This window comes from Flavobacterium sp. CFS9 (assembly GCF_041154745.1).
Classification (GTDB): Bacteria; Bacteroidota; Bacteroidia; order Flavobacteriales; family Flavobacteriaceae; genus Flavobacterium.
This window is the reverse complement of record NZ_AP031573.1, coordinates 4,900,076-4,957,746: the sequence shown is the minus strand read 5'-3', so window position 1 is coordinate 4,957,746 and position 57,671 is coordinate 4,900,076. Positions and strand designations below refer to the sequence as shown.

The following is a 57,671-nucleotide window of genomic DNA, read 5'->3' as shown; positions in this document are numbered from 1 at the left end:
TAATAACAAATGTAATATTTAAAATTACAGATAAGGAAGATAAACTGATGTCCATTGAATCATTTTCAGATAATAAGGTATTGTTGCTTCTTGGGGCGGTAACTTTGATATTGGCAGCGCTTGTAACTTTAGGTCATCGCTATCTTTCGACCCATTGTATGACTCATTTTATTAAGGGGCTTCGTTTGCGACAAAATATATCTGAAATTGAGAGCACCATAGCAAATGATAAAAATGAATTTATTACTCTTAGTAAAAAAATAGATAATGAACAATCAAGTTTTGAGAAGAATTTTAATCTATGCGGTTGGCTGTTGTTTGCTTCTTGTTTATTTTTAATTACAGGAATCTTAATAGTCACAATTGCTTTAGCATGTTTTTTTAATGATATATTGATGATATAGGGACAAATTTCCGAATGTAACTGATAGAAACCATAATATTTTCAGTTGGAAGTATGCCCTGTTTAAGACTATAAAATAGGTAATCATGAGCTGGAATTACAATTAATTTTATATGATAGATTTATTTATTTTTTACCCTTTTAAGTATGACAACGAGACAGTATAATGACAGGAAAACTGGAACCTATATTTTTGGTTCGATACTTTTAGTATTTTTTATCTATATTTTTTTATTCTCCCCGGATTCACTGTCATTTTATAAACAAAGAATGATGGCATTTGCTTCATCTTTATTAGCAGGTCTATTCACATTTTTTCTTTCAGGTTCAATTAAATTGACCGGACAATCACCTGATACAAAATTTGGAAAAATTAATATTCAAGCCGGCTCTGGTATTGCAGTTTTTATTTTAGTTTTGATTTGGTGGATTGTGTCCCCGCCAATTTCAGTCGATAAAGATATAAAAGCTGCCATAAGTGAATTATCTACTATTAAAATTAAAGATATTACTGCAAAAGTTACATTTCATATAGATAACGCAGATGAAACTACGCCAGATTTTTTTAAGAATACATCTGAATTAGAGGTAAGAATAATTGAAAATAAAGACTTAGATTCTCTTAATATTCAAGGATGGAAAAATGGTTTTTTTATCCCAGACAATTCATTAGATATAGAATCCAGTACTCAATTATTTGATCGAAAGCTGATTCAAAGTGCTGATTTAAGTTCTATTGAATTAATTAGAGATTATAAAGATTTTAAAGGAAAGATCAATAACTTAAAGGATAATAAAAGATGGTCAGAATCGAGTTTTGAAGGGTTAATACAAGTTGTTGAAACTAACAAATGGTTAGATAGTTTGAAGAAAGATAATGATAGTTTAGATCTTCCGGTAAAATTTGATAATTTTCTTGCATTATATAAGGTGACTAAAAAGCAAAAAATTGAACTTACTGAGTATGATTATCGTATCAAAGTTTATCCGATAAGAGCAACACTTGAACTTTTTAAAAACGATTCTCTTGTGGGGAGTTCTGAAGGTATTGTAGTTAAAGTTTGGGAACATGATGAAGATGTAAGGAATCTTTTTGTTATAAAGTTTCCCGTGACAAAACTTAAGCTGTAGAATAGACAAAGATGTAATCAGAAATCAAATGTCTTTTGCATTTTTTATAACTTCGACAATTATAAATAGGGTTGATATCTGACAAAAAAATAAATATGACAACACATAAATATTGGGGAAAAGTTGAACAGGACTGGGCAGGATTTTCTTCCGACATCACTTTTTCGAATTTATTTTTTGACGAGCAAGAGGTCGAAATTTTCTTAGGGGAAGAATTTGACGAAGAGGGCGAAGAAATGGAAGAACCGCCAACAGAAGATCAATTGGCACAATTTGAAGAAACGTATCAAAATTTTATAGTGAATATTGAAACTATTTTGGAGCGTATTCAAAACAAAGCCTATGAAAGGTATTTAAAATTATACGCTCATTTTTATGAAGATTCTGAAAAATCAGGAGAACCGGCATTAAATATTGGCAGTGTGGACAAACATAATGAAAACATTAAAGAGATTATGTATCTGAGAGTTTTGGATGAAAAGACCATTAAATTATCAATTCGTTACAAACTGGACACAGAACACGGTCTTGAATTCAAGTTTGTAGACGGACAAATAAAGAATGTTGGCGGAATTGCAGAAACGTGATAGTAAATCATTTGTTTACTTCGCAATGAGCACCAATAAGAAGAATAACTATTTGAATTTTTAGTGCTGATAGACATTTTCAATCGCTGGAATCCGGTAATTGTCACTTATATTCATTTGATTCTGTTGATTGATCGTTGAAAATTCTTAGTTCATTCGAAATTTTCCTGCGTTCATTATTTTGCTATAGAATAAAGAGGGAACCAACTCTATTTTTGTTTCATCAAACAATTAAAATTTAAAAGATGAACAGAGAAATAGTATTTTTAAGAACTTTTGCAGTAACTGCCGTTATCGGTATGATATTCATTACATCGACTGCTTTTAAGGAATCCGGTAACCAAAAATTTACTGAAATTGATGTAGAACGAATCAATATTGTCGAGAAAGACGGGACAGTAAAAATGATAATTACAAACGTAGATCGTTTTCCTAATGGAATGGACAAAATCAATAATCGTCCCACTAATGCAGACCGAAAAAAGCGTTCGGGAATGCTGTTCTTTAATGAAGACGGAATTGAAGCTGGCGGATTTATATACGACGGAAGAAAAAACAGTAATGGACATTCGGCAGGACTTTCCTTAACTTACGACCAATACGATGGAGATCAGGTTATGCAGTTACTGACTCAAGATGCAAAAGATGGCGACAAAAGAGTCGTAAGTAGTACTTTAGCATTCAATGATCGTCCAGGTAAGGAATCACAATTAAGAACAATGGAAATTATGAAGGAGCTGCAGGAACTTGAGAAAAAAGATCCGAAAGCCATGGAGGAAAGATATAAAAAGTATGAAGCAGACGGAGTACTTGGTGGTATTCCTCGTGTAATGCTTGGCAAATCGAGAAGCCAAAAGAACGGATTGTTTCTCTTCGATGACCAAGGCAGGCAGCGAGCGATGTTTTATGTTGACAAAGAAAATAATGCAAAATTAAATTTCTTGGATGATAAAGGGAATGTAATAGCTTCATTTCCTGAAAGTAAAAAGTAAATGATCTTGTAAAATAGCCCTTTGAAATCGGAGGGCTTTTTTTGTAAATTGCGTTATCAAAGCATAAATGAAAAATCTAATTAATAAAATACATCAAAACCAATATTTTCTGCTCTTCATTTTGTTGTTCGCATATGTTCAATCTGTTTACATTAGGATAGCAGTCAGAAGACAGATCGATATTTATATATTCACTCCCGAGGCTGCGCTGGCTTCCACTTTAGGGGCAGGTATTTTATTTGTTATTATTCTTTTTTTTATTCAAAAATGGCAAAAGTCTGACACTTTCAGTAATGCAGTAATGCTGAGAATTTTCGCAATTTCATTATTGGTATTTGTAATCTCAATGCAGTTGATTGGATTTTTGATAGCATTAGCTTTTGATAAAATAGAAAAAAACTTCAATCAGCATGTTTTGTTGTTTTCCTTGTTGTCTGATTTTCTATCCGGAATTATTTACGGAAGTTTTTTTCTGGCTTATTATTATTATCGGAAAAATAAAAAACAGCTGCAAAAACTGTCGACCTACAATGAAGCATTGGCAGAAAGCAGAATTAATCAGCTTAAGAATCAGCTTAATCCGCATTTTTTATTTAACAACTTGAATGTTTTAGACCAGTTGATAGAAGAAGATAAGCACAAAGCTTCTGATTTTCTTAATGAATTTGCGGAAATTTATCGTTATGTGTTACAAGCGTCAGATAAAGAGTTGGTTAGCGTAAAGGAAGAAGCCGATTTTGCTGAACAATATTTCAAACTGATTGAGCATAAATACGGAGAAGCCTACCAACTGAATCTTGAAAGCAAAAATACAAATGCTCTTATAGCACCGCTCACGCTGCAATTGCTTATTGAAAATGTGATCAAGCATAATCTTGGAACAGCAGAGAATCCTATAGAAATTCATATACTAATGGATGAAAATATCACAGTTTCAAATAATATAAACCTGAAGAAAAACTCAAAATCTGTATCAGGACGGGCATTGAAAAACCTGAAGGAACAATATAGTTTATTGTCGGAGAATGCAATTGAAATACATCAGACAGATCAGGAGTTTTCGATAATAATACCATTTATTTACAATTAAAAACAAATGATAAAAGTACTCATCATAGAAGACGAAATTCCGGCGAGAAAGAAATTGAAGCGTTTTATTGAGGAATTGGATACAGCTGTCAAAATCGTTGCAGAAATCGATACAGTTCAATCGGCAGTTGATTTCTTTAGGAATAATCAGGTAGATGTTGTGTTTTCGGATATTGAATTATTAGACGGCAATGCCTTTGAAATTTATGGCAAAGTAACCATTAGCTGTCCTGTTATTTTTACAACGGCTTATGATGAGTTTTGGATGAACGCTTTTGAAAACAATGGTATCGATTATCTTTTAAAACCATTTTCGAAAGAACGTTTCCAAAGAGCCTGGGATAAGTATCTTTTACTCAGAAAATCTTTCTCTCAGGAGTCTCACGCAATCAGCAATCTTTCTCAACTGATACAACAGAACTTCAATGAAAAAAATTATAAAAAACGCTTTTCTGTGAATTGTTTTCAAGGAATGTATTTTTTAGAAACGGAGAACATTTTGTTCTTTGAAGCCAATGAAGGGGTTGTTTTTGCCTGCGATATCAAAGCAAAGAAACATTTGCTTACAGAATCTACTTTGAAAGAAATAGAGGCAAAACTCAATCCATCAGAATTTTTCAGAATCAATAGAGGCGAGCTTATTCAAAAAAAGTATATTGAAAGGATTGAACGTTATAATAAAAATACGCTCGCTGTTAAATTGAAAAGTTATGAGCATCTTCTTAAAACCAGCCAAAGTGCAACGTCAGAATTTCGTGAGTGGATTGAAAAGTAAAAGTAATTTTTAGTTCCTCTTGAACAGAGACAAGATTTTGGGAGACTCGGGATCTCCTGCTTCTACAACTTATCATGTTCCGTTTCAATTTACCGGAAAAATGGATAAAGCTAATATTGATTTAAAATAGACAGGAATGTATACAAAGTAAAAAGCTCAATTCTAAAGAATTGAGCTTTTTTGTAGCTTGAAAAAATAATTTTAAGGACTTTTTGGTGAGGAAAACAGGATTTGAACCTTAAGTTTAAAGCCCGAATATTTCCTGCTTTAGAAGTTATTTAGAATTTGCGTTGCCGCAATGCTGTATGAGAAATAAAACACTAAATTCAGTCCGTCACGACAATTGTACGGTCAAAACCAACATGGAATAGGTGCGAAATTGGTAATTATTTAACTGTATAGCTGTTAAACATTCTTATTTTTCTGATATTACTGCTTGTTTTTTCTGTGTATATCGTTTTAAACGGTCATTAATCGAATATACGTAAACAAGTCATAAAAAAAACTAAAATTTGTGACAGTTAAAGTTGATGTTTCTTAAGGAATGAAAATCGTGTTATTTGTAAGTAACAGGTAATCAGGTCTTAGCAATAAAGAGTTGACGGTGTTTTCTTAAGTTTTTTTTAATTTTTGTTTAATAATTGCTTTTTTTAATTTTTTTTTTGCTTAATTTTAACTAATCCATACAAATAATCCGCACATAACGCGTTAAGCGTGAATTAGTTTAGATTGTTATTGCTCTTAATCACAGCAATACTTGCATTTTTTTTGTTTTTGACTTTCCTATTGAAAGTCAGAGGTTTTTAGAATAAAATTTTGTAGCAAATTAAAATTAATTTACCCTTTCTTCATTTTTTATGAAGGAGGTATTTATTCTTAACGCTTATGAGAAGAAAAGTACATAACCCGCAGTCTTTAAGCTTTTTTGTTTCTTCATGCAATATTTTTTCAGAATTGTATGATGATAAAAGTAAATTTTGTAGTACTACTATCTCCGGTAGTAAATCTTCTTTAATATATAAAATTGAAAAACCTTGTGTCGTTATATCGACACAAGGTTTTTTGTTATATGCCATTCCCAAAGTAATCATGTCATCGTTTTTGAATATTCCAATCATAAAAATGATTATTGGACGTCAGAAAATCAATTCAGCAGTATTTAGATAATTTCAAAAGTTGATCGTCGAGATTATAGAACCTCCAAGCTGGTTGTTTCTGTATCGCGACGATATCAAAAAAATAAGCAATAGACTGGAGAACATTATTTTAGATTAAATGTAAAGTATCTGACAATTCTCCATTTTTTAAGAATATAATTTCGCGGCGCATAAGACGCAGTTTAATAAATAATACTATTTCAACTTCGCTTTTTTGAAGGTGTTTTTGGGTTTAAAGTGTTGATTTTTAATGTTCTGATTAAAGTTTTTCTTTAAAGGAAATATTAGTTAGAGTTTTTTTTTGACAATTGTTAATTGACTTGCAATCAGTCATTTTTAGTATTTAGATAAAGTTAATTTATTCCCTTTTATCTTATCATGAGGGATTTTTATATGTAACGTTTATGAGAAGAAAAGTACTTAACTCGCTATTTTTTTTGTGTTATTTTGTTTCTTTATTTTTTAATTATTCAGAGATAAATGCAAAAAATCTTAAACTCAATCGAGACAATGTGTCCGGCATTGAGTCATCCTTTTCGGGTAAAGATGAGAATAGTTATATTGATCGGACGGTAAAAGACCTGTCGCTGTACGACATCTCAAAAAACAATACAGTTTCAACAGTTTATAATCTGATCACTCACGGAAAAAGTGGGGCACTTTACATGGATCATAAGTGGAGAAACAAAGAGGAAATCGCACTTTGGATGCTTCAAAATATTGATTTGACAAAGATCAGTCACGTGAATATTTACGGTTGTGAATTTGCGAAAGGTGCCGAAGGGAAGGCTGCAGTTAAGTTTCTTGAAAATGCGTTAAGTATTACCGTTGCTGCTTCGAGCGATATCACCGGAGCAAAAGGTGACTGGAATTTAGAGGTTGGTACAGCAATTGGTGCGCTTCGTTTAGAAAATTACAAGCACAATCTGCAATATGCCCCTAACAATGATTTTGATAATGACGGAGTAATCAATTCGCTTGATTTGGATGATGATAATGATGGTATTCTGGATGCTATAGAAGCTCCTGGCTGTTATTACAACATTTATGAAGCCATGACAATGGCTAAAATTTCTACGGGTTTAAGTACTACAACGGTGAACAGCGTCGCAGTGACTCCGGGAGCTGATATTCCAACCTTGCGAGACGGAACTTCTACAAGTGTAACCGCCTCTAATCATGTTGTTCCGGCAGGTCTGACGTATACGACCAGTTCGGTCATTTATACGATAGAATACCCCGTAGCAGTAAACCTTTCTACGGTAAATGTTATTGGGGCAACTGCAAGCTGGGGAACCGGTTATTTTGGTGTTTTAGAAGGTTCTGCTAATGGAAGCACTTATACGACCATTTCGGCGCCTGTGGCTTTAAGTGCGGGTACGACAAAAACCTGGACCGTTCAGGCTGCAAACCAAAATGATTTTTATAAATATTACCGAATCAGAATATCTACTGTCGGGACGACTACGCCCACTTATACCAACTTTGAAATAACAGCTACTCAGGGACCTGGATTTTATTCGGCTTCCGCAAACCCTAAACCTTCCTGTGCGATAGTCGATACCGATGGGGACGGGGTAACTAATAATTTTGATCTGGACAGTGATGGAGATGGCTGCCCTGATGCTAAAGAATCGGGTGTTACGGGTACACTTTTGAGCGGTAGTTTTATCAACGGATCGGGTACGGTAACAGCAGCAAATGCAATAGCGCAAGGACCTTATGGAGCCAATGGTCTGGCCAATTCAATAGAAACCAGTGATACTTTTTCGGCCATTTTAAATTTTTATGCCAGTTACCCTTATGCTGTAAATAACGCTTATAAGGGCTGTCTTGACAGTGATGGTGATGGCATTACCGATCTGGTTGATCTGGACGATGACAACGATGGTGTTTTAGATGCCGTTGAAGCCCCGGGTTGTTATTTAAACAATGCAGAAGCTTTGGTAATCTCGAAAGTTTCAACAGGACTATTATCTACTACAGTAAATAGTGCAACAGTTGTTCAGGGTAATGATATAGCTACATTACGTGATGGAATCTCTACCACTGTAGCAGCGTCTGACCATGTCATTCCGGCGGGATTACTGTACAGTACAAGTTCTGTAATTTACAACATCGAATATGCGATACCGGTAAATTTAGGAACATTAAGTGTTATTGGAGCAACAGCAAGCTGGGGAACTGGCTCTTTTGCTGTTTTGGAAGGTTCTGTAAACGGAGTTTCTTATGCGACAATTTCGGCTCCGGTAGATACCAGTGTTGGAACAACCAAAACATGGACGGTACAGGCTGCCAGTCAGAATAATTTTTACAGATATTACAGAATTAGAATATCTACCGTAGGAAGTACTACACCAACTTTTACCAATTTTGAAATTACAACAACTCCGGGTGTAGCTAACTATAATGCTTCGGCAAATCCAAAAACAACCTGTAGTATAGATACAGATGGAGATGGTAAAATCAATACTTTGGATTTAGACAGTGACGGAGACGGCTGTCCGGATGCAAAAGAATCAGGTGTTACAGGAACTTTATTAAGCGGTAGTCTGGTAAATACTTCGGGTACCGTAACTGCAGCGAATGCTATTGCACAGGGACCTTATGGAGCTAACGGATTGGCCAATGGAATAGAAAGTAATGATACTCCTTCGGCTACAACAAATTATACTCCTTTGTATGATTCATTTGCTACAGCTTCAGGTCTGAATTTGTGTGGACCTGACAGTGATAATGATGGTGTACCGGATTTGACAGACATTGACGATGATAATGATGGTATTCCGGATGCAACAGAAAGCCCGGCCTGTTATTATTTAGCAGGAGAATGGAACAGTCTGGCTAAACCGGTTGCCAGCGTTTCAGTTACCTCTGCATTGACTACCACTACCGGTAATTTTGCTCAGTTAACAGATGGAATTGGCAATGTATCGGCTGTAACATTTTCGGCGACACCAACTCAGGCGATTCAGAATGCGAATGTGTACGTATTCACTTTTGAACGTCCAATGAAACTGGATGCTTTGTACCTGCAGTTCAATACTGCTACCCAGTTTGCCGGTACGACAAAAATACAGGGATCGAATACCAATAATGGTGCCGACTGGGTCGATTTATCTGCAGCTATAGTACAAACGGCAGGCACGAATATAACGGGAAGCGGAGCGGTGAGCCTGTCTAATTCGATTGCTTATCCGGTTACTCTTAATAAAACGATTGGTTACAAATATATCAGAATAACGGGGGTAGCAGCTTCTAATATTGCGGCACAAAACGCTTCCGAAGTATATTTTGATTTCAATATTGCTTCTTATGTACCGTCGTTGTATCCGAAAAGTACTTGTGCAGATGCCAATATTGACGGAGACGGTATTTTACCTCAGTTGGATTTAGACAGCGACGGAGACGGTTGCAGTGATGCTTTTGAAGCCGGTGCGACTACTAATCTAACAGCAAATTATAAATTTACCAGTGCCGATACCAATGGAGATGGTCTGGTTAATGCTGTGGATGCCGACGGTGATGGGGTGATCAATTATACCACTACCTATAAACCTTATGCTCAGTCCAAAACAATCAGAGCCTGTGAAGATACGGACGGTGACGGTATTTATGATATAGCCGATCTGGATGATGATAATGACGGGGTAACAGATATTAACGAACAGACTAAATTAGGCTGTGGTACCGTAACCTGTAATAACTGGATATCTCCCCCTACAACACCGAGCACAACAGCACCGGCTACTATTGTGGTAGATGGAGAAGAGATTTCATACACAGTAACTATAAACACCTCCGTAACAGCACAAAGCAGTGCGGGTTATACCTATCAGTGTGGATTAGGACCACTTAATGGAGTACCGTACTGGCAGAGAGTAGATGCCAACAATCAGACGGTTACTTTTAATTTTAGTAAACCGGTAACCAATTTCCAAATTGTAGCTGCTGCAATCGAAAGTGCACCGCCGGGACTTATAGAATCTTTTCAGGTTACAACCAATAATACAGCAGGACAGCAAACCATGTGCGAATCCTGTAACAAAAGTAATATCACACCGATAGATTCTCAGAATGTCTCTGTGATGGCGAACGGAACTGGAACAGAAATATTTATTGTGGACGGTCCGGTTTATAATACAGTAACCGTAAAAGTAACAAGTGTGGGAGGAGCTTACTTAATGGCTTACGGACTTTGTGCTTTAAAAACATATGACGATTCTAACTATGCCGATCTTGATTCAGATACAGATACCATTCCAAACCGTCTGGATCTGGATAGTGACGGAGACGGTTGTGGTGACTTAGCAGAAGCCGGTGTTAGCCCGTCTACTGATGTGAGTACACCTTCAACAACAAATAATGTGGGAGGAAGTTACGGTATTACAACTCCGGCAGGAAGTCAGTTGAATCCTGCTGCTGCAGATACCAATAATGACGGATTGAATGATAGTGTGGATGCAGATCTTGACGGATCAACTACATATGCCAATACTTATTATCCGCTGGCAGTAAACAGCAATTTGAATTTCTGTTCCGATAAAGATAATGATATTGTAAAAGATATAGCCGATATCGATGATGATAACGATGGTACTATTGATGCTACCGAAAGCCCAAGCTGTTTTTATACACAGCAGGAATTGAAAAGTACATTGTTGGCTTCTACTGATCTTTCTTTCGATTCGACCACACAGCCTTTTGCTTTTGCGATTGATGGAGATCCTGCTACCTGGGGAGACATCACATCAGGATTTTCTGCGAACAGGACTTTAATCGAATTTAATTTACCATTGGCAACACCGTTACCATTGGCAACAATGACTGTACAGATCGGGATAAACAATGCTTTCCCAGGCAGCAGCTTTGTACTTCAGGGCTATAACGGAACAACCTGGGAGACTATGTCTGCTGCACAGCCTATGGCAACAGCCAGTACTACATATACATTTACCAATACACTTTTACCAGCAAAGGTTTTTAACCGCGTTAGAATTTATGGACTTCCAGGAAATGGAACCATAACAAATGGTACAAGACTGCATGAAGTTAATTTTACTTTTGCGCAGCCTTATATCGGCACGGTTCAGCCTAAAGCAACGTGCTCATCTGATCTTGATGGCGATACTGTTCCTAATTATTTAGATTTAGACAGTGATGGTGACGGTTGCCCTGATGCAAAAGAATCTGCAGTAACGGGAACACTTTTAAGCGGTAATGTGGTTAATACCTCCGGCACTGTAAGTACACCAAATGCTGTCGCACAGGGACCATACGGAACCAATGGTTTAGCCAATACTATAGAAAACAATGATACAGCGGCTGCGGCTATCAATTACCAGTCGACTTACAATCAGTTTGCTGTTTTTAAAGCTTTAAATTCATGTGCCGATACGGATGGAGACGGAGTATCTGACTTAGTTGATATTGACGATGATAACGACGGTATTTTGGATGCCGTAGAGGCACCAAGCTGTTATTATACTGCAGCAGAAGCTCTGACACTGGCCAAAGTTTCTACGGGATTGTCAACCACTACAGTAAATAGCGTGACTATAAATCCGGGCGACGATCTGCCAACCTTACGTGATGGTACGTCTACCAATGTGGCAGCCTCAAATCATGTGGTGCCGGCAGGATTGACTTATACAACGAGCTCTGTAATTTACAATTTGGAATATCCGGTACCAGTAAATCTGGCTACAGTAAATGTAGTTGGAGGGACGGCAAGCTGGGGAACGGGTTACTTTGGTGTATTAGAAGGCTCGGCTAATGGTACCGCCTATACTACAATTTCGGCTCCGGTAGCATTAAGTGCCGGTACAACTAAAACCTGGACGGTTCAGGCTGCCAATCAAAATGATTTTTACAAATATTACAGAATAAGAGTATCAACCGTAGGAACTACAACACCTACTTATTTCAATTATGAAATTACAGCGACACAGGGACCGGCTGCTTACAGTCAATCTGCAAATCCAAAACCGGTTTGTAGTGTGGATACCGATGGTGATGGTATCACCAATAATCTGGATTTAGACAGTGACGGTGATGGTTGTCCTGATGCGAAAGAATCCGGAGTTACGGGCACTCTTTTGAATGGTAATGTAGTGAATACCTCAGGTACTGTAAGTACACCAAATGCGGTTGCTCAGGGACCTTATGGTACCAATGGTTTAGCCAATTCGTTAGAAAATAACGATACCAGTACAGCTACTACCAGTTATATTTCTACTTACAATCTTTATGGAATCTTTAAAAACTTAAACTCCTGTGCTGACAGCGATGGCGATGGCATATCTGATTTAGTGGATATCGATGACGATAATGACGGTATTATAGACGCCGTAGAATCACCAACCTGTTTTTACACGGCTATAGAAGCTTTGACGCTTGCTAAAGTTTCAACAGGATTGTCAACTACCACAGTCAATAGTGTAACCGTAAACCCGGGTGACGACCTTCCAACTTTACGTGATGGAACATCGACCAGTGTAACGGCTTCGAATCATGTGGTGCCGGCAGGTTTAACTTATACGACCAGTTCTGTAATTTATAACTTAGAGTATCCGACTCCTGTAAACATAGCAACCATAAATGTAATTGGAGCTACAGCAAGCTGGGGGACAGGGTACTTTGGAGTACTGGAAGGTTCAACCAATGGATCAACATATACAACGATTTCGGCACCGGTAGCTTTAAGTGCAGGTACTACTAAAACCTGGACGGTACAGGCAGCGAATCAAAATGATTTTTACAAATATTACAGAATTAGAGTATCTACAGTAGGAACTACCACACCTACTTACACTAATTATGAAGTTACAACTACACAGGGACCGGCTGCTTACAGTCCGTCCTCAAATCCAAAACCAATCTGCAGTGTGGATCCGGATGGAGATACTATTCCAAACTACTTAGATTTAGACAGTGATGGTGACGGTTGTCCGGATGCTAAAGAAGCTGCAGTGAGCGGAACTTTACTAAGTGGTAATGTGGTGAATACTTCCGGGACTGTAAATACTCCAAATGCTATTGCACAAGGACCTTATGATACCAACGGTTTAGCCAATGCTATAGAGAATAACGATACAGCAGCGGCCAGTACAACTTATAATTCTACCTATAACCTTTATGCCATCTATAAAACGTTAAACAGCTGTGCTGATAGTGATGCTGACGGTGTATCTGATTTAACAGATCTTGATGATGACAATGACGGAATTGTAGATGCTGTAGAAGCACCAAGCTGTTATTATACTGCTGCTGAAGCTTTAACCTTAGCCAAAGTTTCTACTACACTTCCGACCACGACCGTAAACAGTATCAATGTAAATGCGGGAGATGATATCCCAACTTTACGTGACGGTATTTCGACCAGTGTTACAGCTTCTAATCATATAGTACCAGCCGGGTTAACATATACGACCAGTACCATAATTTATAATTTAGAGTATCCAACTCCCGTAAACGTGGCCACCATAAATGTAATTGGAGCTACTGCAAGTTGGGGGACAGGGTATTTTGGAGTACTGGAGGGTTCTGCCGATGGTTCAACTTATACCACTATTTCTGCACCTGTCGCTTTAAGTGCAGGTACCACAAAAACCTGGACGGTTCAGGCTGCCAATCAGAATGACTTTTACAGATACTTCAGAATCAGAGTATCGACAGTTGGAACTACGACACCTACTTATACCAATTATGAGATTACAGCAACACAGGGTCCGGCAGTGTATAACCCTTCGGCAAATCCGAAACCGATATGCAGTGTCGATACCGATGGTGACGGAATTACGAATAATTTAGATTTAGACAGTGACGGCGATACTTGCCCGGATGCTAAAGAAGCAACGGTTACAGGTACTCTGTTAAGTGGTAATGTGGTGAATACTTCCGGTACAGTTAGCACTCCGAATGCAGTAGCACAAGGACCTTACGGAACGAATGGATTAGCCAATGCATTAGAAAACAATGATACAGCTGCAGCCACTACAAGTTATCTTTCAACTTATAACACTTATGCGTTAGCTTCAGCTTTAAATTTATGTATAGATACAGATGGAGATAACGTTGGAGATTTAGTAGATATTGATGATGACAACGATGGTATTTTAGATAAAATAGAATGCCCTGCCTTATTTACAAATTTATTGCCTGGTGGAGGTTTCTCTACAACAACGGCGTCACAGAACTGGTATTTTTCTTCTTCCGCTTCTAATTATGACACTATTACCGGTGCACCTTATACTTATGGTTCTACCAATGCCAATTCAACATTAACTGGTGGACTTTTTGATCAGGTTGATGGTAATAATACATTAGGCGGTATGCAGAATGTGGTGATTGAGAATGCGGAACCTTCTGCTCTTGTAGGGGCATTTTCAGGTATCTTACGAGCTTCTGCGACCTATCAGTATACTTTTGATTTAGGTTCCAGATCAACTGGAGATCCTAACGATTCTTTCAACGTAAGACTTTACAATTCAGATACGAATACTGTTTCATCGGTGTTGGCAACTGGTCCATTAAGCACGTTACCGGTTTACGGAACCAGTCCAGGTTATAAAAACTTCAGCGGATCGTTTACCGTTCCTGTGGATGGAAGTTATTACATTTTATTTTCTACTACAGGTCCCGGAAATACCGAAGATGACTTTGTGGTCGACAGAGTTGCGGCTATAGGGACCTCAGTTTCTTTGTGCGACACTGATGGTGATACCATCCCAAATTATTTAGATCTTGACAGTGACGGAGACGGCTGTCCGGATGCAAAAGAAGGAGGAGTTACAGGTACGCTGCTAAGCGGAAGTCTTGTGAATACTTCAGGTACTGTTACCGCAGCAAATGCTGTTGCTCAAGGACCTTATGGCACCAATGGTTTGGCCAATCCAATAGAAAATACTGATACCTTAACTGCAACTACAACTTATGCTTCTACTTACAGCCAGTATGCTTTAAGTTCTACTGTAAACAACTGTTTAGATAGTGATGGTGACGGTATATTTGATGCAGCCGATATTGATGATGACAATGATGGAATTTTAGATGCCGTTGAAGCGCCAAGCTGTTATTATTCTGCAGCTCAGGCCATGGTGATTTCCAAAGTAGCTACCGGATTATCCGGCACTACTGTGAATGGCGGAGTAGTAAGCCCTGGAACAGATATCCAAACTTTACGCGATGGGGTAATTACTACCGTCGCGGCATCCGATCATGTTGTTCCGGCTGGATTAACCTATACTACAAGTTCCGTACTTTATAATATTGAATTTAATGGTTTTGTAAATCTGGCTAATGTAAATGTAATCGGAAATACAGCAAGCTGGGGAACGGGATCCTTCGCAGTTCTGGAAGGTTCTAACAACGGAATGACCTATACCACGATTTCAGCACCAGTGGCGACTAGTGCAGGAACAACCAAAACCTGGACCGTTCAGGCGGCAAATCAAAACGATGTTTATAAATATTATAGAATAAGAGTTTCTACAGTAGGCTCAACAGCGCCAACTTTTACCAACTTTGAAATTACAGCAACACAGGGAGCTGCAGTGTATAGTGCTTCGGCCAATCCGCAACCTACTTGTAATGTAGATACGGATGGCGACGGAATCACCAACAACTTAGATTTAGACAGTGATGGGGATGGATGTCCGGATGCGAAAGAATCTGGTGTGAGTGGTACTTTATTAAACGGTAATGTTGTCAATACTTCAGGTACAGTAAGTACTCCAAATGCAGTGGCACAAGGACCTTATGGTACAAATGGTTTAGCCAATCCTTTAGAAAATAACGATACACTTTTTGCTACAACAAGTTATTCATCAACCTATAATAATTTTGCACTAGCAAATGGTCTAAATGCCTGTTTAGACAGTGATGGAGACGGAATATTTGACGTAGTGGATCTTGATGATGATAATGACGGTATACTGGACACTGTTGAATGTCAAAAAAGTACGATTAGTAACGTACCTTCAACAGTACTCATCAATACTACTAATGAAGATACTTTCGGAATTAGAACCGGGCTTGTAAATGAGTTTAATGGTTATATGCCAGCCGGGTCAACAGTTGGAAATTTCCTTACTTTAGAAGGTACAACTGTTCCGACAGATTATTACACAGGATATGACATGGTCGTAATTGAGGCTGTGAGTAACACCATCAGCACAGCCCATTGGACTGCAATTAAAGATGCTATCGTAAACCAAAAAAGTAAATCGTTTAGCTTCTTTATAGATACCTGTTGTAATGCTGCCAATACCACAAATCTGCTTAACATGCTTAATTCGATTTATGGTGAAAGTTATACTGCAGGAACTTCTATCGCGGCGCAGGATGTGCCGTTAAACCCAAATGCATATTATTATAGTACAATAAATCCGATATGGCCGGTTCCGCATGGTTCTACCTTCCAGTTGATAAATGGAGTGGCAGATAAAGATGTTCTGCTTTACGGTCAGGGGCAGCCAACTCAGGCAGCCGTAATCATGAGACAAATGCCTGGTGCGGCAAGTAAGAACAATTTTGTTTTTGTTTCAGCCGATGCAACATTTACACAAAGTGGTTTCTATGGGCCAAATCAGGGAAAAATAGCAACTTCATTTAATATTGTTTTACATGAAGATTTGGTTTGTAATTTGGATTCTGACGGAGACGGAGTTCCAAACCGTTTAGATTTAGACAGTGACGGCGACGGTTGTCCGGATGCTAAAGAATCCGGAGTTACAGGTACACTTTTAAGCGGAAGTGTTGTAAATACTTCCGGAACCGTAACTACAGCAAATGCGGTGGCTCAGGGACCTTATGGTACTAATGGATTAGCCAATCCGTTAGAAAATAATGACACAGCATCAGCAGTTACAAGTTATCCTTCTACTTATACCAATTATGCTCTTAATGCTACTTTTAACAGTTGTGCTGATACGGACGGTGATGGTATCTCAGATTTAGTAGATATTGACGATGATAATGATGGTATTCTGGATGTTGTAGAAGCACCAAGCTGCTATTACACAGCTGCTGAGGCCTTGACTTTAGCTAAAATAACTACAAGTTTAACCGGTACTACAGTAAACAGTGCGGCAATAAACCCTGATTACGATATTCCGACGATGCGCGATGGTGTATCAACTACTGTAACAGCTTCTAATCATGTAATTCCGGCAGGACTTACCTATACCACGAGCTCCGTAATCTATAATTTAGAATATCCGGTACCAGTAAACTTAGCGACTGTAAATGTTATTGGTGCTACAGCAAGCTGGGGTACAGGATTCTTCGGAGTACTGGAAGGCTCGACTAATGGATCTACTTATACCACAATTTCGGCACCTGTTGCCTTAAGTGCGGGAACGACTAAAACCTGGACGGTACAAGCAGCCAATCAGAATGATTTTTATAAATATTACAGAATCAGAGTTTCTACGGTAGGCAGTACAACACCTACGTATACCAACTTTGAAGTTACCGCGACTCAGGGGACTGCTGTTTATAATCCGGTGGCAAACCCAAAACCGGTTTGCAGTGCAGACACAGATGGAGATGGTAAGAGTAATAATATCGATTTAGACAGTGATGGCGACGGTTGTCCGGATGCCAAAGAGTCCGGAGTGACAGGAACTTTGTTAAGCGGTAATGTGGTGAATACCTCAGGTACCGTAAGTACACCTAACGCTATTGCTCAGGGACCTTATGGAAATAACGGTTTAGCCAATCCGTTAGAAAATAACGATACTGTAACAGCAAATACAAGTTACAGTTCTACTTATAATACTTACGCCATTTATAAAGCATTGAATCTTTGTGCTGATAGCGACAATGACGGTATAGCCGATTTGGTGGATATTGATGATGATAATGATGGAATTCTGGATGCTACAGAAGCACCAAGTTGTTATTATACAGCCGCAGAAGCTTTAGTAATTGCTAAAGTATCAACAGGTCTGGTTTCTTCTACCGTAAATAGTGCAGCAGTAACTCCTGGTAGTGATATTCCAACCTTACGTGATGGAATTTCTACAACAGTGGCAGCATCTGATCATGTTGTAGCAGCAGGACAAACTACAACAACCAGCTCAATAATTTATAATATCGAATATCCGGTACCGGTAAATTTAGCAACTTTAAATGTAGTTGGTGCAACAGCAAGTTGGGGTACAGGTTCATTTGCGGTGCTTGAAGGTTCAACTAACGGAACGACCTATACAACTATTTCTGCTCCTTTGGCAACGAGTGCCGGAACAACCAAAACCTGGACAGTACAGGCAGCGAATCAGAATGATTTTTATAAATATTACCGAATAAGAGTATCAACGGTGGGCAGTACGACACCAACCTTTACCAATTTTGAAATTACATCGACGCAAGGACCTGCAGTATATGGTGCTTCAGCAAATCCTAAACAAACCTGTAGTGTTGACACAGACGGGGACGGACTTACCAATAATTTGGATTTAGACAGTGATGGAGACGGTTGTCCGGATGCAAAAGAAACCTCTGTTACCGGCACATTGTTAAGTGGTAATGTAGTCAATACTTCGGGGACCGTAAGTACTCCAAATGCGGTGGCACAAGGACCTTATGGTGCTAATGGGTTGGCCAATTCATTAGAAAACAATGATACAGGTTCAGCTATTACAAGTTATGCTTCAACTTATAACTATGCGACAAATGGCAGTTTAAATGGCTGTATCGATACCGATGGAGATGGTATAGGAGATTTAGTTGATATTGATGATGATAACGACGGAATTCTGGATACGATAGAGCAGGGAACCTGTACTTCTTTATTAGACGGAGTAGTTGACGGCACATTTGAGGCAGCAGCCCCTGTGGCCTGGAATGAAAACACCAATACAGGTAGTTTAAATTCGACCCTTGGTTCAACTGGCTGGACTTCAGGTGGAAGCCCTGATACGTGGACCGGAAGTTTCTCATTAAACGGATCCGGTTTCTGGGGAGGTGCTTTAAATGGTACACCGGCTACTCCGGAAGGTAATGTTTTTGCAGCTATCTACAATGGCTTTACTAACGAATCAATAAATACTACTATACCTGCCTCAAAAGGAATTCAGGCAGGGCAATCTTATACTTTTGAGTTTTATCAGGTTTTTGGAGGTACAAATGGAATTACAACCCCTGGTATGCAGGCACAGTTGAGGTTTACTGTTGACGGAGTTGCTTATCTGTCAGATATGATGACCTATAATGGTAATAATTTAAAGCAATGGTCTAAGTCTTCTGTGACGTTTGTGGCAACTACAAATGCCCCGGTACTGGTTATTGATGTGCTGGCTAATGGTCCCGGTGATGGAAATTATATTGGAATCGATGGTATTACATTGTATAAAGCAAATGCACCGGGATGCGGTAATCTTGAGACAGATACAGATGGAGACGGAATTCCAAACAGATTAGATCTTGACAGTGATGGTGACGGCTGTCCTGATGCTAAAGAGTCTGGCGTAACAGGTACGTTGTTAAACGGTAATGTGGTGAATACTTCCGGTACTGTAAGTACTCCTAATGCAGTAGCACAAGGGCCTTATGGAAATAATGGTTTAGCCAATCCGTTAGAAAATAACGACACGGCCTCTGCAACAACAAGTTATTTTTCTACTTATAATAATCAGGCACTTGCAAAAGCGGTGAATAACTGTACCGATACCGATGGAGATGGAATATCAGATTTGGTAGATATAGATGATGATAACGATGGTATTTTAGATGCTGTAGAAGCACCAAGCTGTTATTACACAGCAGCAGAAGCATTGCTTATCGCTAAAGTATCAACGGCACTTTCGACCACAACTGTTAATAATATAACTGTAACTCCGGGTAATGATATTCCAACTTTGCGTGATGGTACTTCAACAACTGTAGCAACTTCTAATCACGTAGTTCCAGCCGGGTTAACATACACAACCAGTACGGTAATTTATAATTTAGAATATCCCGGGTTAGTAAATCTGGCTACTGTAAACGTAATTGGAGCTACAGCAAGCTGGGGAACAGGATATTTCGGAGTATTGGAAGGTTCTGTTAATGGTACGACTTACACGACCATTTCGGCTCCGGTGGCTCTAAGTGCCGGGACCACCAAAACATGGACAGTACAGGCAGCCAATCAGAATGATTTTTATAAATACTATAGAATAAGAGTATCAACCGTTGGAACAACAACTCCGACGTACACCAATTTTGAGGTTACGGGAACACAAGGGCCTGCTGCGTACGGAGCTTCTTCAAATCCAAAACCAACCTGCAGTGTTGATACGGACGGTGACGGACTTACCAATAATTTAGATTTGGACAGCGATGGAGACGGTTGTCCGGATGCTAAGGAATCGGGCGTTACAGGAACATTGTTAAGCGGTAATGTGGTGAATACTACCGGAACTGTAAGTACTCCTAATGCTATAGCGCAGGGACCTTATGGAGCGAATGGTTTAGCGAATCCGTTAGAAAATAACGATACATCAGCTGCTGTAACCAGTTACCCGTCTACTTACAATATGTATGCTACAACTAAAAGTTTAAATGCCTGTGCCGATACCGATGGTGACGGTATAAATGATTTGGTAGATATCGATGATGATAACGACGGTATATTAGATGCAGTAGAAGCTCCCGCTTGCTATTATACTGCGGCTGAAGCTTTGGTAATAGGAAAAGTATTTACCGGATTAGCAACCACGACTGTAAACAGTGTGGTTGTAAATTCAGGTGATGATATCCCAACGTTACGTGACGGCACCAGTACAAATGTGGCTGCTTCCAATCATGTAGTTCCTGCAGGATTAACCTATACCACAAGTTCTGTAATTTATGGTATTGAATATCCGGCTTCGGTAAATCTGGCTACGCTAAACGTAATTGGAGCTACTGCCAGCTGGGGAACAGGATATTTTGGAGTATTAGAAGGTTCTGTTAACGGAACGACTTATACCACGATTTCCGCTCCGGTGGCCTTAAGTGCGGGAACAACCAAAACCTGGACAGTTCAGGCAGCCAATCAGAATGATTTTTACAGATTCTACAGAATCAGAGTGTCAACGGTTGGAACTACTACACCTACGTATACCAATTTTGAAATTACCGCAACGCAAGGACCGGCAAACTATATGCCTTCGTCAAATCCTAAGCCTACCTGCGCGGTGGATACCGATAACGATGGTAAAACCAATAATGTAGATTTGGATAGTGACGGTGACGGCTGTAGTGATCATTTTGAATCAGGAGTGAGTATGAACAGAACGCCTAATTTTACTTATGGAGCCTCACAACCGGACACCAATAGTAATGGATTCAATGATACCCTTGAGACTCCTGCAAATCCAGGCGTGTACACAGGTACTTATTCGTATGCCAATGCTATAACCATTAGTCCGGATAGTGACGGAGACGGTATAGCAGATTCATGTGATTGTTTCGATAATACTAAGATTGATACTGATGGTGACGGAGTTCCGGATTATGCAGACGTAGATGATGATAATGATGGAATTGCAGATATAGTAGAAGGTACCGTTGATACTGATGGAGACGGAATTATAAACAGTCTGGATCTTGATAGTGATAATGATGGTATTCCGGATGCTATAGAGGCTTCAGGAGACCGTACAAAATATAGCAGTCTGGTAAATTGTCGTTTCGGAGATGGCAATGTCTTTGATGCGGGAGGTTGTGAAACAGGACAGTCTTTAGGAGGTCTGATAACCCCTATCAATACAGATGGAGACAGTTTAGCAGATTATTTAGATTTAAACAGTGACAATGACAGCTGTAGTGATGCACAGGAAGCAGGAATAAATATTGTGACAAGCACTGTTAGCGTCAATACTTATTCTGCGGTAAGTGATGGTACAGGAACCGGACTTACCAATGCAGGCTGTTTCCAGCCAATTAATACAGACTGGATCAACAATGCAATAGCCAAAGCTTGTTGTGAAATCGTTCAGGCTAACTTGTTGTTAGCTATAAATACACCAACCAACTGCGTACCGGGTAATAACGGATCACTGGTAATTAGTAATGGAGGAATTTTTGCATCGACTACTTATCAGGTAAGTTATGTGAAAAACGGAGGAACTCCTGTAGTAGCCAATATTACTTCAAATAGCAGCAGCCAGTTAATTATTTCAGGTTTATCAGCAGGCAGCTATACAAATGTAATTGTTACGCAATTAGCAGACAACAGCTGTTTTGGAAAAGTACCAGGAGAACCGTTTGTAATGCAGTCTTTCCAAAGTAATCTGGCAGTAACACAAACTGTTACTAATATTGGTTGTCAGGGACAGTCTACCGGAGCGATAAATGCGACCGTGACTGGAGGTACTGCACCATATACATACAGCTGGGATTCAGGACAGATTACTGAAGATTTAACCGGAATTCCTGCAGGAAGTTATACACTGACGGTAACTGACGCAGTTGGATGTAAATTTATCACTGCTCCGATAGTGATCAGTAAACCGTCTAGCGCTTTGATAGCCAACCTGACCAAAGTCAACGCCACTACAGCTCAGGGCTGCAGCAATGGTAGTGCCACAGCTACAGCTACAGGCGGCACGGCACCATATACGTATCTATGGACCAATGGCGGTACAACAGCTACAATAAGCGGACTTATGAACGGCACCTATGGAGTAACAGTTACCGATGCCAACGGCTGTACCTTCACCGAGAGCGTAGTGGTAGACTGTGTGAACAACTGCGATGCAGTAGTGACAGTAGGAACCGTAACCAACGTATCTTGTAAAGGCAATGCTACAGGCTCAATTACCGTAAATGCCAGCTCAGCCTTGCGTCCAGCCGCCGTGTTCACCTTCACCTGGAGTGATGGAACGGTGACCACCGGCACGAGCAGTACCCTAAGTGGCAAAGCAGCCGGTACCTATACCGTAGCGGTAACCATCAACGGCACCGTATGTGATGCTGTAGAAGAAAGCATCACCATTACCGAACCAAGCAATATGTTAAGCGCCAGCGCTACGTCTACCGACGAGCAAGGTCCAACGACTAATGACGGAACCGTAACGGTAACAGCCACAGGCGGAACCGGACCTTATACCTACCTATGGAATACCGGAGCCACCACAGCTCATGTAACGGGACTGGATCAGGGTACTTATAGTGTAACGGTAACTGATGCCAAAGGCTGTACCACAACGGCCACAGCCACAGTCAACGGAGGCACCTGTCTGATGCTGGCTGCTACAGCGACCAGTACAGCAGTGAACTGCTTCGGCACCAGCACCGGAAGTGTAACGGTAAATGTAACAGGCGGATCAGGTAACTTTACTTACCTATGGAGCAACGGAGCCACTACAGCCACAGTAAGCAATGTAGCCTCAGGCACCTATAGTGTAACGGTAACCGATACCACAACCCTATGTACCACAACGAGCAGTGTGATGGTTCAGAGCCCACAAGCTTTAACCTTAGAATCAGCCCCTACTCAGGTATTGTGTAAAGGACAAAGCAACGGATCGATAGACATCACCGTAAACGGAGGAACAGCGCCATACACCTATGCATGGAGTACCACCAACGGTAGCACTGTTGTAGCGACTCAGGAAGATCAAGTGAATTTAGGCCCTGGAACGTATAACGTAACGGCTACTGACAGCAAAGGCTGTACTGTGAACGCTTCGATCAGTATTACCGAGCCGGTACAATTAGTAATAACCGAGACCACCGCATCGCATCAAAATGTATTGTGTACAGGAGGATCTACCGGAAGTGTGACCGTATCAGCCAGTGGAGGTACCTCACCATACCAATACAGTATCGATAACTTTGCCACCAGCAACAGTACCGGAATCTTTAGCGGCTTATCAGCAGGCAGTTATATTGTTGGCGTACAAGATGCAGGAGGCTGTCAAACCAGTATAGCCATCGTTGTTACAGAACCAACCAATGACCTGACGGCTAATTTAACCAAACAAAATGGCACTACAGCCTTAGGCTGCACTAATGGTAGTGCGACAGTAACCGCCACAGGAGGAACCGCACCATATACCTATCTATGGAGTACAGGAGGCACTACAGCGACCATCACAGGATTGAGCGCCGGAGCCTATAGTGTAACGGTAACCGATGCCAACAACTGTACTTTCACTGAGAGTGTAGTCGTAGACTGCGTAAACAACTGTGATGCTGTAGTAAGTCTGGGCAGTGTAACCAACGTACTTTGCGTTGGAGATGCTACAGGATCTATTACCGTAAATGCCAGTTCAGTTGCCCATCCTGGAGCTGTATTTACCTTCACCTGGAGTGATGGTACGGTAACCACCGGAACTACAAGCACTTTAAGCAATAAACCGGCCGGAACTTATACTGTAGCGGTAACCATCAACGGCACCGTATGTGATGCCGTAGAAGAAAGCATCACCATTACCGAACCGGACAATAAACTAAGCGCCAGCGCTACAGCTACCGACGAACAAGGTCCAACGACTAACGACGGAACCGTAAGCGTAATCGCTTCAGGCGGAGCAGCACCATATACGTACCTATGGAATACCGGAGCCACAACAGCTCAGATAACCGGACTGGATCAGGGTACTTATACCGTAACGGTAACCGATGCCAATGGTTGTACCACTACAGCCAGTGCCAAAGTCAATGCAGGAACCTGTCTGATGTTATCGGCGATGAGCGGCAGTACACCAGTGACCTGTTTTGGTACCAGTACCGGAGAAGTTCATGTAAGTGTAACAGGTGGTTCAGGCAGCTTCAGCTATCTATGGAACACTCCGGGGAATAACACCACAGCTACAGTCAACAATGTAGCGGCCGGAACCTATACCGTAACGGTAACCGACAATACGACCTTATGTACTACCACCAGCACAGTAACGGTTCAGAGTCCACTAGCCTTAACATTAGGCTACGGAGCAACAGCCGTACTGTGTCAGGGTCAGGCCAACGGATCAATTGATATTACCGTAGGCGGAGGAACAGCACCGTATACCTACGCCTGGACCACCAGTACCGGAAGCGGACTGAATGCAACAGCTGAAGACCAGACCAGTCTGAGCGGAGGTACCTACAATGTAGTAGTTACCGATGCCAAAGGCTGTACAGTCAATCAATCGATAATAGTAGGTGAGCCTGCGGGACTAACCCTTGCAGAAGACCTGTCCGCACATCAGGAGGTTAAATGTTCAGGATCAGGAACAACAGGAAGCTTCACTGTGAATGGAGCAGGAGGTAATGCACCTTATCAGTACAGTATTGATAATTTTGCAACTACTAATACCACAGGTGTGTTTAGCGGACTGGCAGCAGGTTCTTATACTGTAAAAGTAAAAGATGCCAACGGTTGTCCATCAGCAAATCTGACTATAGTAATCACCCAGCCATCAAGCGCCTTAACAGCCAACCTGACCAAAGTCAACGCCACTACAGCTCAGGGCTGCAGCAATGGTAGTGCCACAGCTACAGCTACAGGCGGCACGGCACCATATACGTATCTATGGACCAATGGCGGTACAACAGCTACAATAAGCGGACTTATGAACGGCACCTATGGAGTAACAGTTACCGATGCCAACGGCTGTACCTTCACCGAGAGCGTAGTGGTAGACTGTGTGAACAACTGCGATGCAGTAGTGACAGTAGGAACCGTAACCAACGTATCTTGTAAAGGCAATGCTACAGGCTCAATTACCGTAAATGCCAGCTCAGCCTTGCGTCCAGCCGCCGTGTTCACCTTCACCTGGAGTGATGGAACGGTGACCACCGGCACGAGCAGTACCCTAAGTGGCAAAGCAGCCGGTACCTATACCGTAGCGGTAACCATCAACGGCACCGTATGTGATGCTGTAGAAGAAAGCATCACCATTACCGAACCAAGCAATATGTTAAGCGCCAGCGCTACGTCTACCGACGAGCAAGGTCCAACGACTAATGACGGAACCGTAACGGTAACAGCCACAGGCGGAACCGGACCTTATACCTACCTATGGAATACCGGAGCCACCACAGCTCATGTAACGGGACTGGATCAGGGTACTTATAGTGTAACGGTAACTGATGCCAAAGGCTGTACCACAACGGCCACAGCCACAGTCAACGGAGGCACCTGTCTGATGCTGGCTGCTACAGCGACCAGTACAGCAGTGAACTGCTTCGGCACCAGCACCGGAAGTGTAACGGTAAATGTAACAGGCGGATCAGGTAACTTTACTTACCTATGGAGCAACGGAGCCACTACAGCCACAGTAAGCAATGTAGCCTCAGGCACCTATAGTGTAACGGTAACCGATACCACAACCCTATGTACCACAACGAGCAGTGTGATGGTTCAGAGCCCACAAGCTTTAACCTTAGAATCAGCCCCTACTCAGGTATTGTGTAAAGGACAAAGCAACGGATCGATAGACATCACCGTAAACGGAGGAACAGCGCCATACACCTATGCATGGAGTACCACCAACGGTAGCACTGTTGTAGCGACTCAGGAAGATCAGGTGAATTTAGGCCCTGGAACGTATAACGTAACGGCTACTGACAGCAAAGGCTGTACTGTGAACGCTTCGATCAGTATTACCGAGCCGGTACAATTAGTAATAACCGAGACCACCGCATCGCATCAAAATGTATTGTGTACAGGAGGATCTACCGGAAGTGTGACCGTATCAGCCAGTGGAGGTACCTCACCATACCAATACAGTATCGATAACTTTGCCACCAGCAACAGTACCGGAATCTTTAGCGGCTTATCAGCAGGCAGTTATATTGTTGGCGTACAAGATGCAGGAGGCTGTCAAACCAGTATAGCCATCGTTGTTACAGAACCAACCAATGACCTGACGGCTAATTTAACCAAACAAAATGGCACTACAGCCTTAGGCTGCACTAATGGTAGTGCGACAGTAACCGCCACAGGAGGAACCGCACCATATACCTATCTATGGAGTACAGGAGGCACTACAGCGACCATCACAGGTCTGAGCGCCGGAGCTTACAGCGTAACGGTAACCGATGCCAACAGCTGTACTTTCACCGAAAGCGTAGTGGTAGACTGCGTAAACAACTGTGATGCTGTAGTAAGTCTGGGCAGTGTAACCAACGTACTTTGCGTTGGAGATGCTACAGGATCTATTACCGTAAATGCCAGTTCAGTTGCCCATCCTGGAGCTGTATTTACCTTCACCTGGAGTGATGGTACGGTAACCACCGGAACCACAAGCACCTTAAGTAATAAACCGGCCGGAACTTATACTGTAGCGGTAACCATCAACGGCACTGTATGTGATGCTGTAGAAGAAAGCATCACTATCAGCGAACCGGACAATAAACTAAGTGCCAGCGCCACAGCTACCGATGAGCAAGGTCCAACGACTAACGACGGAACCGTAAGCGTAATCGCTTCAGGCGGAGCAGCACCATATACGTACCTATGGAATACCGGAGCCACTACCGCTACAATAAGCGGACTGGATCAGGGCACTTATACCGTAACGGTAACCGATGCCAACGGTTGTACCGCTACCGCTACCGCCAAAGTCAATGCAGGAACCTGTCTGATGTTATCGGCGATGAGCGGCAGTACACCAGTGACCTGTTTTGGTACCAGTACCGGAGAAGTTCACGTAAGTGTAACAGGCGGTTCAGGCAGCTTCAGCTACCTATGGAACACTCCGGGGAATAACACCACAGCTACAGTCAACAATGTAGCGGCCGGAACCTATACCGTAACAGTAACCGATAATACAACCCTATGTACGACCACCAGTACAGTAACCGTTCAAAGCCCGTTAGCCTTAACATTAGGCTACGGAGCAACAGCCGTACTGTGTCAGGGTCAGGCCAACGGATCAATTGATATTACCGTAGGCGGAGGAACAGCACCGTATACCTACGCCTGGACCACCAGTACCGGAAGCGGACTGAATGCAACAGCTGAAGACCAGACCAGTCTGAGCGGAGGCACCTACAATGTTGTAGTTACCGATGCCAAAGGCTGTACAGTCAATCAATCGATAGTAGTAGATGAGCCTGCGGGACTAACCCTTACAGAAGATCTGTCCGCACATCAGGAGGTTAAATGTTCAGGATCAGGAACAACAGGAAGCTTCACTGTGAATGGAGCAGGAGGTAATGCACCTTATCAGTACAGTATTGATAATTTTGCAACTACTAATACCACAGGTGTGTTTAGCGGACTGGCAGCAGGTTCTTATACTGTAAAAGTAAAAGATGCCAACGGTTGTCCATCAGCAAATCTGACTATAGTAATCACCCAGCCATCAAGCGCCTTAACAGCCAACCTGACCAAAGTCAACGCCACTACAGCTCAGGGCTGCAGCAATGGTAGTGCCACAGCTACAGCTACAGGCGGCACGGCACCATATACGTATCTATGGACCAATGGCGGTACAACAGCTACAATAAGCGGACTTATGAACGGCACCTATGGAGTAACGGTAACCGATGCCAACGGCTGTACCTTCACCGAGAGCGTAGTGGTAGACTGTGTGAACAACTGCGATGCAGTAGTAACAGTAGGAACCGTAACCAACGTATCTTGTAAAGGCAATGCTACAGGCTCAATTACCGTAAACGCCAGCTCAGCCTTGCGTCCAGCCGCCGTGTTCACCTTCACCTGGAGTGATGGAACGGTGACCACCGGCACGAGCAGTACCCTAAGTGGCAAAGCAGCCGGTACCTATACCGTAGCGGTAACCATCAACGGCACCGTATGTGATGCTGTAGAAGAAAGCATCACCATTACCGAACCAAGCAATATGTTAAGCGCCAGCGCTACGTCTACCGACGAGCAAGGTCCAACGACTAATGACGGAACCGTAACGGTAACAGCCACAGGCGGAACCGGACCTTATACCTACCTATGGAACACAGGAGCCACCACAGCCCATGTAACGGGACTGGATCAGGGTACTTATAGTGTAACGGTAACTGATGCCAAAGGCTGTACCACAACGGCCACAGCCACAGTCAACGGAGGCACCTGTCTGATGCTGGCTGCTACAGCGACCAGTACAGCAGTGAACTGCTTCGGCACCAGCACCGGAAGTGTAACGGTAAATGTAACAGGCGGATCAGGTAACTTTACTTACCTATGGAGTAACGGAGCCACTACAGCCACAGTAAGCAATGTAGCCTCAGGCACCTATAGTGTAACGGTAACCGATACCACAACCCTATGTACCACAACGAGCAGTGTGATGGTTCAGAGTCCACAAGCCTTAACCTTAGAATCAGCCCCTACTCAGGTATTGTGTAAAGGACAAAGCAACGGATCGATAGACATCACCGTAAACGGAGGAACAGCGCCATACACCTATGCATGGAGCACCACCAACGGTAGCACTGTTGTAGCGACTCAGGAAGATCAGGTGAATTTAGGCCCTGGAACGTATAACGTAACGGCTACTGACAGCAAAGGCTGTACTGTGAACGCTTCGATCAGTATTACCGAGCCAACAGAAATTATTTTGACAGAATCGACTGCAAGTCATATTGATGTAACCTGTACGAATAATGTAAATGGAGGTTTCACTGTAACAGCATCAGGCGGTACAGGAGTTTATACCTATAGTATTGATAATTTCGTGACAAGCAATAACACAGGTATCTTTACAGGATTGACTGCAGGAGATTATACTGTACAAGTGAAGGACGATACCGGATGTACAAGTACTCTGCCTCTTACTGTAAGAATATCTGAATCTTGCCTGAAAGGAGTTAAAACAGCTGTGATTGCTGACAACGGAGATGGTGTGACTGGAGCAGGTGACACGATCAACTATACTATTACAGTTAAAAATACGGGTAATGTAATCTTAAATAGCATTGCTCTTGTAGATACTTTAACTGATGCTAATGGAATTGGATTGACCTTAACTTCAGGACCAACTTTCCAAAGTGCCGATCAGGGATCACTTCAGGGAGATCTTAAAGTTGGAGAAACAGCAACTTATATTGCAAGTCATATCATTACCCAGGCTGATGTAAATAGCGGAGGAGTGAGTAACAGTGTATTAGTAAATGGAAAAGATCCTGCAGGTAATCCGGTAACGGATATTACTGACAATGGTGACGACACTGACGGTAATACGACCGATGATCCGACTAAAACTAATTTCCCATCGACACCATCAATTAAAGGAGTTAAAACTGCTGTTATTGTGGATAACGGTGATGGTAAAACAGGAGTTGGCGATACGATCAACTACACCATCACTGCTAAAAACACAGGTAATACAGATCTGACAGGTGTAAACCTTGTGGATACTTTAACCGATGGCAATGGAACAGCGTTGACCTTAACCACAGGGCCAACATTCCAGAATGCCGATCAGGGATCTGCAGTCGGAACACTTAAAGTAGGTGAAACTGCGACTTATACTGCAAGTTATGTGATCACACAAAGTGATGTGAACAGCGGAGGCGTAGGCAACAGCGTACTGATTAGCGGAACCGATCCGAAAGGTACTCCGGTAACGGATATTACCGATGACGGAGACGATACCGATGGTAATACTACCGATGATCCGACTAAAACAGACTTCCCATCGACACCAGCAATCAAAGGAGTTAAAACTGCTGTGATTGTCGATAACGGAGACGGTAAAACAGGAGTTGGCGATACGATCAACTACACCATCACAGCTAAAAACACTGGTAATACCGATCTAAGCGGTATCAATTTAGTAGATACCTTAACCGATGGCAATGGAACAGCGTTGACCTTAACCACAGGTCCAACATTCCAGAATGCCGATCAGGGATCAGCAGTCGGAACACTTAAAGTAGGTGAAACTGCGACTTATATTGCCAGTTATGTGATCACACAAAGTGATGTGAATAGCGGAGGCGTAGGCAACAGCGTACTGATTAGCGGAACCGATCCGAAAGGTACTCCGGTAACGGATATTACCGATGACGGAGACGATACCGATGGTAATACTACCGATGATCCGACTAAAGTGGACTTCCCATCGATACCATCAATCAAAGGAGTTAAAACAGCTGTGATTGTAGACAATGGAGATGGTAAAACAGGAGTTGGCGATACCATCAACTACACCATCACAGCTAAAAACACCGGTAATACCGATTTGATAGGTGTAACTTTAGTTGATACTTTAACTGATGGCAATGGAGTTGCTCTGACTTTAACCACTGGTCCAACATTCCAAAGTGCGAATCAGGGATCTGCTCAGGGTAGTTTGAAAGTTGGAGAAACGGCAATCTATACTGCAAGTTATATCATCACGCAAAGTGATGTGAACAGCGGAGGTGTTGGCAATACCGCATTGATTAGTGGAACCGATCCGAAAGGAACTCCGGTAAGCGACATTACCGACAATGGTGACGATACCGACGGTAACACTACCGACGATCCGACCGAATTAAACTTTATCACTAGCCCTTCGATTAAAGGAGTTAAAACAGCTGTGATTGTGGATAACGGAGACGGTAAAACAGGAGCAGGTGATACTATAAATTATACAATCACGGTTAAAAACACTGGTGACACGGAACTTAACAGTATTGTACTTGTAGACACCCTAACCGATGGTAATGGAACAGTATTGAGCTTAACCACAGGTCCTGTTTTCCAAAGTGCTGATCAGGGATCTGCTGAAGGTAACCTGAAATTAGACGAAACTGCTACCTATACCGCTAGTTATATCATCACGCAAAGTGACGTCAATAGTGGTGGAGTGGGCAATAGCGTACTGATTAATGGTAAAGATCCAAAAGGTACTCCGGTAACAGATATTACCGATAATGGTGATGATACTGATGGTAACACTACCGATGATCCAACTAAGACAAACTTCCCATCGACACCATCAATCAAAGGAGTTAAAACCGCTGTGATTGTGGATAATGGAGATGGAAAAACCGGAGTGGGCGATACCATCAACTATACGATTACGGTTAAAAATACCGGTAATACAGCGCTTAACAGTATCGCTTTAGTGGATACTTTAAAAGATGGTAACGGAACAGCGTTGACACTGACTTCAGGTCCAACGTTCCAAAGTGCTGATCAGGGTTCTGCTCAGGGCAGTCTGAAAGTAGGAGAAACTGCGACATACATTGCAAGTTATGTCATCACACAAAGTGATGTCAACAGTGGAGGTGTTGGCAACAGCGTATTGATCAGTGGAAAAGATCCGAAAAATACTCCGGTAACCGATATTACCGATAATGGAGATGATACCGATGGTAATACTACCGATGATCCAACTAAAACTGACTTCCCATCGACACCAGCAATCAAAGGAGTTAAAACAGCTGTGATTGTGGATAATGGAGATGGAAAAACCGGAGTGGGCGATACCATCAACTATACGATTACGGTTAAAAATACCGGTAATACAGCGCTTAACAGTATCGCTTTAGTGGATACCTTAAAAGATGGTAACGGAACAGCGTTGACACTGACTTCAGGTCCAACGTTCCAAAGTGCTGATCAGGGTTCTGCTCAGGGCAGTCTGAAAGTAGGAGAAACTGCGACATACACTGCAAGCTACATCATCACACAAAGTGATGTAAACAGCGGAGGTGTTGGTAACAGCGTACTGATCAGTGGAAAAGATCCGAAAGGTACTCCGGTGACGGATATCACCGATAACGGAGACGATACTGACGGTAATACTACTGACGATCCGACTAAAACAGACTTCCCGTCTACACCATCAATCAAAGGAGTTAAAACCGCTGTGATTGTGGATAACGGAGATGGAAAAACCGGAGTGGGTGATACGATCAATTATACGATTACGGTTAGAAACACAGGTAATACAGCATTAAATAGTATCGCTTTAGTGGATACCTTAAAAGACGGTAATGGAGTTACTCTGACTTTAACCACAGGACCAACGTTCCAAAGTGCGAATCAGGGTTCTGCTCAGGGCAGTCTGAAAGTAGGAGAAACTGCTACTTATACTGCTAGTTATATTATTACCCAAAACGATGTAGATAGCGGTGGTGTAAGTAATAGTGTACTGATCAGTGGAAAAGATCCAAAAGGTACTCCGGTAACGGATATCACCGATAACGGAGACGATACTGACGGTAACACTACCGATGATCCGACCAAAGTTGACTTTATTGCGGCTCCATCAATTAAAGCAGTGAAAACCGCCACAGTTGTAGACAATGGCGATGGAAAAACAGGTGCAGGAGATACCATCAGATATACCATTACGGTAAAAAATACAGGTAATCTGTTCGTTGATAATCTGATTTTGACCGATAAGTTAACGGATGGTAAAGGTAATGCTCTGACTCTAACGACAGGCCCTATATTCCAAAGTAATAACCAGGGTTCACCTCAGGGAAGTCTGAAAGTTGGTGAGACGGCAACTTACATTGCTACCTATCTAATTACTGCCCAAAATGTGACAAACGGCAATATTAGTAATACGGTTGTGGCTGATGCTACCGATGCAAGACGTCTGAAAGTTACGGATGTGTCTGATAATGGTAACGATACCGATGGTAACACTACTGATGATCCTACGGTTCTGGTATTGCAGGCAGCGAAATCATCAATAAGCTTACTTAAAGTCGGTACGTTTAATGACGAGAATAAGGACGGTTTTGCCTCTGTCGGAGAAACGATGTCATACACATTCGATGTAACGAATACCGGCGAACTTGATCTGTTTGATCTTGATCTGAAAGACGATTTATCTGGTATTGTACTTAACCGTACCCATATCGATCAATTGTTAGTAGGACAGGTTCTTAGGGATGCATTTACAGGAAGTTATGTCATTACAGCTGATGATATCAAACGAGGATTTATACTGAATCAGGCGATTGTAATTGCAGCAGATACGAATGGTAAATTGGTTTCTGATTATTCAGATAATCCAAATGATCCGAAAAATGTGGACATAAATAATGATGGCGATCCTGATGATGCTACAGTAGTTAATTTGATAAGGGTACAATTAAAAGTTCCTGATATTATTACTCCTGGCGGAGATGGTTACAATGACAAATGGATCATTCCGGGACTTGAACTTTATCCTAATAATACCGTAGAAATCTATAACCGTTGGGGTATAAAAGTCTTCGGAGCAGAAGGATACGGATCGAAAGGAGAGTTGTTTGAAGGATATTCAGACGGACGTGTGACCATTGACAGAAACAAAAAATTGCCTACCGGTACGTACTACTATGTACTGTATTATGTAGATGAGTTTGGAGAATCGCACAATCTGGCAGGACCATTGTATATCATGCCTGACTAAAAGCCTGAATTATTTAATATAAAAATCTAACGAAATGAAAATTACGAAATCATATATAGGAATAATGATGTTGTTGAGCTTATTAACAGCACAAGGCAGTCGGGCACAGCAGGATTCGCAGTATACACAATATATGTACAATACCATGACCATCAACTCAGCGTATACAGGAACCCGGGACATGCTTAGCATAATTGGTTTGTACCGCAATCAGTGGGTTGGATTAAACGGAGCTCCCGAGACTATGAATTTTACGATTCATAGTCCGGTGGGAAACCGTTTAGGTCTTGGACTTTCTATAGTAAGTGATAAAATTTTTATCTCAGACGAAACCACTGTAAACGGTGCCATCAGCTATCAAATTCCGGTTGATGACGGAAAAACACTTTCTTTAGGAGTAAACGGAGGTTTTAATTTACTGAGTGTCGATTTCTCAAAGGCCAATACAGGAGCTTTTGACCCCAATGATCCTAACCTTCAGTACAATATAGAAAACCGACTTTCGCCGCAGGTTGGAGTAGGAGCTTACTATTATACTAAAAAGTTTTATGCAGGGTTAAGTTCTCCTAATTTGTTAGAAACCAAACATTACAACTCCAATGTAAATAGCACTGCTTCAGAGCGTATTCACCTGTATTTTATAACAGGTTATGTTTTCGATCTGGATTATTTTATAAAACTAAAACCGGCATTACTGGTCAAAGCGGTAAGTGGAGCACCTTTATCAGTGGATGTTTCGGCTAATGTTCTGTTTAGTGAAAAATTTACACTGGGAGTGGCTTATCGTTGGGATGCGGCCGTAAGTGCTATGGCAGGATTCCAGATATCAGATAAGTTTATGGTAGGATATGCTTATGATTGGGAAACCACCAAGTTGAGTCGCTACAATAGTGGATCTCATGAGATTTTCCTTCGGTTCGAGCTCTTCAATCTGAGAAAGAAAATACTATCGCCACGTTTCTTTTAGTCTAACTTAAAACACCTCAAAAATGAAAAAATACCTATATTTTATTTCGTGTCTGTTTTTAGTGACCTCTTTAGGATACGCTCAGAAAGAAACCTCAAAAAAAGGAGATAAAGAATACGATCTGTACTCTTTTATATACGCCAGAGAGTACTATTTAAAAGTAGCCAATAGAGGAAATGCTTCTCCTGAACTATTACAAAAATTAGGCGATTCTTATTATTTTATTTCAGATTATGAAAGCGCCTCAAAATGGTATAACGCTTATTTGAAATCAGAAAGCAATGTGCCACCCGAATATTTGTACCGATATGCACTTTCGTTAAAAACGTTAAAAGCTTATGCCGAATCTGATGTAGTGATGGACAAGTTTTACAAAATTAAAGGAAGCGATTTTAGAGCAATAGAATTTAATGACAATAGAGATTATTTAAAAGAAATTGGATTGCAGTCCGGAAAATTTACAATCAATAAAGTAGATTTCAATGACAAGTATTCCGATTTTGCACCTTCGTTTTATGGTGATACCCTTGTTTTTGCTTCCAACAGAGTGCATCGTAAGTATGATAAGAACATTCACGCCTGGAACAATCAGCCTTTTTCAGATTTGTATCGCATCAATAAAGACGGTAAAGAAAAAGTAAGTTTCTTTTCAAAAGATATCAATTCGAAGTATCACGAATCTACAGCCGTTTTTACCAAGGATGGAAAGACGATTTATTTTACCCGTAACAACTATTTAAACAATGTTTACGCACAGGATGATAATGGTTTGAACCGATTAAAATTGTACAGAGGACAGCGAACTAAAAAAGGCTGGACTGTTGAAGAGTTGCCATTCAACTCCAATCAGTATTCAGTAGCGCATCCTTCTTTAAGTGCAGATGAAAGAACACTTTATTTTGCTTCTGATATGCCGGGAGGTTACGGACTATCCGATTTGTATAAGGTTTCGATTACCGGAAATACCTTTGGAAAAATAATCAATCTGGGGAAAGAAATTAATTCCGAAAGCCGTGAGACATTCCCTTTTATTACACAGGACAACAGATTGTTTTTTTCATCAGACGGACACGAAGGATTGGGAGGATTAGATGTTTTCGTCTCTAAAATGAATCCCGACGGAAGTTTTGGCTCCATTTACAATCTGGGAGAACCTATAAACAGTCCGCAGGATGACTTTACCTTTATCATTGATTCAAACGGAGAAGGGTATATGGCTTCGAACAGAGAGAACTCTCAGAATGATGAAATTTACAGTTTGAAACAGCTTAAACCAGTCATTCCACCATGCAAACAGTATATAAAAGGAATCGTTAAGGATAACAGAACTTTTGAGATCATTGGCGGGGCGACTGTAAAACTGTTAACGAGTGACGGGCAGTTAATTGCTCAAACGGTAAGCGGATTAGACGGTACTTATTCTTTTCCGGATAAGCTCGATTGCGGTAAACAATATTTAGTACGTTCAGAGAAAGAAAAGTATACCACTGCTGAAGCTATAGCCCTTACGGGGACAACGGCAGAGAGTGTAATTACGCAGGAACTGCTGATGGAAAAAGGCAATTTTATAACCGGAACTGACTTAGGACAAGTGCTGAAACTCGAACCCATTTTCTTTAATTTAAACAAATGGGATATCAGACCTGATGCCGAGATTGAATTAAAAAAAGTAATAGGAGCCATGCAGGAGTTTCCGGGACTAAAAATAGATGTTCGTTCGCATACTGACAGTCGTGCAAGTTATAAATACAATATGACTTTGTCTGATAAAAGAAGCAAATCGATCATGGAGTATCTTGTGAAGAAAGGAAATATAGCTCCGGATCGCTTAACAAGCCATGGCTATGGCGAGAGCCAGCTGGTAAATGGCTGTAAAGATGGAGTAAAATGTACAGAAGAAGAACATCAGCTTAATCGTAGAAGTGAGTTTATAATAGTTCAGAAGTAATTTTAGTGTCGTATTTTAGAATTAGATGTTTCAAAAATAACAATTTAGTTATTGGAGTAAGAACATGAAATTTTAGTTATTGGATAGAGGAAGATAGCACTTGTTGGTCATTTCTGAAAAACAAGCGATAATTACTTATTTTAGATTTGCTTCTTGTTGATACTCATTGATATAAAGTTCAGAGCTAGATTCTTGTGTTCTGAATCGGCCAGACAAAGATTAAATGGAATAGAAGTAGTGCATTTGTTGAGGAAGCATCAGATGGTTAAGTCAGAAACAAGTATGTTTATATCATTTTGTAAATTGTCAGAATAATTTATGACTCTCAGTTTTTTTAATTTATATAGTAAATGTGACAGAATCTAAAATTTAGAATATACGGATTAATTAAAAAATAATGATAAAGGGTAATATATTTATAGTGACAGATGATGAGAGTGCACGGCCAGAGGTTACCTTTTTGTTGAAAGATGCTTTTCCATCAGTGAAAGTATTGCAAACCGGTAGTTTTTTAGAAATCTTAAAATTAGTAAAAAGGAAAAAGATTGATTTACTTTTATTGGATATCAATTTCCGGGATGGAGGAATTCTTCATTTAATTCCGAGCATAAAGAAGCTTCAGCCTGATACTAAGATTTTATTTTTATTGGCTGGTGATGAAGATATCTATACTATACGTTATCTAAATGTCGGAGCAAATGGTTACCTGAGTAAATTAAGTTCCAAAGATGAAATCAGACATGCAATAAATTCAGTACTCGTATATGGTAAATACATGAGTCAAAATATTCAAAACATAATAAACAATTCTGATATATTTAAAAAGTTCCAACAACTATCAAATAGAGAATTTGAAATAGGGAAGTTATTGGTAGCAGGAGTAGGGGATAAGGTAGTAGCTGATAGTTTGAATATTAAGTTGTCGGCTGTCCGTACTTATAAAATGAGAATTTTTGATAAATTAGATATCAATGATCTTTCTACTCTAATAGAGGTTTTTAATCTATATGTATAATTTGTGGTTCGGTCATTTTTAAAATATTCTAAGAAAGAGACTTGTCCGATCTTCTTTATTTCCAACTGCTCCAGTTCGAAGGCTTAGTATATCTCATCTTTGCGAAGTTCAGTCAGTTTACGGATTTTAATTTACTCTGCTGTGTGAAGGTTTTCAATGTTAGAATGTTTTTGAAATTGATTAGAAGGTTTGGCAAATAGATATCGTTTAAGAAATCCCCTTCTTGTAAATTGGCCGGTTTCTGTGTTTAAAATTGGCGGATAGTAATCCAAATAAAGGGATATTTTTCCATTTGAGATTGTTTTCTCTCTTAGTTGTACATTTTGATAAATGCGAAAAATTAAGAACGTTAGTTTTTAGGGTTCTGTCGCATCTGGAATAATTTTTATCTTTAGAATTTTAAGCCAATCAAAGAATGAATATTAAAGGTCATTGATAATAAATCAGAAGAAAAAAAGGGAGACTTAATAAGTCTCCCTCTTTGTTTATATTTTAATGTTTACCATTTCCATTTCCATTTCCATGGCCTTTGCTTTTGCCATTTCCATTTCCATTTCCACGTCCATGACCCTCCCAATTCCCATTGTTTCCTTTACCTGGTTTTGGCCCAATAGTTTTTTGTGGGACACCTTTGTATCCTTTAGCATATTTGATTTTATGAACTTTAAAATTATCATAAGGAGAGTTGCCTCTGTAATCGTTAAGAACAACTTTATATCCATTATACAGATCATAATTTCTATAGCTTCTTGGAAGACTTCTTGTTCTAATCCATCTTCCGTTACTGATATAAATATAATTAGAGGCATTTATATCATAGTACATTTCGAGATCTGGTAAGTAGTAATAGCGTACGTTAGTATAACCTATTGGCCCCCAGTCCGGAGCAGTTCCAATGTTTACATTTACAGATACTTGAGCATGTGAAGTACTAACAGCAAAAAATAGTATTCCGAAGAATAAATGTTTTAATAATTTCATGATTTCGTATTTTTTTAAATTAGTAATACACGGATAAAAGCAAAAACCGAACCTAAAGTTCTATTTTGTGAAGATATTTTACAAAGCAGTAATGATAAATTCGCTGCGTCTGTTCATTTGATGTTCTTCTTCAGTGCAAGGTACTCCATCTGAGCATTTGTTTACAAGTTGGGTTTCTCCATATCCTTTACCCGTTAATCGGTCTGGTGTTATGCCATTTTTAATTAACCATTGTATGGTAGATTTCGCTCTTCTGTCTGATAAAGCTTCATTGTATTTATATGTTGCACGGCTATCGGTATGAGAACGAATATCTAGTTTCATTTTTGGATATTGGTTCAATACATCAAGTATTTTTTCCAGGTCCAGAGCTGCTTCAGTGCGAATATTTGATTTATCTAAATCGAAATAAATCATTTTGATACCGAAACATTTTCCTAAATCATCTCCAATGGTCACAACGCAATCCGATTTCTCTAAAGCTATTGATAATTCTGTTTTTCCGTTTTCTTTTGGAATCGTAATATTTTCTTCTTTGGTGTAATATTTTTCTTTTTCGGCTCTGACAAAGTACATTGTACCGCATTCGACTGGAAAAGTATAATTTCCATTAGAATCAGAGTAGGTTGTTGCGATAATTTTAAGATTATCGGAGTATAAACTGAGCTTGGTATTTGGTAATACTTCGCCAGTAGTGAGATCTGTTATAGTTCCGTATAGTTCCTGAACGCAAATCAGGGGTATTCTTTCTAAGAATTGATAAATATCGTCTGAACCTTTTCCGCCATCTTTATTGGAAGAAAAAAAGCCTCTTCTGGTTTTGGTATCGATTATGTAAGCAAAATCATCTTTCGGAGAATTGATGTCGGCACCCACATTTTGAATATTTGTTACTCCGTTCTGATCTAATTTCCCGACAAAAACATCGAGCCCACCAAGTCCGGGGTGACCATCAGAGGCAAAGTAAATTTCATTTTGATCCGTTACATAAGGAAAACTTTCTTTACCTTCGGTGTTTATACCGGGACCCAGATTTTCAGGAGTTCCAAATTGTCCGTTGGCATTAATAGTAGATTTATACAGGTCAGATTGTCCCATTGATCCGGGCATGTCTGAAGCAAAGTAGAGTGTTTTTTCATCGGGACTCAAGGCAGGATGCGCTGTACTGTAATTATTACTGTCAAAAGGCAATTCTGTTATATTGCTCCACTGATTATTCTCAAATGTGGCTTTGTATATTTTTACTAGAGTAATTTTATTTTCATCTTTTCCTTTTTTTCCATTGATGTAATTGTTTCTGGTAAAGTAAACGGTTTTTCCATCTTTGGTAAAAATGGGGGTAGATTCATGAAATTTAGTGTTTATTTTAGACTTAAATTTTTTTGCAGCACCGGGATTAAATTTTTCATCAATATCGGCTTGATATAAATTAGTAAAATGCTCTCCTGTCCATTTGTGGATTCGCTGATTAAAATTACCGGTATCTCTGGCTGAAGCGAATATAATTTTATTCTCGTAGATTGCCGTTCCGTAATCAGAGTACTTGCTGTTTAATGCCGCATTTTCGATTGTATAGCGTCCGGAATTGGCTTTTATTTTTTCCAGATAATTTTTATTTGCTTCGTAGAGTTTGGCCCTTTTGTCATTTTTTGATTTTTGATTAAAGAGATCAAGCATCTGATTGGCTTTAGCAGTATCTCCGGCAGCTTTGAGACATTGTGCATATCGATAGTAATATTCAGGTTCTATTTCGGTATTCATGGCGAACAATTCGCCATACCATTTACCTGCTTTTTCGAATTCAGAATTGAAGTAAAAGGAATTTCCTAACTTCTTGAAGAGATCTTCTGATTTATAGCCTTTTTCGGCTACTCTTTGGTACGTTTTAATAGCATCGATGTAAGCATAATTATCATATTTTTTGTCAGCTGAAACAATTTTACCTTGTTGTGCAAAACCATTAGATAAAAAAGCAGTTACTATTGTGATGCAAATGTGGAGATGTTTTTTCATGATAAAGAATTTTAGAAGAAACGAGGAGTTATCATTTTATATTTCTTTTTTCTCATTTATTTAATGGTTTCCTTTGAAATAAATGGTTTTCCATCTTTTGTAGAATTAGGAGTTGACTCAGAGAGTTTGACTTTACTTTCGTTCTTTAGTTTTAGTTTGAAGAGATCAAGTATTTGTTTGGCTTTGGCTGTGTCTCCGGTAGCTTTGAGACATTGTGCATATCGATAGTAATATTCAGGCTCTGCTTCAATATTCATAGAAAACAGTTCACCATACCATTTCGCTCCTTTTTCGAATTCAGAATTGAAATAAAAGGAGTTTGCTAACTTCTTAAAGATATCTTCTGATTTATAGCCCTTTTCTGCAACTTTTTGGTATGTTTTAATTGCATCGATGTGAGCATAACTATCATATTTTTTGTCAGCAGAAACAATTTTGCTTTTCTGTGCGAAGCCATTAGACAATAAAAGACTTCCTATTGTGATGCAAATGAGGATATGTTTTTTCATGATAAAGAATTTTAGAAGAAACGAGGAGTTGTCATTTTACTATTTTTTCGGAAGAATTCATAGCGTAGGAAGATTTCGTGTGAACCTGAATTGTAATTGTTTAGCTTAGTGGTTTCACGATCGTATCCATATCCAATGTATAGACCATCACTAACCTGAAAGCCAGCCATAGCACTTAAAGAAGCACTCCATCTGTAGGCGACACCAAGTACAAGTTTCTCCATAAACATAAAGTTGGCAGAAACGTCTACCTGAAGTGGTGCACCTGAAACCATTTTGGTCAGGACAGCAGGTTTGAATTTAATGTATTGAAGTCTGTCAAGATCAAACACATATCCGGCTATTAAATAATAATTGATTTTATCTTTGTAAATAGCATAATCATTATCATCATAGCGATTGGTTTCGATAAAATTAGGTATCGACAAACCAAGATAGGCTTTATCAGAGTGCCAATAAACTCCGGCTCCTACATTTGGAGAGAATTTATTGTTCAAATCCTGAAATTTTGGATCTCCCTGACTTTCCGGATTTAGTTTATTCACATCAAGATTAAAAAAATTGGCTGAACCTTTAATTCCAAATGAAAGTTTAAAATCTGCAGATGTTTGCACAGTATAAGAAAGATCGGCCGAAAAAGTATTTTCGTTTGTAGGTCCTATTTTATCATTAACCAGTGAAAACCCGATTCCCAAATTGCTATTATTTATGGGGGTATTTACGGAAAAAGTACTGGTTTTTGGCGCTCCGTCAAGACCAATCCATTGAGTGCGATATAATCCGAAAATACTCAATGCTCCACGGGAACCTGCATATGCCGGATTGATATTTATGGTGTTGTACATGTATTGTGTAAACTGCGCATCTTGTTGTGCATAGCTAACTATAGCTGTAAATACCATTACGAAAGAAAGTAATTTTGTTTTCATAGTAGGTAGATTTTTTTATTGTTATTATTGCTTTGTGAGTTTTAAGAGATAAGCTGAGTCAATTTGAGAGTCTAAAACTTGACTTTTATATTTAATAGACTTCTTATCACAGAATTAATCTGTGATAAGAAGCCCATAGGTTTATCTGGAAAGATATAAGTAACCATCTTTTTTGTTTACTCTAATTGCACCGTTTCCATCTACGGAAGTGTAATTAAGAATATAAAAGTAAGTTCCTGAAGGAAGGCCATCTGACTGACTTATTGTTGTTCTTCCTCTTGAAATACCGTCAAAAGCATTTGTTGTATTGTTGTAATTTTTAGTATCAAATACTAGCACTCCCCAACGGTTGTATATTTCGACACTATTGTCAGGATAACAGGCAATATCGTCAATATTGTCGATAACAAATCGGTCATTTATACCGTCGTTATTAGGAGAGAAAGCATTATGAACCAGTATCGTTCCACAAGCCAGAACTTTGCAATCGTCATTGACTGTAAGGTTTACTACTAAGCTTCTTGGACAGGCTTCGTCTTTTATTTGATATTCAAATGAATAGTTACCAATCGGAAGTCCAAAAGTAGTTACAGAACTGCCATTTAACGCACCGGTATTATTAGTATCAATCCAGGTACCGGTAGTAGAAGTATTTCTTGGCAACGGACCAAATAAATTAACCGTTGAAGTATCAGCATTACAAGCTTCGATTGCAAAAGGAGCTGTCTCAACAATTTCATTTTTAACTGTTATGGTTTGCACGAGTATTGTTTTGTTACCTGCACAATCGGATAAAGTGTATGTTCTTGTTAAGATATATGGAGTGTTTCCACAACCAGTACCTCCATTATTAGAATCACTTACCGTCACCGTTACAGTCTGGCTGCAATTATCTGCAGTATTGGTTACGACATTCGTATTGGCAACAGGAATATCTGCTATGTTTTGTAAAGTGACATCTGCTGGAATTGTTCCTGTTGGAGGAGTGGTATCCTTAACAGTAATCAGCTGAGTATACGAGGTTGTGTTTCCGGAACAATCGCTGGCAGTCCATTTTCTGGTTAGAATATAATTGGTACTACATTCATTTTCAATACTGTTTTTTGTTTCAGTATAAACTACCGGCACATTAGCATTACAATTGTCTGATGCTGTTATATTAGCTGGTGTAGGAACTTTATCACATGATACTGTAATATTCGCCGGAAGGGCCTCATTAAAGACCGGTTTGCTGGTATCTTCGATCGTAATCACTTGAATGAAAGCATCTACAACATTATTGCAATTGTCTTTTGCTACCCAACTGTTAGTGTAGGTTCCGGCATTTGTACAAGTAGGAGAGGGTACAAATTGTCCTGCAGTTTTCTCGATTGTCACATCGCTATCACAATTATCAGTTGCTACAGGGGCACTGGCTTGCGCAGCAATTAAACCTGCCGCATCACTACATTGGACTGTAACATTTAAACTTCCTGCCAGAGTCGCCCAGGTTGGTTTAGTGGTATCTTCGATAGTGATTACTTGTGTAAAAGTATCGGAAGTATTGCCACAATTATCCTTAACGGTCCAGGTATTGGTGTAGGTTCCGGAGTTTCCACAAGATTGAGAAGCTACAAACGGACCACTGGTTTTAACGATATTGGTCACATCGCTATCACAATTATCAGTTGCGACAGGGGTACTGGCTTGTGCAGCAATTAAACCTGCCGCATCACTACATTGGACTGTAACATTTAAACTTCCTGCCAGGGTCGTCCAGGTTGGTTTAGTGGTATCTTCGATAGTGATTACTTGTGTAAAAGTATCGGAAGTATTGCCACAATTATCCTTAACGGTCCAGGTATTGGTGTAGGTTCCGGAGTTTCCACAAGATTGAGAAGCTACAAACTGACCACTGGTTTTAACGATATTGGTCACATCGTTATCACAATTATCAGTTGCTACAGGCGCACTGGTTTGTGCAGCAATTAAACCTGCCGCATCACTACATTGGACTGTAACATTTAAACTTCCTGCCAGAGTCGTCCAGGTTGGTTTAGTGGTATCTTCGATAGTAATTACTTGTGTAAAAGTATCGGAAGTATTGCCACAATTATCCTTAACGGTCCAGGTATTGGTGTAGGTTCCGGAATTTCCACAAGATTGAGAAGCTACAAACTGACCACTGGTTTTAACGATATTGGTCACATCGTTATCACAATTATCAGTTGCTACAGGGGCACTGGCTTGTGCAGCAATTAAACCTGCCGCATCACTACATTGGACTGTAACATTTAAACTTCCTGCCAGAGTCGTCCAGGTTGGTTTAGTGGTATCTTCGATAGTAATTACTTGTGTAAAAGTATCGGAAGTATTGCCACAATTATCCTTAACGATCCAGGTATTGGTGTAGGTTCCGGAATTTCCACAAGATTGAGAAGCTACAAACTGACCACTGGTTTTAACGATATTGGTCACATCGTTATCACAATTATCAGTTGCTACAGGGGCACTGGCTTGTGCAGCAATTAAACCTGCCGCATCACTACATTGGACTGTAACATTTAAACTTCCTGCCAGAGTCGTCCAGGTTGGTTTAGTGGTATCTTCGATAGTAATTACTTGTGTAAAAGTATCGGAAGTATTGCCACAATTATCCTTAACGATCCAGGTATTGGTGTAGGTTCCGGAATTTCCACAAGATTGAGAAGCTACAAACTGACCACTGGTTTTAACGATATTGGTCACATCGTTATCACAATTATCAGTTGCTACAGGGGCACTGGCTTGTGCAGCAATTAAACCTGCCGCATCACTGCATTGGACTGTAGCATTTAAACTTCCTGCCAGAGTCGTCCAGGTTGGTTTAGTGGTATCTTCGATAGTGATTACTTGTGTAAAAGTATCGGAAGTATTGCCACAATTATCCTTAACGGTCCATGTATTGGTGTAGGTTCCGGAATTTCCACAAGATTGAGAAGCTACAAATTGACCACTTGTTTTAACGATATTGGTCACATCGTTATCACAATTATCAGCTGCTACAGGGGCACTGGCTTGTGCAGCAATTAAACCTGCCGCATCACTGCATTGGACTGTAGCATTTAAACTTCCTGCCAGAGTCGTCCAGGTTGGTTTAGTGGTATCTTCGATAGTGATTACTTGTGTAAAAGTATCGGAAGTATTGCCACAATTATCCTTAACGGTCCATGTATTGGTGTAGGTTCCGGAGTTTCCACAAGATTGAGAAGCTACAAACTGACCACTGGTTTTAACGATATTGGTCACATCGTTATCACAATTATCAGCTGCTACAGGGGCACTGGCTTGTGCAGCAATTAAACCTGCCGCATCACTGCATTGGACTGTAGCATTTAAACTTCCTGCCAGAGTCGTCCAGGTTGGTTTAGTGGTATCTTCGATAGTAATTACTTGTGTAAAAGTACTGGAAGTATTGCCACAATTATCTACAGCAACCCATGTATTGGTATAGGTTCCGGCATTGCTACAAGATCCTGAAGATATAAACTGACCGTTTGTTTTGGTGTAAGTTACGGTTGAACAATTTGCGGTAGCAATAGGTGCTTGATTTTGTGCAGCTGTTAATCCCGCAGCATCACTACATTGTAATGTAATATCTAATGCTCCTGTTTGTGTAATCCAGGTTGGAATAGCAGTATCCTGAACAGTAATTATCTGAGTAAAGACTGTTGAGGTGTTGTTACAGACATCATTTGCAGTCCAGGTATTGGTGTAAGTTCCTGTACTTCCACAATTCCCTCCTTGAAACTGACCACTTATTTTGGTATAAGTAATCGTTCCATTACAATTATCAGTGGCTACAGGAGCGTTGGCTTGCGCAGTGGCAAGTCCAGCTGTATCACTACATTGCAAAGTCACATCCAACGAAGCCGGAGCAGTTGTCCATGTTGGCGCAGTAGTATCCTGAATGGTTATCGTTTGTGTGAAGACTGTAGAGACATTGTTACACACATCTGTCGCGGTCCAGGTATTGGTATAGGTTCCGGAGTTAGCACAGTTTCCAGCCACAAAAGCGCCTGCTGTTTTGGTATAAGTCACCGTTCCATTACAATTATCAGTGGCTGTAGGAGCATTGGCCTGCGCAGTGGCAAGTCCTGCTGTATCGCTGCATTCCAAAGTTACATCAAGAGCCAATGGAGCAGTTGTCCATGTTGGCGCAGTAGTATCCTGAATGGTTATCGTTTGTGTGAATACCGTTGACACATTGTTGCACACATCTTTTGCGGTCCAGGTATTGGTATAGGTTCCGGAGTTAGCACAGTTTCCAGCTACAAAAGCGCCTGCTGTTTTGGTATAAGTCACCGTTCCGTTGCAATTATCAGTGGCTACAGGAGCATTGGCCTGCGCAGTAGCAAGTCCTGCTGTATCGCTGCATTCCAAAGTTACATCCAACGAAGCCGGAGCAGTTGTCCATGTTGGCGCAGTAGTATCCTGAATGGTTATCGTTTGTGTGAAGACTGTAGATACATTGTTACACACATCTTTTGCGGTCCAGGTATTGGTATAGGTTCCGGAGTTCGCACAGTTTCCAGCTACAAAAGCGCCTGCTGTTTTGGTATAAGTCACCGTTCCGTTGCAATTATCAGTGGCTACAGGAGTGTCGGCTTGCGCAGTAGCAAGTCCTGCTGTATCGCTGCATTCCAAAGTTACATCAAGAGCCAATGGAGCAGTTGTCCATGTTGGTGCAGTAGTATCCTGAATGGTTATCGTTTGTGTAAATACCGTTGACACATTGTTGCACACATCTTTTGCGGTCCAGGTATTGGTATAGGTTCCGGAGTTAGCACAGTTTCCAGCTACAAAAGCGCCTGCTGTTTTGGTATAAGTCACCGTTCCGTTGCAATTATCAGTGGCTGCAGGAGCATTGGCCTGCGCAGTAGCAAGTCCTGCTGTATCGCTGCATTGCAAAGTCACATCCAACGAAGCCGGAGCAGTTGTCCATGTTGGCGCAGTAGTATCCTGAATGGTTATCGTTTGTGTAAATACCGTTGACACATTGTTACACACATCTTTTGCGGTCCAGGTATTGGTGTAAGTTCCGGAGTTAGCACAGTTTCCAGCTACAAAAGCACCTGCTGTTTTGGTATAAGTCACCGTTCCGTTGCAATTATCAGTGGCTGCAGGAGCATTGGCCTGCGCAGTAGCAAGTCCTGCTGTATCGCTGCATTGCAAAGTCACATCCAACGAAGCCGGAGCAGTTGTCCATGTTGGCGCAGTAGTATCCTGAATGGTTATCGTTTGTGTGAAGACTGTAGATACATTGTTACACACATCTTTTGCGGTCCAGGTATTGGTATAGGTTCCGGAGTTCGCACAGTTTCCAGCTACAAAAGCGCCTGCTGTTTTGGTATAAGTCACCGTTCCGTTGCAATTATCAGTGGCTACAGGAGTGTCGGCTTGCGCAGTAGCAAGTCCTGCTGTATCGCTGCATTCCAAAGTTACATCAAGAGCCAATGGAGCAGTTGTCCATGTTGGTGCAGTAGTATCCTGAATGGTTATCGTTTGTGTAAATACCGTTGACACATTGTTGCACACATCTTTTGCGGTCCAGGTATTGGTATAGGTTCCGGAGTTAGCACAGTTTCCAGCTACAAAAGCGCCTGCTGTTTTGGTATAAGTCACCGTTCCGTTGCAATTATCAGTGGCTGCAGGAGCATTGGCCTGCGCAGTAGCAAGTCCTGCTGTATCGCTGCATTGCAAAGTCACATCCAACGAAGCCGGAGCAGTTGTCCATGTTGGCGCAGTAGTATCCTGAATGGTTATCGTTTGTGTAAATACCGTTGACACATTGTTACACACATCTTTTGCGGTCCAGGTATTGGTATAGGTTCCGGAGTTCGCACAGTTTCCAGCTACAAAAGCACCTGCTGTTTTGGTATAAGTCACCGTTCCGTTGCAATTATCAGTGGCTGCAGGAGCATTGGCCTGCGCAGTAGCAAGTCCTGCTGTATCGCTGCATTGCAAAGTCACATCCAACGAAGCCGGAGCAGTTGTCCATGTTGGCGCAGTAGTATCCTGAATGGTTATCGTTTGTGTGAAGACTGTAGATACATTGTTACACACATCTTTTGCGGTCCAGGTATTGGTATAGGTTCCGGAGTTCGCACAGTTTCCAGCTACAAAAGCGCCTGCTGTTTTGGTATAAGTCACCGTTCCGTTGCAATTATCAGTGGCTACAGGAGTGTCGGCTTGCGCAGTAGCAAGTCCTGCTGTATCGCTGCATTCCAAAGTTACATCAAGAGCCAATGGAGCAGTTGTCCATGTTGGTGCAGTAGTATCCTGAATGGTTATCGTTTGTGTAAAGACTGTAGATACATTGTTGCACACATCTTTTGCGGTCCAGGTATTGGTGTAAGTTCCGGAGTTAGCACAGTTTCCAGCTACAAAAGCGCCTGCTGTTTTGGTATAAGTCACCGTTCCGTTGCAATTATCAGTGGCTGCAGGAGCATTGGCCTGCGCAGTAGCAAGTCCTGCTGTATCGCTGCATTGCAAAGTCACATCCAACGAAGCCGGAGCAGTTGTCCATGTTGGCGCAGTAGTATCCTGAATGGTTATCGTTTGTGTAAATACCGTTGACACATTGTTACACACATCTTTTGCGGTCCAGGTATTGGTATAGGTTCCGGAGTTCGCACAGTTTCCAGCTACAAAAGCGCCTGCTGTTTTGGTATAAGTCACCGTTCCGTTGCAATTATCAGTGGCTGCAGGAGTGTCGGCTTGCGCAGTAGCAAGTCCTGCTGTATCGCTGCATTCCAAAGTTACATCAAGAGCCAATGGAGCAGTTGTCCATGTTGGTGCAGTAGTATCCTGAATGGTTATCGTTTGTGTAAATACCGTTGACACATTGTTGCACACATCTTTTGCGGTCCAGGTATTGGTATAGGTTCCGGAGTTAGCACAGTTTCCAGCTACAAAAGCGCCTGCTGTTTTGGTATAAGTCACCGTTCCGTTGCAATTATCAGTGGCTACAGGAGTGTCGGCTTGCGCAGTAGCAAGTCCTGCTGTATCGCTGCATTCCAAAGTTACATCAAGAGCCAATGGAGCAGTTGTCCATGTTGGTGCAGTAGTATCCTGAATGGTTATCGTTTGTGTAAAGACTGTAGATACATTGTTGCACACATCTTTTGCGGTCCAGGTATTGGTGTAAGTTCCGGAGTTAGCACAGTTTCCAGCTACAAAAGCGCCTGCTGTTTTGGTATAAGTCACCGTTCCGTTGCAATTATCAGTGGCTACAGGAGCATTGGCCTGCGCAGTAGCAAGTCCTGCTGTATCGCTGCATTCCAAAGTTACATCAAGAGCCAATGGAGCAGTAGTCCATGTTGGCGCAGTAGTATCCTGAATGGTTATCATTTGTGTAAATACCGTTGACACATTGTTGCACACATCTTTTGCGGTCCAGGTATTGGTATAGGTTCCGGAGTTAGCACAGTTTCCAGCTACAAAAGCGCCTGCTGTTTTGGTATAAGTCACCGTTCCGTTGCAATTATCAGTGGCTACAGGAGCATTGGCTTGCGCAGTAGCAAGTCCTGCTGTATCACTGCATTCCAATGTTACATCTAAACTTCCAGTCAACGTAGTCCATGTTGGTGCAGTAGTATCCTGAACGTTAATAGTTTGACTGCATGTTGATTCGCATCCATTGACATCTTTGATAAGTAATGTTAAAGTGAATGTAGCATTGCAATTTCCTCCGGCAGTCACTAGAACCGTTTGTGAAGTTGAACTACCATTTATTGTTGCGTTTCCTGAAATTGACCAATTGTAATTGCTCATTCCAATAGGAGCCGAATAACTGTTTGCTGTTGAAGATGGGCATATTGGACCATTTGGGCCAGTGATGGAACATGCTGGTAATGGATTTACAGTTACAGTTACAGTGAAGGTACTTCCAGTACAGGTTCCCGATGTTGGGGTTATGGTATAGACCACATTTATTGGAGCATTGGTAGAATTGGTTAATGTTCCGCTGATGGTAGCAGCATTACTTCCCGCTGCTGTTCCCGAAATCCCTGCAACACTTGGTGCTGTCCAGCTATAGGTTGTGCCTGAAGGGACAGTTCCATTGGTTCCGTTAGTTGGTGTGACAGAAAAACTACCACCACTACATATACTAGCAGCAGTTATATTGGTTATTGCTGGTTTTGGATTTACAGTTACAGTTACAGTGAAGGTACTTCCAGTACAGGTTCCCGATGTTGGAGTTACGGTATAGACCACATTTATTGGAGCATTGGTAGAATTGGTTAATGTTCCGTTGATGTTAGCAGCATTACTTCCCGCTGCTGTTCCCGAAATCCCTGCAACGCTTGGTGCTGTCCAGCTATAGGTTGTGCCTGAAGGGACAGTTCCATTGGTTCCGTTAGTTGGTGTGACAGAAAAACTACCACCACTACATATACTAGGGGCAGTTATATTGGTTAATGCTGGTTTTGGATTTACAGTTACAGTTACAGTGAAGGTACTTCCAGTACAGGTTCCCGATGTTGGAGTTACGGTATAGACCACATTTATTGGAGCATTAGTTGAATTGGTTAATGTTCCGCTAATGTTAGCAGCATTACTTCCCGCTGCTGTTCCCGAAATCCCTGCAACGCTTGGTGCTGCCCAGCTGTAAGTTGTGCCTGCCGGGACAGTTCCATTGGTTCCATTGACAGGAGTTACAGTAAAAGTGTCGCCGCTGCATATACTAGCAGCAGTTATATTGGTTAATGCTGGTTTTGGATTTACAGTTACAGTTACAGTGAAGGTACTTCCGGTACAAGTTCCCGATGTTGGAGTTACAGTATAGACTACATTTATTGGAGCATTGGTCGAATTGGTTAATGTTCCGCTAATGTTAGCAGCATTACTTCCCGCTGCTGTTCCCGAAATCCCTGCAACGCTTGGCGCTGCCCAGCTGTAAGTTGTGCCTGCCGGGACAGTTCCATTGGTTCCATTTGTTGGTGTGACAGAAAAGCTGCCACCACTACATATATTAGGTGCAGTTATCGCTGTTATAACTGGTGTCGTACAACAAGCTGTTACAGTGATATTATTTACTGTTTTAGTATTTGGTAAAACCTGATTTGTTGGGTCTGATACTGTTAAACTAGCAGAAAATGGACCAGCAGAAGAATAGGTCACGGTATATGGACCAATTGTTGTTAAGCTAACTGGAGAAATTGTTGCAGCACCTGGAAACGACCAGGTGTAGTTAGTGTTTGCTTCAACCCCTGTTGAAGTACTGGTATAAACTACCTTTTGAAAAGAACCAGTATCACAGCTTTTAGTGATGGAAAAATCCGCAAACAAAGGTGTTTTGATAATTATTCCATTTGAATATGCACTACTACATTTAGGTGGATTACAAGTAATTAATGAGAGACTTTGAGAAGGAGTAATAGCTTGTCCGCTTGTTTCCCATCCTAAGTAAATATTTTTTAATTCAAGGGATTGACCTGCAGTATAGTTTGTAATTTGGGCCATTCGGTATCTTGACCCGGCCGTAATTATACTTCCTCTAATTTTAATGGTTAACCTGTCTGATGTGGCTCCAACAAAATTGGTATTATCGAAATTTTTTCGAACCCCGCCAACTAAATAGTCAAATTGAAACATCAAGTCATATTTAGAGCTATTAGAGGCAATAGTTACCCATATATACAATCCGTTGATTGGGTTTGAAACATAGGCCAGAGTGGCTACATTTCCGACATTATCACCCAGATAAATATTTCCAAAGGTGACATCTTGGGCATTACATTGTGAAAGAGAACAGGCAGGAGTCGTTGTTAATGAGGCATTTGTATTATCGAAGGTAATATTGGTATCTTGTGAATAAACAGTACCTGCGTAGAACAACAATATTAAAAAAGTTAAAAACGAAAGATAAGTAGTTTTTTTCATAATTATTATTATTTAAATGAAAAAATAAAATATTTCTTGTTAAATTTTTAAACAAGAAAGCTGGGATTGTTCTTCTTTTTGAAGAAAATCTGAATATTTAAAAGCTCTTGATTCACCTAAGCTAACCCTTGGATTGGTTCGTGAATGACTTTTGATTGAGGTAATTAACAGAACTAAATGTTCTGTAGAAGTAGAGTGATTTTTGTTTTCATACTTTTTTAATTTAAAATTTATGAAATCATTATATTTTTAACACAATCAAAGATATGTATATAGTTTTTTATTGTTGTTTTTAATCTTTCAATAACTTAAAAAGTCGTTGAAACGACATTTTTAACATGATAAAGGATTAAATTTCTATAGTTTTATATCTTTTATAAGATATTTATAAAATAAAATTCTCATTATTACTATAGAAAAGCAGGTATACGTAGGAAGGTTCTGTCGCATCTATTCATAACTATTATCTTCGGTACTTTAATATATAGTAAATGAATACCAAAGCCATTGTTATCTCAAAGCCATTATTCTTCAGGTCATTTATTTCAAATTGTGATTTACATTGAGTTACAGGGATGTTGAAGAAGTAATGAAAATGCCTGGAATACTGGTTGATCATGCTACGATTCAGCGTTGGGTATTTTGGCGGGCTAACTTTTAAATTGCTTAAATTCTTATATTTGATTCTGATAGATGCGACAGATCAGCTTTGATCTTTTTGACTTTTAAACTCTAGACTTATTTAATTGGTCTGCTGAATAATTTCGTTTAAAAACTTATCATAATCAAAATTCTCAAAGTCTGCAGGTGATTTTAGTTTAATGCCATAAGCTTTTGTTGTTGAGGGCATATCATCTTCCATTGTATTAATGACAGTTTCTTCTAGCGTGCCAGTGGTTTGGTTTTTAGGTTTATAAGTATATTCAGTATGCGATCCTGCTCCCATAAAATAACCGGTAAATTCTTGTAATTGTAAATCGTTATTTTGAAAGGTAAATTCAAAAGAAATATGTCCGTTAGGGCCAACAGCACTTAAATCAAATAGAATTTTATTGTTTTCGATTGTCACATCTTCCACATCGAAATTTTTATAGTTATCTGCATTATATTCGGGCGGCATGATGGTATAACTTTTTTTATACAACTCAAAACCTTGTTTGCTGCCCAATAAAATAAGGGTGATACGCGCAAACGATTTGCTTTCTTCGTCTTCTTGCAGAATCAAAACTTTGTCTTTAAAGTTATCCGGATTAAGAAAACCAACAGCTTCATATTGAATAACATAATTATAGTTCTCTAAAAATTCAGTTATTTCGGGACCTAAAGTATCTTTTTTTAAAGTTGCTGATTGCAATGGAGCTGTCTCTTTGTTTATTGCTTTTGATACAGATTTCTTTTTTAAAGTGCTGTCTAGCGAATTTTTATTTTGACAAGCAAATACCAATACACTAAAAAAAACACTAGACATAATTTTTTTACAAACCATAATTTTTGATAAAAAGTAGCAATTATTATATACAAATTTTAGAAAAAAATCATTGCAAATGAAGATCAATATAAATTCGGAGAATGTTGGAGGAAATTCGACAGTAACTTTTTTAAATTCGTATTCATTTAAAGATAAAATTCAAGATTTGCCCTATTAAAACATTGAAATAAAAAATGATATATTCGTGGCTTAAATTGTATTCAAGCAAAATATCATCTCTTGGATAAGAATTTATTTAACTGTTATTTCATATTATGAGCAAAATACGAACCTTAGTTATAGAAGACGAACCGGCGATACGAAAAGAACTGCAATGGTTGGTTTCACAAGAAGAATCTTTAAAGTTAGAAGCTATGACAGGCTCGGTAAAAGAGTCATTGCAGATTATAAAAAACACAGAACTTGATTTAGTTTTGATGGATATTCAACTGACAGATGGTACGGCTTTCGATATATTGAATCAACTAGACCAGATTTCTTTTCATATTATTTTTATCACCGCTTACAATCATTTTGCCATAAAAGCCATTAAGTATGGCGCGCTGGACTATCTTTTAAAACCCATTGACAGTGATGAATTTTCGGTTGCAATTCAAAAAGTCAAGAAAGTAAAACAAGTTGATTATCAAGGTCAGATTAGTGTTTTGAAAGAATTTAACGCCGTAAAAAACATTGATATGAGTTCAAGTATTTGTATCACTTCTTTAGATTGCATACAGATAATTCGCCTGAATGAAATTATATATCTCTCAGGCGAAGGTTCTTATACCCAAATTCATTTGGAAAGTAATAAAATTGTAACTGCTTCGAAACCTTTAAAATACTACGAAGAGATTCTGCCGGATGACTTTTTTATAAAAACACATCAATCTTATATTGTGAATAAAAATTTTATTGACAAATACATGAAAACAGGTATAATAATAATGAAAAATACTGCTGAAATTCCTGTCGCAACCCGTAGAAAAGAGTTTGTGATTGATCATTTAAATTCTGTGAGATAATGAATAAAATAGTATTCTTTGCACTGATTTTATTAGTTTCCTGTCAGCAGAAATCCAAAAAAGAGTTGCCTCATCCGGAGAAAATGCTGGAAAAATTAATGGTAATGAGTGATAGTCTGGATCAAAATCCGAAAATTGATAAACTTGTTTTTTGGTCGGGTAAGCTCAAAGAAAAAGATTTCTCAAAAACAAGTTCGGCTTTAGCGTTCATACATTACAATTTGGCTAAGAATCTGGCCAAAAGTAATATCGACAGTGCCAAGAATCATATCAATATTGCTTTAAATATAATCGAAAAAGAAAAAGGCTTCAATGCGCTTAAATTTACGATTTACAACGGTGCCGGATTAATTTCAGAGCACGAAGGCAAGTTCTACCAATCGGTTTATTATTTTAATCAATCGGCGGCGATTATTATGAATGATGATTCGCTGCAATGCAAGCCAATGGCAAAAGTGATTTGCTTGCTCAATGCGGCTCAGGACAATAACAAAATCAGTCAATATCCAAAATCGGTTGAGCAAAACCAATTGGCATTAAAAATTTTAAAAAAACTGCCCGAAGATAATTTTAAGTACAATTTCAGAGCTTATTCGCAATTGTTTACGGCCTGTGAAGAAAGTGAAATTTACAAAAGAGATTCGCTTTTATTTTATATTAAAAAACTGGAAAATATTTCAGTGCAAACGAATGATCCGATGCAAATTAGATTTACTAATGAGCATATAGCACATTATTATTTGCTAAGCGATCAGTTCGATAAAGCGATACAGCATTACAATTTGGTAAAAGAATATGATGCAGAGGTCGTATCCGAAGAGCCCGAAAAACCAATTGCAATAAAAAATCTGTATACGACTTTGTCGAATCTTATCGATTTGTACGTACAAACCAAACAGTTTTCTGAAGCAAACGGTTTAATTAAAGAGGCTGATACAATTGAAAAGCAACATTTTCAAATCTTGTCGTATTATGAAAAATGTCTGAATAAAAAGGCTAAAATGCACTTTTATTTGGCTAAAGGCGATAATCTTAAAGCGCAAAACGAAGTAAATCAGGTATTAGAACTAAAAGATAATATTCTTAGAAATTCGGGTATTCAGGCCACAGAAGAGATGGCAACGATTTACGAACTCCAAGCCAAAGACAAATCTATTTACGGATTGAATAAAACGATTGATACTACTACAAATCGTCTGGAACGCAATAAATTATTGTTGCTTGTTGTTGGATTATTGGCCCTTTTGGCGGTTTCGTGGGTGTTGTTGCTTTATTTTTTCCAACGACAAAGAAGACAAAAGCAGGAAAAAGAGAAAATTTTATTGCAACAGCAATTGCTGAGAACCCAAATGGAGCCGCATTTTATTTTCAACACTTTGTCGGCATTGCAAAGTTTTATCCGATTCGATGAGAAAGAAAAATCGATAAAATATTTAAGTCAGTTTAGTAAATTACTTCGAAGCAGTTTAGAATTAAGCCGAAAAAATGATGTTCCGCTCAATCAGGAGATTGAAGCAATAGAAAATTACCTGAGTTTACAGCAAATGCGTTTTGAATATACGTTTGCTTACGAACTAATAATTCCCGATACAGATACGTCGGCATTGTTAATTCCGCCAATGTTGATTCAACCTTTTGTTGAAAATGCCATCATTCACGGTATTGGTAACCTGTCTGATAAAGGATTTATAAAGTTGGAAATTGTTGCGAAGGAAAATCAATTGCTGGTAAAAATTAAAGATAATGGAAAAGGGTATCAGGATAAATCGAATTTAGAGATGAATCATCAATCTTTATCGGGAGCTATAGCCCGAGAACGTTTGGAGATTTTAGCCCGGGAAAATAAAATAAAAACCAATATAGAAATTGTTTCGAATGAGAACGGAACTATTGTTTTACTGACACTTCCTATAAAAAAACCAGAAGTAGTTTGAAAGTTTTAAAGCCGAAAGAACCGGAATTTAAAAACAGAAATATTCAATGAATACAGATTTAAAAAGAATCTTCACGAATATTCAATTATTTCAGGCGAATTTATATCGGTTTACATTCACATTGTCTTTTTTTTAAAATTTGTGTTCGGTTGAAGAAAGAAAACGGGACCAATTTTAACAATCAGTAATAAAAATAGAAACATGAAACCTGAATACTTCACAGGACTAAGTGATCAAGAGCTTTTGCAAAAGATGAAAAAACTAAAAACCAATAAAATCGTTGATGCTGCAATTATTGGCCTTACAATAGGAATTGCAATTTATAGCGTTGCACAAAATGGCTTTGGATTTTTTACTTTCTTTCCTCTAATAATCGGATACCTAATAATCAAAAATTCCAGGAATAATGAAATATTGTATCAAGAAATGCAGAAAGAATTAGAATCTCGAAACTCAAAAAGGGCATAATGACAAAAGCATCTTCGCAAATGTTTAATTATTTCAGACGAATTTATATCGGTTCAGATTCACAATATCTTTTTTAAAATTTATATTCTACAGCCATTTAATTGTCGGTAAT

21 protein-coding genes (1 of these 21 cut by a window edge) are annotated in these 57,671 nt (G+C 40.0%); 13 read left to right on the top strand and 8 right to left on the bottom strand.

The window, feature by feature from the left end; all coding sequences use genetic code 11:
* From ACAM30_RS20455 to ACAM30_RS20430, 6 genes are all read left to right on the top strand, one after another.
* On the top strand, nucleotides 1–404 hold the 3' portion of the coding sequence (locus ACAM30_RS20455) for a hypothetical protein (protein ID WP_369616361.1). The gene continues 148 nt to the left of window position 1, outside the view; 404 of the gene's 552 nt are visible here — the last part of the coding sequence; its start codon lies beyond the left edge, outside the window; the stop codon is at nucleotides 402–404.
* Nucleotides 405–673: 269 nt separating this feature from the next.
* Nucleotides 674–1,534 carry a hypothetical protein gene (locus tag ACAM30_RS20450; protein WP_369616360.1) on the top strand — a complete coding sequence of 287 codons (861 nt, stop codon included), beginning with the start codon at nucleotides 674–676 and terminating at the stop codon, nucleotides 1,532–1,534.
* 95 nt (nucleotides 1,535–1,629) lie between these two features.
* Nucleotides 1,630–2,121 (top strand): hypothetical protein, encoded by a 492-nt coding sequence (locus ACAM30_RS20445; RefSeq protein WP_369616359.1) that lies wholly within the window; start codon nucleotides 1,630–1,632, stop codon nucleotides 2,119–2,121.
* 245 nt (nucleotides 2,122–2,366) lie between these two features.
* Nucleotides 2,367–3,113 (top strand): hypothetical protein, encoded by a 747-nt coding sequence (locus tag ACAM30_RS20440; RefSeq protein ID WP_369616358.1) that lies wholly within the window; start codon nucleotides 2,367–2,369, stop codon nucleotides 3,111–3,113.
* A gap of 67 nt (nucleotides 3,114–3,180) precedes the next feature.
* Complete coding sequence (locus ACAM30_RS20435) at nucleotides 3,181–4,203, top strand: sensor histidine kinase (RefSeq protein ID WP_369616357.1); 1,023 nt, start codon at nucleotides 3,181–3,183, stop codon at nucleotides 4,201–4,203.
* Nucleotides 4,204–4,209: 6 nt separating this feature from the next.
* Nucleotides 4,210–4,977, top strand: a complete 768-nt coding sequence (locus ACAM30_RS20430) for a LytR/AlgR family response regulator transcription factor (protein ID WP_369616356.1) — start codon at nucleotides 4,210–4,212, stop codon at nucleotides 4,975–4,977.
* Between the two features lie 848 nt (nucleotides 4,978–5,825).
* Here the strand turns inward: ACAM30_RS20430 and ACAM30_RS20425 are convergent.
* Nucleotides 5,826–6,095, bottom strand: a complete 270-nt coding sequence (locus ACAM30_RS20425; protein ID WP_369616355.1) for a hypothetical protein — start codon at nucleotides 6,093–6,095, stop codon at nucleotides 5,826–5,828.
* A gap of 551 nt (nucleotides 6,096–6,646) precedes the next feature.
* Between ACAM30_RS20425 and ACAM30_RS20420 the strand changes: the two genes are divergently transcribed.
* The 4 genes from ACAM30_RS20420 to ACAM30_RS20405 all read left to right on the top strand — a co-directional run bounded on the left by ACAM30_RS20420 (nucleotide 6,647) and on the right by ACAM30_RS20405 (nucleotide 38,326).
* Nucleotides 6,647–34,396 carry a gliding motility-associated C-terminal domain-containing protein gene (locus ACAM30_RS20420; protein ID WP_369616354.1) on the top strand — a complete coding sequence of 9,250 codons (27,750 nt, stop codon included), beginning with the start codon at nucleotides 6,647–6,649 and terminating at the stop codon, nucleotides 34,394–34,396.
* 34 nt (nucleotides 34,397–34,430) lie between these two features.
* Nucleotides 34,431–35,363 carry a type IX secretion system membrane protein PorP/SprF gene (locus ACAM30_RS20415; RefSeq protein ID WP_369616353.1) on the top strand — a complete coding sequence of 311 codons (933 nt, stop codon included), beginning with the start codon at nucleotides 34,431–34,433 and terminating at the stop codon, nucleotides 35,361–35,363.
* A 22-nt stretch (nucleotides 35,364–35,385) separates the two neighbouring features.
* Nucleotides 35,386–37,311: an OmpA family protein gene (locus ACAM30_RS20410; protein ID WP_369616352.1), complete on the top strand. Its 1,926-nt coding sequence runs from the start codon at nucleotides 35,386–35,388 to the stop codon at nucleotides 37,309–37,311.
* A 397-nt stretch (nucleotides 37,312–37,708) separates the two neighbouring features.
* Nucleotides 37,709–38,326 (top strand): response regulator, encoded by a 618-nt coding sequence (locus ACAM30_RS20405; RefSeq protein ID WP_369616351.1) that lies wholly within the window; start codon nucleotides 37,709–37,711, stop codon nucleotides 38,324–38,326.
* Nucleotides 38,327–38,457: 131 nt separating this feature from the next.
* Here the strand turns inward: ACAM30_RS20405 and ACAM30_RS20400 are convergent, their stop codons facing one another.
* The 7 genes from ACAM30_RS20400 to ACAM30_RS20370 form a co-directional block, all read right to left on the bottom strand.
* Entirely contained in the window at nucleotides 38,458–38,658 is a 201-nt protein-coding gene (locus tag ACAM30_RS20400; RefSeq protein ID WP_369618670.1) for a hypothetical protein, read from the bottom strand.
* A gap of 160 nt (nucleotides 38,659–38,818) precedes the next feature.
* Entirely contained in the window at nucleotides 38,819–39,307 is a 489-nt protein-coding gene (locus ACAM30_RS20395; RefSeq protein WP_369616350.1) for a hypothetical protein, read from the bottom strand.
* Between the two features lie 78 nt (nucleotides 39,308–39,385).
* Entirely contained in the window at nucleotides 39,386–41,320 is a 1,935-nt protein-coding gene (locus ACAM30_RS20390) for an OmpA family protein (RefSeq protein ID WP_369616349.1), read from the bottom strand.
* 56 nt (nucleotides 41,321–41,376) lie between these two features.
* Nucleotides 41,377–41,829, bottom strand: a complete 453-nt coding sequence (locus ACAM30_RS20385; RefSeq protein WP_369616348.1) for a tetratricopeptide repeat protein — start codon at nucleotides 41,827–41,829, stop codon at nucleotides 41,377–41,379.
* A gap of 11 nt (nucleotides 41,830–41,840) precedes the next feature.
* Complete coding sequence (locus tag ACAM30_RS20380; protein ID WP_369616347.1) at nucleotides 41,841–42,758, bottom strand: type IX secretion system membrane protein PorP/SprF; 918 nt, start codon at nucleotides 42,756–42,758, stop codon at nucleotides 41,841–41,843.
* A gap of 141 nt (nucleotides 42,759–42,899) precedes the next feature.
* The gene (locus ACAM30_RS20375) at nucleotides 42,900–52,664 is read right to left on the bottom strand and encodes a PKD-like domain-containing protein (protein WP_369616346.1); all 9,765 of its coding nucleotides are present in this window, start codon (nucleotides 52,662–52,664) and stop codon (nucleotides 42,900–42,902) included.
* Nucleotides 52,665–53,406: 742 nt separating this feature from the next.
* The gene (locus ACAM30_RS20370; protein WP_369616345.1) at nucleotides 53,407–54,132 is read right to left on the bottom strand and encodes a hypothetical protein; all 726 of its coding nucleotides are present in this window, start codon (nucleotides 54,130–54,132) and stop codon (nucleotides 53,407–53,409) included.
* Nucleotides 54,133–54,407: 275 nt separating this feature from the next.
* On the opposite strand from ACAM30_RS20370, the gene ACAM30_RS20365 reads away from it, so the two are divergent.
* The 3 genes from ACAM30_RS20365 (at nucleotide 54,408) to ACAM30_RS20355 (ending at nucleotide 57,559) form a co-directional block, all read left to right on the top strand.
* Nucleotides 54,408–55,157: a LytR/AlgR family response regulator transcription factor gene (locus tag ACAM30_RS20365; protein WP_369616344.1), complete on the top strand. Its 750-nt coding sequence runs from the start codon at nucleotides 54,408–54,410 to the stop codon at nucleotides 55,155–55,157.
* Nucleotides 55,157–57,091, top strand: coding sequence for a sensor histidine kinase (locus ACAM30_RS20360; protein ID WP_369616343.1), 1,935 nt, complete (start codon nucleotides 55,157–55,159; stop codon nucleotides 57,089–57,091). Before ACAM30_RS20365 ends, ACAM30_RS20360 begins: the two co-directional genes overlap by 1 nt.
* 201 nt (nucleotides 57,092–57,292) lie before the next feature.
* A complete protein-coding gene (locus ACAM30_RS20355; RefSeq protein ID WP_369616342.1) occupies nucleotides 57,293–57,559 on the top strand; it encodes a hypothetical protein in 267 nt (88 codons plus the stop codon).
* Nucleotides 57,560–57,671 lie beyond the last annotated feature (112 nt).

Excerpts from the sequence above, each read along its gene's own strand:
- ACAM30_RS20450 (WP_369616360.1), top strand. The coding sequence starts at position 674 with ATGATGGCATTTGCTTCATCTTTATTAGCAGGTCTATTCACATTTTTT.
- ACAM30_RS20445 (WP_369616359.1), top strand. The coding sequence starts at position 1,630 with ATGACAACACATAAATATTGGGGAAAAGTTGAACAGGACTGGGCAGGA.
- ACAM30_RS20440 (WP_369616358.1), top strand. The coding sequence starts at position 2,367 with ATGAACAGAGAAATAGTATTTTTAAGAACTTTTGCAGTAACTGCCGTT.
- ACAM30_RS20435 (WP_369616357.1), top strand. The coding sequence starts at position 3,181 with ATGAAAAATCTAATTAATAAAATACATCAAAACCAATATTTTCTGCTC.
- ACAM30_RS20430 (WP_369616356.1), top strand. The coding sequence starts at position 4,210 with ATGATAAAAGTACTCATCATAGAAGACGAAATTCCGGCGAGAAAGAAA.
- ACAM30_RS20425 (WP_369616355.1), bottom strand. The coding sequence starts at position 6,095 with ATGATTGGAATATTCAAAAACGATGACATGATTACTTTGGGAATGGCA.
- ACAM30_RS20415 (WP_369616353.1), top strand. The coding sequence starts at position 34,431 with ATGAAAATTACGAAATCATATATAGGAATAATGATGTTGTTGAGCTTA.
- ACAM30_RS20410 (WP_369616352.1), top strand. The coding sequence starts at position 35,386 with ATGAAAAAATACCTATATTTTATTTCGTGTCTGTTTTTAGTGACCTCT.
- ACAM30_RS20405 (WP_369616351.1), top strand. The coding sequence starts at position 37,709 with ATGATAAAGGGTAATATATTTATAGTGACAGATGATGAGAGTGCACGG.
- ACAM30_RS20395 (WP_369616350.1), bottom strand. The coding sequence starts at position 39,307 with ATGAAATTATTAAAACATTTATTCTTCGGAATACTATTTTTTGCTGTT.
- ACAM30_RS20390 (WP_369616349.1), bottom strand. The coding sequence starts at position 41,320 with ATGAAAAAACATCTCCACATTTGCATCACAATAGTAACTGCTTTTTTA.
- ACAM30_RS20385 (WP_369616348.1), bottom strand. The coding sequence starts at position 41,829 with ATGAAAAAACATATCCTCATTTGCATCACAATAGGAAGTCTTTTATTG.
- ACAM30_RS20380 (WP_369616347.1), bottom strand. The coding sequence starts at position 42,758 with ATGAAAACAAAATTACTTTCTTTCGTAATGGTATTTACAGCTATAGTT.
- ACAM30_RS20375 (WP_369616346.1), bottom strand. The coding sequence starts at position 52,664 with ATGAAAAAAACTACTTATCTTTCGTTTTTAACTTTTTTAATATTGTTG.
- ACAM30_RS20370 (WP_369616345.1), bottom strand. The coding sequence starts at position 54,132 with ATGTCTAGTGTTTTTTTTAGTGTATTGGTATTTGCTTGTCAAAATAAA.
- ACAM30_RS20365 (WP_369616344.1), top strand. The coding sequence starts at position 54,408 with ATGAGCAAAATACGAACCTTAGTTATAGAAGACGAACCGGCGATACGA.
- ACAM30_RS20360 (WP_369616343.1), top strand. The coding sequence starts at position 55,157 with ATGAATAAAATAGTATTCTTTGCACTGATTTTATTAGTTTCCTGTCAG.
- ACAM30_RS20355 (WP_369616342.1), top strand. The coding sequence starts at position 57,293 with ATGAAACCTGAATACTTCACAGGACTAAGTGATCAAGAGCTTTTGCAA.